The organism is Spongiibacter sp., from assembly GCF_041602295.1.
Taxonomy (GTDB): domain Bacteria; phylum Pseudomonadota; class Gammaproteobacteria; order Pseudomonadales; family Spongiibacteraceae; genus Spongiibacter.
Genome location: NZ_JBFIGO010000016.1, coordinates 1 through 42,895, shown reverse-complemented (window position 1 = coordinate 42,895; position 42,895 = coordinate 1). Strand labels below are relative to the sequence as shown.

At 58.6% G+C, this 42,895-nt stretch carries 43 protein-coding genes; 20 read left to right on the top strand and 23 right to left on the bottom strand.

The window, feature by feature from the left end; all coding sequences use genetic code 11:
- Nucleotides 1-130: 130 nt before the first annotated feature.
- The 5 genes from ABYM29_RS05005 (at nt 131) to ABYM29_RS04985 (ending at nt 6,803) form a co-directional block, all read left to right on the top strand.
- Nucleotides 131-2,521 carry a TonB-dependent receptor gene (locus tag ABYM29_RS05005; RefSeq protein ID WP_372862894.1) on the top strand — a complete coding sequence of 797 codons (2,391 nt, stop codon included), beginning with the start codon at nt 131-133 and terminating at the stop codon, nt 2,519-2,521.
- Nucleotides 2,522-2,591: 70 nt separating this feature from the next.
- On the top strand, nt 2,592-4,460 hold the full coding sequence (locus ABYM29_RS05000; protein ID WP_372862892.1) for a metallophosphoesterase: 1,869 nt from the start codon (nt 2,592-2,594) through the stop codon (nt 4,458-4,460).
- Between the two features lie 260 nt (nt 4,461-4,720).
- Nucleotides 4,721-5,317, top strand: coding sequence for a pentapeptide repeat-containing protein (locus tag ABYM29_RS04995; RefSeq protein WP_372862891.1), 597 nt, complete (start codon nt 4,721-4,723; stop codon nt 5,315-5,317).
- Nucleotides 5,318-5,349: 32 nt separating this feature from the next.
- On the top strand, nt 5,350-6,309 hold the full coding sequence (locus ABYM29_RS04990) for a hypothetical protein (RefSeq protein ID WP_372862888.1): 960 nt from the start codon (nt 5,350-5,352) through the stop codon (nt 6,307-6,309).
- On the top strand, nt 6,306-6,803 hold the full coding sequence (locus tag ABYM29_RS04985) for an NUDIX hydrolase (RefSeq protein ID WP_372862886.1): 498 nt from the start codon (nt 6,306-6,308) through the stop codon (nt 6,801-6,803). Before ABYM29_RS04990 ends, ABYM29_RS04985 begins: the two co-directional genes overlap by 4 nt.
- A 47-nt stretch (nt 6,804-6,850) precedes the next feature.
- Here the strand turns inward: ABYM29_RS04985 and ABYM29_RS04980 are convergent, their stop codons facing one another.
- Nucleotides 6,851-7,525: a sterol desaturase family protein gene (locus ABYM29_RS04980; protein WP_372862884.1), complete on the bottom strand. Its 675-nt coding sequence runs from the start codon at nt 7,523-7,525 to the stop codon at nt 6,851-6,853.
- 199 nt (nt 7,526-7,724) lie between these two features.
- On the opposite strand from ABYM29_RS04980, the gene ABYM29_RS04975 reads away from it, so the two are divergent.
- On the top strand, nt 7,725-9,170 hold the full coding sequence (locus tag ABYM29_RS04975; protein WP_372862882.1) for a DASS family sodium-coupled anion symporter: 1,446 nt from the start codon (nt 7,725-7,727) through the stop codon (nt 9,168-9,170).
- Nucleotides 9,171-9,195: 25 nt separating this feature from the next.
- The gene (locus tag ABYM29_RS04970; RefSeq protein ID WP_372862880.1) at nt 9,196-9,591 is read left to right on the top strand and encodes an MAPEG family protein; all 396 of its coding nucleotides are present in this window, start codon (nt 9,196-9,198) and stop codon (nt 9,589-9,591) included.
- Between the two features lie 6 nt (nt 9,592-9,597).
- Here the strand turns inward: ABYM29_RS04970 and ABYM29_RS04965 are convergent, their stop codons facing one another.
- Nucleotides 9,598-10,548, bottom strand: coding sequence for an enoyl-CoA hydratase/isomerase family protein (locus tag ABYM29_RS04965; RefSeq protein WP_372862877.1), 951 nt, complete (start codon nt 10,546-10,548; stop codon nt 9,598-9,600).
- Between the two features lie 93 nt (nt 10,549-10,641).
- On the opposite strand from ABYM29_RS04965, the gene ABYM29_RS04960 reads away from it, so the two are divergent.
- Complete coding sequence (locus ABYM29_RS04960; protein WP_372862874.1) at nt 10,642-11,064, top strand: hypothetical protein; 423 nt, start codon at nt 10,642-10,644, stop codon at nt 11,062-11,064.
- Nucleotides 11,065-11,125: 61 nt separating this feature from the next.
- On the opposite strand, the gene ABYM29_RS04955 is transcribed toward ABYM29_RS04960, so the two are convergent.
- Nucleotides 11,126-11,371, bottom strand: a complete 246-nt coding sequence (locus ABYM29_RS04955; RefSeq protein ID WP_372862872.1) for a DUF5062 family protein — start codon at nt 11,369-11,371, stop codon at nt 11,126-11,128.
- Nucleotides 11,372-11,677: 306 nt separating this feature from the next.
- On the opposite strand from ABYM29_RS04955, the gene ABYM29_RS04950 reads away from it, so the two are divergent.
- Entirely contained in the window at nt 11,678-12,739 is a 1,062-nt protein-coding gene (locus ABYM29_RS04950; protein ID WP_372862869.1) for an alkaline phosphatase family protein, read from the top strand.
- On the opposite strand, the gene ABYM29_RS04945 is transcribed toward ABYM29_RS04950, so the two are convergent.
- From ABYM29_RS04945 to ABYM29_RS04925, 5 genes are read right to left on the bottom strand one after another with little or no spacing between them, the layout of a single operon-like run.
- Nucleotides 12,736-12,972, bottom strand: a complete 237-nt coding sequence (locus ABYM29_RS04945) for a DUF2970 domain-containing protein (RefSeq protein WP_372862867.1) — start codon at nt 12,970-12,972, stop codon at nt 12,736-12,738. The genes ABYM29_RS04950 and ABYM29_RS04945 overlap by 4 nt on opposite strands.
- 9 nt (nt 12,973-12,981) lie before the next feature.
- On the bottom strand, nt 12,982-14,727 hold the full coding sequence (locus tag ABYM29_RS04940) for a SulP family inorganic anion transporter (RefSeq protein ID WP_372862896.1): 1,746 nt from the start codon (nt 14,725-14,727) through the stop codon (nt 12,982-12,984).
- Nucleotides 14,728-14,767: 40 nt separating this feature from the next.
- Complete coding sequence (locus ABYM29_RS04935; RefSeq protein WP_372862865.1) at nt 14,768-15,661, bottom strand: MBL fold metallo-hydrolase; 894 nt, start codon at nt 15,659-15,661, stop codon at nt 14,768-14,770.
- A gap of 27 nt (nt 15,662-15,688) precedes the next feature.
- On the bottom strand, nt 15,689-16,681 hold the full coding sequence (locus ABYM29_RS04930) for a cytochrome d ubiquinol oxidase subunit II (RefSeq protein ID WP_372862862.1): 993 nt from the start codon (nt 16,679-16,681) through the stop codon (nt 15,689-15,691).
- A gap of 3 nt (nt 16,682-16,684) precedes the next feature.
- Nucleotides 16,685-18,049: a cytochrome ubiquinol oxidase subunit I gene (locus tag ABYM29_RS04925; protein WP_372862860.1), complete on the bottom strand. Its 1,365-nt coding sequence runs from the start codon at nt 18,047-18,049 to the stop codon at nt 16,685-16,687.
- A gap of 372 nt (nt 18,050-18,421) precedes the next feature.
- Between ABYM29_RS04925 and ABYM29_RS04920 the strand changes: the two genes are divergently transcribed.
- Nucleotides 18,422-18,793, top strand: a complete 372-nt coding sequence (locus tag ABYM29_RS04920; RefSeq protein WP_372862857.1) for an STAS/SEC14 domain-containing protein — start codon at nt 18,422-18,424, stop codon at nt 18,791-18,793.
- Nucleotides 18,794-18,800: 7 nt separating this feature from the next.
- Here the strand turns inward: ABYM29_RS04920 and ABYM29_RS04915 are convergent, their stop codons facing one another.
- The 4 genes from ABYM29_RS04915 to ABYM29_RS04900 all read right to left on the bottom strand — a co-directional run bounded on the left by ABYM29_RS04915 (nt 18,801) and on the right by ABYM29_RS04900 (nt 23,475).
- The gene (locus tag ABYM29_RS04915) at nt 18,801-19,976 is read right to left on the bottom strand and encodes a hydroxymethylglutaryl-CoA reductase (protein WP_372862856.1); all 1,176 of its coding nucleotides are present in this window, start codon (nt 19,974-19,976) and stop codon (nt 18,801-18,803) included.
- Nucleotides 19,973-21,262 carry a dicarboxylate/amino acid:cation symporter gene (locus ABYM29_RS04910; RefSeq protein WP_372862853.1) on the bottom strand — a complete coding sequence of 430 codons (1,290 nt, stop codon included), beginning with the start codon at nt 21,260-21,262 and terminating at the stop codon, nt 19,973-19,975. The genes ABYM29_RS04915 and ABYM29_RS04910 overlap by 4 nt, the downstream gene beginning before the upstream one ends.
- A gap of 88 nt (nt 21,263-21,350) precedes the next feature.
- On the bottom strand, nt 21,351-21,971 hold the full coding sequence (locus ABYM29_RS04905) for a class I SAM-dependent methyltransferase (protein ID WP_372862851.1): 621 nt from the start codon (nt 21,969-21,971) through the stop codon (nt 21,351-21,353).
- Between the two features lie 130 nt (nt 21,972-22,101).
- Entirely contained in the window at nt 22,102-23,475 is a 1,374-nt protein-coding gene (locus ABYM29_RS04900; protein WP_372862849.1) for an FAD-dependent oxidoreductase, read from the bottom strand.
- Nucleotides 23,476-23,599: 124 nt separating this feature from the next.
- On the opposite strand from ABYM29_RS04900, the gene ABYM29_RS04895 reads away from it, so the two are divergent.
- From ABYM29_RS04895 to ABYM29_RS04885, 3 genes are all read left to right on the top strand, one after another.
- Nucleotides 23,600-24,223, top strand: coding sequence for a chorismate lyase (locus ABYM29_RS04895; protein ID WP_372862846.1), 624 nt, complete (start codon nt 23,600-23,602; stop codon nt 24,221-24,223).
- 81 nt (nt 24,224-24,304) lie between these two features.
- Nucleotides 24,305-25,186, top strand: coding sequence for a 4-hydroxybenzoate octaprenyltransferase (ubiA, locus tag ABYM29_RS04890; protein ID WP_372862844.1), 882 nt, complete (start codon nt 24,305-24,307; stop codon nt 25,184-25,186).
- 37 nt (nt 25,187-25,223) lie between these two features.
- Nucleotides 25,224-26,369, top strand: a complete 1,146-nt coding sequence (locus ABYM29_RS04885) for a GNAT family N-acetyltransferase (RefSeq protein WP_372862843.1) — start codon at nt 25,224-25,226, stop codon at nt 26,367-26,369.
- On the opposite strand, the gene ABYM29_RS04880 is transcribed toward ABYM29_RS04885, so the two are convergent.
- Together ABYM29_RS04880 and yegQ are read right to left on the bottom strand one after the other, a co-directional pair.
- Complete coding sequence (locus ABYM29_RS04880) at nt 26,370-26,753, bottom strand: hypothetical protein (protein ID WP_372862839.1); 384 nt, start codon at nt 26,751-26,753, stop codon at nt 26,370-26,372.
- A gap of 40 nt (nt 26,754-26,793) precedes the next feature.
- The gene (gene yegQ / locus ABYM29_RS04875; RefSeq protein ID WP_372862836.1) at nt 26,794-28,107 is read right to left on the bottom strand and encodes a tRNA 5-hydroxyuridine modification protein YegQ; all 1,314 of its coding nucleotides are present in this window, start codon (nt 28,105-28,107) and stop codon (nt 26,794-26,796) included.
- A gap of 229 nt (nt 28,108-28,336) precedes the next feature.
- Here yegQ and ABYM29_RS04870 point away from each other — a divergent pair, with 229 nt between their 5' ends.
- Nucleotides 28,337-29,860 (top strand): OmpA family protein, encoded by a 1,524-nt coding sequence (locus tag ABYM29_RS04870; RefSeq protein WP_372862834.1) that lies wholly within the window; start codon nt 28,337-28,339, stop codon nt 29,858-29,860.
- 54 nt (nt 29,861-29,914) lie between these two features.
- Here the strand turns inward: ABYM29_RS04870 and ABYM29_RS04865 are convergent, their stop codons facing one another.
- Entirely contained in the window at nt 29,915-30,505 is a 591-nt protein-coding gene (locus ABYM29_RS04865; RefSeq protein ID WP_372862831.1) for a DUF938 domain-containing protein, read from the bottom strand.
- A gap of 80 nt (nt 30,506-30,585) precedes the next feature.
- Between ABYM29_RS04865 and ABYM29_RS04860 the strand changes: the two genes are divergently transcribed.
- A complete protein-coding gene (locus tag ABYM29_RS04860) occupies nt 30,586-31,044 on the top strand; it encodes an EVE domain-containing protein (RefSeq protein ID WP_372862829.1) in 459 nt (152 codons plus the stop codon).
- 2 nt (nt 31,045-31,046) lie between these two features.
- On the opposite strand, the gene yaaA is transcribed toward ABYM29_RS04860, so the two are convergent.
- Together yaaA and ABYM29_RS04850 are read right to left on the bottom strand one after the other, a co-directional pair.
- On the bottom strand, nt 31,047-31,820 hold the full coding sequence (gene yaaA / locus ABYM29_RS04855) for a peroxide stress protein YaaA (protein WP_372862826.1): 774 nt from the start codon (nt 31,818-31,820) through the stop codon (nt 31,047-31,049).
- Nucleotides 31,821-31,843: 23 nt separating this feature from the next.
- A complete protein-coding gene (locus ABYM29_RS04850) occupies nt 31,844-32,341 on the bottom strand; it encodes a DUF4265 domain-containing protein (protein WP_372862824.1) in 498 nt (165 codons plus the stop codon).
- A gap of 126 nt (nt 32,342-32,467) precedes the next feature.
- Between ABYM29_RS04850 and ABYM29_RS04845 the strand changes: the two genes are divergently transcribed.
- From ABYM29_RS04845 to ABYM29_RS04830, 4 genes are all read left to right on the top strand, one after another.
- Nucleotides 32,468-32,992, top strand: coding sequence for a TRAP transporter small permease subunit (locus ABYM29_RS04845; RefSeq protein WP_372862822.1), 525 nt, complete (start codon nt 32,468-32,470; stop codon nt 32,990-32,992).
- Nucleotides 32,982-34,352, top strand: a complete 1,371-nt coding sequence (locus ABYM29_RS04840; RefSeq protein WP_372862820.1) for a TRAP transporter large permease subunit — start codon at nt 32,982-32,984, stop codon at nt 34,350-34,352. The genes ABYM29_RS04845 and ABYM29_RS04840 overlap by 11 nt, the downstream gene beginning before the upstream one ends.
- Nucleotides 34,353-34,429: 77 nt before the next feature.
- On the top strand, nt 34,430-34,819 hold the full coding sequence (locus tag ABYM29_RS04835; RefSeq protein ID WP_372862819.1) for an acyl-CoA thioesterase: 390 nt from the start codon (nt 34,430-34,432) through the stop codon (nt 34,817-34,819).
- Between the two features lie 39 nt (nt 34,820-34,858).
- Nucleotides 34,859-35,716 (top strand): SDR family oxidoreductase, encoded by an 858-nt coding sequence (locus ABYM29_RS04830; protein ID WP_372862817.1) that lies wholly within the window; start codon nt 34,859-34,861, stop codon nt 35,714-35,716.
- Here ABYM29_RS04830 and ABYM29_RS04825 read toward each other — a convergent pair.
- Genes ABYM29_RS04825 through ABYM29_RS04810 form a run of 4 tightly spaced genes read right to left on the bottom strand, consistent with a single transcriptional unit; the run spans nt 35,713 to nt 39,356 of the window.
- Entirely contained in the window at nt 35,713-36,621 is a 909-nt protein-coding gene (locus tag ABYM29_RS04825) for a hydroxymethylglutaryl-CoA lyase (protein ID WP_372862814.1), read from the bottom strand. The two genes, ABYM29_RS04830 and ABYM29_RS04825, sit on opposite strands and share 4 nt — an antisense overlap.
- 16 nt (nt 36,622-36,637) lie before the next feature.
- Nucleotides 36,638-37,837: a CaiB/BaiF CoA transferase family protein gene (locus ABYM29_RS04820; protein ID WP_372862811.1), complete on the bottom strand. Its 1,200-nt coding sequence runs from the start codon at nt 37,835-37,837 to the stop codon at nt 36,638-36,640.
- 24 nt (nt 37,838-37,861) lie between these two features.
- Nucleotides 37,862-38,623 carry an SDR family oxidoreductase gene (locus ABYM29_RS04815; RefSeq protein ID WP_372862809.1) on the bottom strand — a complete coding sequence of 254 codons (762 nt, stop codon included), beginning with the start codon at nt 38,621-38,623 and terminating at the stop codon, nt 37,862-37,864.
- Entirely contained in the window at nt 38,616-39,356 is a 741-nt protein-coding gene (locus ABYM29_RS04810) for a glutathione S-transferase family protein (RefSeq protein ID WP_372862806.1), read from the bottom strand. The genes ABYM29_RS04815 and ABYM29_RS04810 overlap by 8 nt, the downstream gene beginning before the upstream one ends.
- Nucleotides 39,357-39,584: 228 nt before the next feature.
- On the opposite strand from ABYM29_RS04810, the gene ABYM29_RS04805 reads away from it, so the two are divergent.
- Nucleotides 39,585-41,972 carry a TonB-dependent receptor gene (locus ABYM29_RS04805; protein WP_372862804.1) on the top strand — a complete coding sequence of 796 codons (2,388 nt, stop codon included), beginning with the start codon at nt 39,585-39,587 and terminating at the stop codon, nt 41,970-41,972.
- 27 nt (nt 41,973-41,999) lie between these two features.
- On the opposite strand, the gene ABYM29_RS04800 is transcribed toward ABYM29_RS04805, so the two are convergent.
- Together ABYM29_RS04800 and ABYM29_RS04795 are read right to left on the bottom strand one after the other, a co-directional pair.
- A complete protein-coding gene (locus ABYM29_RS04800) occupies nt 42,000-42,488 on the bottom strand; it encodes an ATP-dependent zinc protease (RefSeq protein WP_372862801.1) in 489 nt (162 codons plus the stop codon).
- Nucleotides 42,489-42,545: 57 nt separating this feature from the next.
- A partial coding sequence (locus ABYM29_RS04795; RefSeq protein ID WP_372862798.1) for a cation:proton antiporter regulatory subunit occupies nt 42,546-42,895 on the bottom strand: 350 nt, incomplete at its 5' end.

The following is a 42,895-nucleotide window of genomic DNA, read 5'->3' as shown; positions in this document are numbered from 1 at the left end:
TCGAATTAGAAGGCGCCGGGACCCTCGAGGTCGCGGTGTCACTGGTGAGCCATACCGATATGACGCAGTCAGGTGGGGTGGCCGCTAGCAAAATCCTAGCATGTGAGATTTTTCGAGATAGGGGATAATAATGAAACATAGCTATACCATGTGTTCACTGTTGGCGAGCGCAGTACTTGCCTCGGCAGCGGTTCACGCCGAGGCAGAGGAGTCCCTGCCTACCACCACCGATCGCGGCCTGGCGATTGAAGAGGTTGTGGTGACCGTTTCCAAGCGCAGTGAGTCTCTGCAGGAAGTGATGGGCAGTGTCTCAGCCTATTCCGGCGACACCCTAGCTCAGAACAATATCCAGGATTTTAAAACCCTCGCCGACTTGGTGCCCGGGATGATTGTTCAGCGCGAAGACGGCGGTTCGGATGAGGTGGCGATTCGCGGTATCAGCCGTACCCGCAACGGCCCGTCCCCCGTCGCATTCCATGTCAATGATGTGTTTATCGCCATGCGCGGTGAACCGTACTTCGATCTGGCCGCGGTTGAAATCCTGCGCGGCCCGTCGGGCACGGTATTTGGTCGCAACGCGACCGCCGGTGCCATTAACGCCAAGTGGCGCAAGCCGGAAGCCGAGTGGGGCTTTGGTGGCGATGCCCGCTACAGCGATCTTGAAGAAGAGCAGCTGCGCGCCTATGTGAATATCCCCTTCCTCGGTGAGGGCGATGCGCGCTTGTTGGGCCGCTTTGCCGCGATCAAGCGCCGCCGCGACGGTACCCTCGACAATACCATGACCGATGCTGAAGCGGATCCGGGTAATATCGACGACAGTTTCTTCAGAATGTATTTGACCAGCGAAGTGACTGAGACACTGCAGCTGGGTCTGCGCGCCATCCGTTACGAGAGCAATCCCGGCGGCACCAGCTCGGTAAGCAGCCCGTCGCTGGCCACGCGTCGCAGCGGTATCCTCGAAGAGCTGGGCGCCCAGCCGATGCCGGATGACCTGCGCATTGTTCGTTCAACCGCCCATGAAAAATTCGGCAATTCTTTCGATCAGTACACGCGCATTGACGGCGACATTAACTGGTCGCTGGAAGGACTGCCGCTAATCGGTGATCTTGATATTGTATTGGTCGGGGGTGAGCAGCGCCGCGAACACGACTCAGTATTTGATGTCGATGGTACCGAGGCGCCGATCCTCGAAGGCCGCACCAGTACTCGTGACGATATTCGCCGCAGTGCGGAGCTGCGTTTTGTCTCGCAAAATGACAGCGGTATTGACTGGTTGGCGGGCCTGTTCTGGTTCGATTCTACCCTGACACGCGACCGGGATTTTGTCGCGCGTAACTTCCTGAAGCCGTCGACCTTTGTGCCGGGCGCCCCCGACGAGCCGCAGATCATCGCTGACTTTAAGGTGACGGGTCGCGATGAGCAGATTCTCGACAGCAGTGAGGCGGTTTTTGCCAATGTAAACCTGGATATGGCTACCCTGTTCGGCTGGCCCAATATCGAATTGACCGCAGGTATCCGCCACAACCGCGACAGCTTTACGCAAAAAGTGGGCCTGTTCCATGTCGCTGCCGACACCGGAACGCTGGCCGGCACGGTACCCATTGTTGACCAGCAAGATATCTATCAGTTTGCCGAATTTACGGAAAACACCGGTGAAGTGGGTGGCCGTTGGTTTTATAGCGATGAAGGCATGCTGTATGCGAAGTACGCGCGCGGTTACAAGCCTGGCCTGGCTCAGCTGAAGGAAGAGCCGAACGGCACCACCTCGCAAAACCCGGTTGATCCCGAGATTCTGGATGCCTGGGAAGCGGGTTGGAAAACCACCTTTTTCGACAGCACACTGCAGTTGAATGTCGCCGGCTTTATGTACGACTACAGCGGTCTGCAGGTAAGCCAGGTGACTGCCGCGGGTGTGATCACCGACAATGCGGCAGCGGCAACCATCAATGGCCTGGAAGTCGACTTTAAATGGTCGCCAACGCCTGAGCTGCGGATACAAGGTGGCTTTGCCTGGACCGATGCACGTTACGACGAATACTGCGCCAACGACGAAGGTCGTGCTGACAAAACCCCCGAAGCCGGCTGTAAAGGCCCCGCGGCCGATCCGCTTAATCCGTCAGGCGAAAGCACGGCAGAGGGCGGTCCCTTCAATGTGTCTGGCGAGCGTTTGACTGCGGCGCCTGAGTTTTCAACCGTGTTGCTGGCCAGCTACCGCTTTGACCTAGGCGAGTTTGGTTCCCTGACGCCGTCTATCAAAACCAATTGGGTTGACTGGATGGATCGCCGCGGCCTGGGCAACGAAAACGACCGAGTTGAGGCGCACACCAACAGCGATGTTCGCCTGACCTGGGAGAGCCTGGGCGGCCAGGTGAAGATCGAAGGCTTTGTTGAGAATATTGAAGATCACGATGATATTTTCTTCGTCACCTTTACGCCGCTGGCCAGCACGCCGGGTACCTACACACTGTCTGGCGAATTGCCGCCACGTGTCTACGGTGTATCTCTAGAGTTGTTCTTCTAAAAGTTTGATAAGGCCAGCTGCAGTGCCGCTGGCCATTATTGGTAATGGATACCGAAAGAGTGGAAATAAAATGAAGAAGTTTTTTGTAGCAGCGATGCTGAGCATCGCCAGTATCGGCGCGCTGGCCCACGACAAGAGTAGCCACGACAAGGCCGAGTCATTCACACTCGATCACCGCGGTTACAGCAAGCGCCCATACTCACATTTGAATTTTGCCAATGACCCCGACGATTTCCAGTTTGTGATCGTCAGTGATAACACCGGTGGCGCGCGTCCGGGCGTATTTCGCCAGGCGATGCGCAAGGTCAATTTGCTGCGTCCCGAGTTTGTGGTCAGCGTGGGCGACTTGATCGAAGGCTTCACCGAGAACCGTGAAGTTATCGACCTGATGTGGGATGAGTTTGACGGCGTGCTCGACGAGCTGGAGATGCCGTTCTTTTATACCCCCGGTAATCACGACTGGTCTAACGATGTGATGGGCGAAGTGTGGAAAGAGCGCTTTGGTGCCTCCACCTATCACTTTGTGTACAAAGATGTGCTGTTCTTGATTCTGAACAGCGAAGAGTCTGGACCTGGCGGCACCAGCGCCGGCTTTAATGCCGAGCAAGTTGCCTATGTAAAACAGACCCTGGCTGACAATGATGATGTGCGCTGGACCATGGTGTTTACCCACCAGCCAGTATGGGCCTACAACGGTGAGATCCTTGGTTGGCCGGACATCGAGCAGGCACTCGCCAAGCGCGATTACACCGCGTTTGCCGGTCATATGCACACCTACGCCCACCACAGTGGTTTGCAAAAGCAGGATCACTTCACGCTGGGTTCTACCGGCGGCGAAAGCTTGCTGCGCGGTAAAATCTACGGTGAGTTCGACCACGTGACCTGGGTGAGCATGCTCGACAGCGGTCCGCGTATTGCCAATCTGTCGCTCAATGGCATTGACGACAAATATGTGGTGCCCGAGAAGATCAAATCGGCTTTTGCCAAAACCACTATCTTTAGTCCCAGCCCCTGGTATAGCGATAATGGCAAGGCGCCCAAGTCGGCCAGCATTACCATTACCAATCCCTTCGACGGGCCGTTGAAGTACAGCCTGCAACCGCTGTCTCACGCCGGCTTTACGGTCAATGAACTGCCATCCGGTGTACTGGAAGCGGGTGAAACAAAAACCCTGCAGTTGAAGCCGAAAACCCTGTCTAAGACCACAACTCACCCCTTCCGCATTATCGCCAAAGGCAGTGTGCAGGTCGAGCTGGGTGCCAATGTCGATTGGACCGAGGTAATGCAGTTAAAGCCCACGCCGAAGTATGAGATTGCCGCGGCGCCTAAGCCGATTGTGTTTGACGGCAAGCTCGATGAGTGGGCGTCTCTCCCCTATAAAAGTGGCCCTAGTGCCCACTTTGAAGATGGTCGTCCGGTAGAGCTTGATAAGGCGGATTTGAATTACCAATTCGGCGTTAGCTATGACGATAATTTCTTCTACGTCGGTATTCGCGTTAACGACGATGAAGTGACGCTGCGTGAAAACAGCAATCGCCACTCCGCCAACGACTTTGCCAGCATCACCTTCGATGGCCGCCATCCCGATATCAGTGCCCGCAACCCGGCGCAGGTTACCGAGATGAAAGCGGGCAAGTGGATGTTCCTGATCACCGCGCCCGATAAGGCCAGTGGTGAAGTGATGTTCCGCAACTTTCTGCCGCCGGGTTTGGATGCCAAAGTCGGCAAGTTCGACGGCGGCTACGAAGTGGAATTCCGTATTCCCGTTGCCTACGCCCAGCGTTTTCAGGGGGCCGACTGGCGCAACCTGCGCCTGAATGTTTCGGTCAATGATGTCGATGCGAGCAGCCGTGAACGCCTGCCAGTAATGAGCTCCTGGCAGTCGTCCTGGCAGAACAATATCATCGGCAGTGGCATGTTCTTCCGCGCTGACGACTAAAGTGCATTATCGATGCTGGGCGGCGATTAGCTCAGCAATTGGCGGGTGGCGGGCTGTCGCTCTCGCCAATCACCGGGCGGTGCAATGCCGCTCGGTTGTTTTTCCCCAGCCGAATCCCCGCTCCGCACACACCTAGTTCCCACCCAGAACCGCCTCTCATAACTCTTTGTCAGTTAACCTGCTGCCACTGCCATTTTACCTTGCGGCATTGTCGTCAGCAGGGCAGCATGGCCTCCTTATAATCGTTAACGGAAAGCGGCATGCAGGCATTTACGGACAGCAGTTACTGGTCGGCGCAATTTGCCGATATGGATATCAGCAAGCAGCAGCTCAGCGAGATAGAGTTCGACGGCTGTCGTTTTACGCGCTGCAATTTTTCCGGCGCAGTGCTGTCGCGTTGCAACTTTGTCGACTGCGAATTCGAACACTGCGATCTGAATTTGGTCGATCTGGGATACAGAAAATTCGCCGATGTGGTGTTTAGCCACTGCAAACTGCGCGGCGTCGATTGGGCCAGGGTGTCGTGGCCGAGGGTGTTGTTCAGCGCGCCCCTACAGTTTCAGCAGTGCCTGTTAGACGATGCGTCGTTTTACGGGGTGCAACTGCCGGAGCTGATTATGGAAAACTGCCGGGCGCGCAACGCCGATTTTCGCGATGCCGACCTCAGCAAAGCCAGCTTTTGTCGCAGCGACCTCGGTGGTGCCCAGTTCGCCAATACTGTGCTGGAAGAGGCCGATTTTTGCGACGCGCAGGACTATCATATCGACATTTTTCACAATCGCATCAAGGGCGCCAAGTTCAGCCGCTACGACGCCCTCAGCCTGCTCGACAGCTTGGAAATAGAGCTGCATGATTAGGCGGATTTCCCGGCGCATATTTTGGACGGCTTATGTTATTTAAAGAAAAATTACTACTTTCTAACTGCGATTCGGTTAAAAAACTGAGTCACGAGGAGGTGCGCAAACGATTCTTAACCGGCTTAACCTTCGCCGACGGTGTGGTTGTCTCGCCTAATACCTTGATCGACAATGTGAGCGTTCACCAACTGATTTCCCAGCGTAATGTGGTTAAGTACTTAAATGAAGAGGGCCTGGGAAAATTTGTGATAAGGGGCTTTAACCTCTCTAATGAGTTCTCGTTGGTTGCTTACTTTGAGAGCCTGCCTGGTGATTTTATTCTTTCAAGCTTGCCGGGCAGTCCACGCAAGTCACAGTTAAGTCAACAGCAGCGCCATGAGCTTATTGGCAGGCTGGTGTTAACAGAAACGGCAATCAAGCAAGTTAAGCCTTCTGTTGAAACGATGAGAATAGATAGTGAGGCACTGTCCACTGAGATCGCTCGCCGCCTCGTCGATGACACTACCCTTGGGTATTTCAGTGGTTCCAAGGAACTGCGTGAGCGGTTTTTAGCGCAAACAAAAGGGTGTGTGTCGCGTTCTCAATGGTATGAGAATGTCGAAAAATACACCGACTTGCAGCAGAATTTCGGTGCTGATGTTTTTAAAGCGGAAGTTATCGATCCCGCCTATAACTCTTTGTTTGCGGCCTCTGGTGAGGGGTTTTTGCAGGACAACATAAAAATCATTAACAGCTTCCCCGAAATTTTTCTGGATTCTATGGTGTCCTTCAAAGCGCTTCGTAACGAGATTGAATATCTCGATTACCCGATAAAAGCCTTTGAGATAATTACCAGCTTGGGATCCTTAGATGTACTGAAACTGATTACCGATGAAGCTTTGGGCTATATCGAGGGCAAGTTTAGCGATGCGGGTAAAAATTACTTTTCCCGTAAAAACTGGTTTGGTATGTACAACGTGATGAAAACCAAAATCGGCTTGGAGGTGAAGTGAAAGAGGTCTATAAAAACCCATGGTTTTCAGTTATTCAAGACGAAAACTATCACTATCTTTACGAGCGCGGTGCCGATAATGGCGCCGTGGTACTGTTGTTGATTAATGATGGATTTGTCTTTGTCAGCGTTCGCCGGCCGGCGCACGCGGCTGTAATGATCGAAGCACCGCGCGGCTACGGTGACGAGGGTGAAACCAGTGCGGCCTGCGCTATACGAGAGGTGTTTGAGGAAACCGGCTATCAGTTCCAACAAAGCCAATTAACCAAGCTCGGCGTGCTGAGGCCGAACTCGGCGATTCTGGCGGCAGCAATCGATGTGTACCTGATCGAAGCGGAGGTGGCCGATCAGTTGGCTGCGCCGCAAGAGGAAGTTGAGGGAGTGATTGTTATTCCCTCTGCTAAGATTCATCAGCAAATTGCGCAGGGAAGGATTAGCGATGGCTTCACTCTTTCGGCCTTGGCGATGTACTGGTCTATTAAGGCCGGTAAATAGTAGCGTTTGCCAAGCCGCTAATTGGAATTGTTGCTCATAGTGTGGCTTTACTCGCGACTGCCCAGCAGATAGTCGAATATCGGCAGGGTGATATTAAAGTTTTTTTCAGTCATTTTGTCGCGGCGGTGATGCAGGCGGTGACTGTTGCGCAGGGCCTTCCAGCCGGGAATAAACAGGAACAGTTTTTCTTCCCAGCGGCCCTCGGCAATGTGGTAGCTGAAGTGTAGTACCTCGTATAACAGGTAGCCGCCGATCGCGCCAATGGCGTAGAAGTAGGCGGCGTTGTCTCCCAGTGTCTGGCTCAATAGGTAGCCGCCGGGTAGTACCAAGCCGACTGTAAACGCGATGATCAAATAGCTCGGAAACAATACCACTCGCCAGTCGCGAACACTTTCATAGTTCATGGCGTCGTGCAGAAAAAAACTGTGGTGGTCGCCGCTGTGGCGTTGGTAAAACAATTTGCCAAGGCGCGTTTTGCGATGGCCCAGCCAGCGGTGGGCATAGTATTCGGCAAAGTTAACCAGTACCAGAGTCGCGGGCAGTAGCAGCCAGTCGCCGAGCTCGGGTTGGCGCAGCTGTGCAATGCTATAGCCGATTACCGCCAGGCCAATGGCGGCCACGCTGAGCATATGTAGCCAGCCGCAATAGTAGCGACTAATGTCGGCGCGGTAGCGCTGGCGGAAGGCCAGCATGGCATCGCGGTTCATGATGGTATACCCCATGCTTGTCTACGGTCAGCATAACGCTGGCGACCCCGCCTGTAAAAGCACCTTGATCGACGCCCCGTTGTGAGCGGCGGCGCTAGAACTGTCGCCGTCTTCGCCGCTACTATGGTCATACTATTCAGGGGCTCCAGGACATCCCTGAGGCCCGCCGGCTAGGCGCGGCCGCAACTGGGCAAATAACAGGGCAGCATGTGCAGTGATAAATAGACCTCAGGCGGTAAGCGGCGCGGCAGCTCGGCGCAGATGCATTTTGGCGGCCGGGCCGGCACTGTTAGTACTCAGTGTACTGTTACCGCCGCCGGCAGGTATGGCAGTGGCGGCCTGGCAGTGTGCGGCGCTGGCGCTGTGGATGGCGCTGTGGTGGGCCACCGAGGCCATCGCCATTCCCGTTACGGCGCTGTTGCCGCTGCTGCTGGCACCGTTGATTGGCCTGTCCGAGATCCAAACGATGGCCGCCGCCTATGCCCATCCGGTGGTCTTTTTGTTTATGGGCGGCTTTATGCTGGGGCTGGGCATGCAGCGCTGGCAGCTGCACCGGCGTTTGGCGCTGGTCATTTTGTGTCGGGTGGGCGCGGCGCCGCGCCGACAGATAGCCGGCTTTATGGCGGCCACGGCGTTTCTTAGTATGTGGGTCAGCAATACGGCCACGGCGGTAATGATGCTGCCGATCGCCATGTCGGTGATCGCCCTGCTGCCCGAGTCGCTGCCGGCGCGGCGCAACTACGCGGTGGCGCTGCTGTTGGCCATCGCCTACAGCGCCAGTATTGGCGGCATGGCGACGCTGATTGGTACACCGCCCAACGCTCTGCTGGCAGCGTATTTGCAAAGCAGCCACGGCATCGCGCTCGGCTTTGCCCAGTGGATGAGCCTGGCGCTGCCGGTGTCGGCCGCGATGTTGGCGGCCTGTTGGTGGCTGCTGTGTCGCGGCGATTTCCGCGGCGTGGCCGACTACAGCAGTGTGGACGTCAGCCGCCGTGCGCTGGATGAGCTCGGCCCGATCAGTCCGGCCGAGCGGCGTATTGCCACCGTGTTTGTGCTGGCGGCGTGCGGCTGGATCGCCCGGCCGCTGATCGATCCGTGGCTGCCGGGCCTCAGTGATACCGGCGTTGCCCTGCTGGCCGCGTTGAGTTTGTTTGTGCTGCCCTCGGGTCGGCCGGGCCAGGCACTGCTCGACTGGCAAACTGCCGAAAAGCTGCCCTGGGGGGTATTGCTGTTATTTGGCGGGGGACTGGCATTGGCGGCGCTGATCGGCAGCTCGGGGCTGGCCAGCTGGATTGCCGGTCAGCTGGAATTGTTGGCGGTATTGCCGGTGGCAGTGTTGTTATTGGTGGTGGTCGCGGTGATGGTGTTTCTCACCGAGCTGACCAGCAACACCGCCACGACGGCGGCGTTTTTGCCGCTGCTCGGCGCCATGGCGGTGGCCCAAGGGCAGGCGCCGCTGCTGCTGTGTGCCGGGGCGGCGCTGGCGGCGTCTTGCGCGTTTATGATGCCGGTAGCGACGCCGCCCAATGCGGTGGTGTTTGGCAGCGGCGAGCTGGCAATTCGCGACATGATGGCTGCTGGCTTCCGGCTCAACCTGTTGGGTATTGCCCTGGTGTCGCTGTGCAGCTACGGTGTTATCACCCTGCTATGGCTGGCCTGAGGCCAGCACCCAACAAGAGGTAAGCATGACCATCCCAATGATATGTATCGCCATTCTCGGTGCCCTGTGTTTTGTTCTGGGTCTTAATGTCAGTGCCGCTCGCACCAAGGCCAAGCTCGGCAGCGGTTGCCCCAGCGACCCTAAAGACCCTCTCCACAAGGCGATTCGCGCGCACGCCAACACCGCTGAATACGCGCCGGTATTGATGATTCTTATTTATATCGCCAGCCAGGCGCAAATGGCCAGCTGGGTGCTGTGGACGATGGTGGTGGCCACGGCCTGTCGGCTGTTGTTCGTCGCCGGTATTTTGTTGCCGCGCAGCATGTCGCGGCCCAACCCCATGCGTTTTATCGGCGCGCTGGGCACCTATATTACCGGTGTCATGTTGGCGGTGGCGGTGTTTATCCAGGGACTGGGCTGAGCCGGGTTATTCAAAGCGCGGTTTGCGCTTCTCAAAGAACGCCGCTGCCGCTTCTTCCACATCGCCGCTCAAGCCGTTGAGAATTTGATTGCGATTCTCCAGTTGAATCGCCTGTTGCAGGGAGTTGGCGTTAAGGTTTTCCCACATGGCCTGCTTGGTGGAAATCAAACCATAGGGGCTGAATTCACAGAGGCTCTCGGCCAGTGCCAGGGATTCGCTGTGCAGGGCGTCATCGCTTACTCGACGGCTGACCAGACCCCAGTGCTCGGCTTGGTCGGCATCGACGAGCCGCGCGGTCAGCATCATATCGTGGGCGCGGCTGGCGCCAATCAGCCGCGGCAGAGTATAGCTCACGCCAAAGTCGCAGCCCGATATCCCCAGGCGGATAAACTGCGTGCAGAAGCGCGCCGAGTCGGCCGCCATGCGCAGGTCGCAAGCCAGTGCCAGTGCCAGCCCACCGCCGTAGGCATGGCCCTGTACCGCGGCGATAATCGGCTGCTGAATACGGCGCATCAGCAGGGCGATGTCGGCCATGAATTCCTGGGCGCGCATGCCGCTGCGGCTGCCGGGTTTGAGTTCGCCAAGGGTGGCGCGCAGGCTGTCGGGATTGTTTTGGTCGAATAGGTCCAGGCCCGCGCAAAAGGATTTTCCGGCGCCGCGCAAAATCACTACCCGGCAGCGGTTGTCCTGATCAATGTTTAGCAGCGCGGATTTGAGTTCACGCATCAGCTGCCAGCTCAGCGCATTGCGCGACTCTGGGCGGTGCAGTTCCAGCACGCATATCTGTGGGCTGGGGCGCTCAATACGCAGGCAGTCGAAGTCGGCGCTGTGGCTCATGGTTTGCTCCGTAGTGTCGCCGCAGCATTCGCGGGCGGGGTTGGCGATGTGGTTATAGTAGGTGGCGTGTGCGGCGCCGGCAAAGCGCATTACCGGCCATAAGGTTGGCGCCGTTGGCATTGCAGCGCCGCCATTGGCAGGGCAAAGTCCGCGCAAAGCAGTTACCATATCGGGCGGAATATTCCCCAGTCCGTATTGCAAACCGGAGTCTCCATGCGCGCACCGCTACACGACGACATTAATTGCCTGGCGATCAATTTGCTTCACGCCGCCGAGAACGGCAAGCCCAAAGACGAAGCCAAGGCCTATCGCGCGCTGAAAGCACTCTGTGAAGAGCACTGCGGCGGCGAACTGGATCACCCCCTGCAGTGGGAGGCGCTGGGTGATTTTTCCGCTGGCCACGAACAGGCGATGGCCGCCTATGCCAGTGGGCTGCAATGCGCCGAACGTTTGGGAATTGACGAGTACCTCGCCTCGATTAACTTCGCCATCGCCGAGGCCCAATGCGAAGCGGGCGACGAGGCCGCCGCGCTGGCCCATGTGCAGCAGGCCGCGCAGTATTGCGATGCCCTCGATGACGCTGAGCTGGCTGAAGCAATTGTGCGGCTGCTGGGGCAATTGCAAGGCGAGGAATAGACAGGCACGGCCGTGGCCGCGTGAAAAACCCCACTGTGGCCAGAGCTGTCAGCCGCACCGGCTAAGACTTTTTCTCCAACGACTTGGCCCAAAGTGCCAGGCGGTGGCGGATGGTTTGCTGGGATACCTGCAGCTCCGGCATCGGCTGAATCAGCTTGTCGCGTACCAGCAGCCGGTAGATAAATTCCAGTCGTTCGTTGCTGGAGTCGCCGGCTTCAAACTGCGCCGCGCCGCGCTTTTCTGCATAGGCGCTGCCGATGTCGATGGCCTTTCTTACCAACTCTTTTTCATTGTCGAGTTTTTTCATTCGCGTCCCCTGTCAGCCCGCTGGCGACATCAGTGGCCGGACTGTTCCGCCGGTCTATTTACCATGACAGAAATGCCGCAATAAACGAAGTGTAAACGGGCTCATCCACCGTTTTTCGCGACGATGCGCCAAGTGGTACAAAGTGCAGTGAGCGAGTAGTCTAGGGGCTGGCGGTTTGCTGACGTTCCGGCATGCCGCCATCGAGAGCCGCTTGCCGGTCAGCGATGCAAAACAGGAGTATGCCTTATCTACGCTCAGACTCATTCGACCACCTGGCGCTGGCTCACCGTCAAGAAAAGCAGTGTATTGATTCTGCTGGCGGCGCTGCTAGCTTGTCAGGATGACGGGACGCCGCGTTCAAGCGACGCCACTGGCAGCGCCGGGCGCGTGCTGATCATCGGCTTGGATGGCGCCCGCGCCGAGGCGCTGGAGCTGGCCGACACTCCGCATTTGGATACACTGCGGGCGAGCGGCGCGGCGGATATGAATGCGATTACTGGCGATGTGTCGCTGTCGGGCCCGGGCTGGGCCAGCATGCTCAGCGGTGTGTGGTGCGACAAGCACGGCGTGGTGGACAACGACGTCAGCTGGGCGCAGTCACGCTTCGATCAATACCCGCACTTCATTCACTACGCCAAGCAACAGCGGCCCGGTCTGCGCGCGGTATCGGTCAGCCACTGGGCTGCCATTAACGACGAAATTGTGTGCGCCGATGAAGCTGCCGGTCAGTGCAGCGGTGCCGATCGCGTGGTCAATGCCCAAAGCGATGCCGCTGTGCGCGATGTCGTGGTGGAGGAGCTTAGCGCTGAGAATCCCGGCATTATCTTTGCGCAGTTTGATGATATCGACCACGCCGGCCACGGCGATGCGGAAACGATGGCGGCCGGTGGCTTTTGCCCTTACGCCAGTGGTGATATCGCCGAGGGCGAACATAGCGGCGCCTGTACGGCGCTGAATTACAACCCGGCGTATTTGGCGGCAATCACAACCACCGACGGCTATATTGGCGATATATTGCGGGCCCTGCGCGCCCGTCCCGCCTTCGACGAGGAAGATTGGTTGATTATGGTGGCGCCAGACCATGGCGGCGCCGGCGTGGTATTTAATCAGCACGGCTTTCCCGCGGATCAAGACCGGCGCACCTTCCTGATTTTACACGGCGCGGGGGCGGAGAGTTTCCCGGCCGATGTGCGCAGCAAGAGCGTGGATATTGCCGCTACGGCGCTGTTCCATTTGGCGGTCACGGTGCCGGACGCTGCGGCTTTGGACGGTCAGGTCATAGGCCTACAGGGTGCCCCGAGCTACGTGGACAGAGAGATTCCCAGTTGCTACGATCCCGGGGTTTTTGCGCCTGATAGTGGTCGTTAGGATGACTGGCTCAACACCAGCCTGACCACGCCATTTACAATCAGCAAAAACAGCCCGACGAAGCAGATCGCGCCGATAACGTAGTGGCGGAACTTGCCGGCGTCGCCGCTTTCATTCAGGTCTTTGCGACTGCGTACGCCGAAGGCTGCGGCGGCAATATTGCGCAAGATTTTTAATGGCTTGGGTTTTGTCTGGGTTTCTGTGTCGTCATTGTTTGGCGGCTGGTCGCTCACGGTGGTCTCCTAAATATCCCAGTTGCTATCGGCCGCAGCTTGTTGGTTCATCGCGGCGGCAATACCGCTCACCGCCAAGTGGTGAGACAGCCAAACTTTACCACTTAACTGCTGTAAAAAATCGGTGTTGCTGAGTACGTCCATCACCGGGCCTTTCAACTCGGATAGATGTAGGCAAATACCGCGCTCGGCCAGCCGCTCGTTGATCGATTCCAGGGCCTCCAGGGCGCTGAGGTCGATCTCGTTGACGGCGGTACACAGCAGCACCACGTGGCGGCTGTGGGGGTAGTCTTCCAGCAGGGCGTAGAGGCGGTCCTCGATAAATCCGGCATTGGCAAAGTACAGGCTTTCGTCGATGCGCAGCGACAGTATTTCGTCGTGGGTAATGACATTGTGGCGCTGTATATTGCGGTAGTGTTCCGTGCCGGGGACTTCGCCGACAACCGCAATATGGGGCTTGGAGGTTTTATATAAATGCAGGGCCAAGGAGGCAAAAACACCACAGGCAACGCCGCTCTCGACACCGATCAGCAGGGTGACACACAGGGTGCTGGCCACGGCGATAAAATCGGAGTAGCCGTAGTTCCAGGTCTTTTTAAGGATGGAAAAATCGACCAGCGACAGCACGGCCACAATAATGGTAGCGGCCAGGGTGGCCTTGGGCAGGTAAGCTAGATAGGGCGTAAACAAGATTGCCGCCAGACCGATACCCAGGGCGGTAAACATGCCGGCGGCGGGGGTGGCGGCGCCGGCGTCAAAGTTGACGACCGAGCGGGCAAAGCCACCGGTGACCGGGTAGCCCCCCGACAGCGAGGAGGCAACATTGGCGGCACCGAGGCCGATCAATTCCTGATTGGGGTCGATGCGCTGGCGTTTTTTTGCGGCCAGGGTGTGCCCTACTGACACCGATTCGACAAAGCCGATCACTGAAATGAAAATCGCCGAGCTGAGCAGTTCCCGCCAGGCGGGGTGGTTCAGGGTGGGCAGGCCGAGACTGGGCAGACCACTGGGTACCTGGCCGACCAGCGCCACCTGTTTGTCCCCCAACTCAAACACGGCGGCGGCAATACTGGTGAGCACTACGCCGACAACCGGACCGGCCTTGCTGAGCATGGCAGCGGTGTAGGCCGACAAGCCGAGCCGTTCCAGCAGTGGCTGCAGGCCGCTGCGCACCCAGAATAAAAACAGCAGCACCGGCAGGCCGACGGCCAGGGTATAGCCGTTGATATTGTCCAGTTGTTGGCCGAGGCTGAGGGCGATCTCCAGCAGGTTGTCGCCTTGGCCAGGGAGGCCTAGCAAGTGTCGCAGTTGGCTGAGGGCGATGATCAGACCCGAGGCGGTGATAAAGCCGGCGATCACCGGGTGCGACAGGAAATTGGCCAAAAAGCCCATACGCAACACGCCCATCAGCAGCAGGAACAGGCCGGAGAACATTGCCAGCAGCGCGGCGGCTTGGACATAGCTGATGCTGCCGGCCTCGGCGATACCGCCCACCGCACTGGCGGTCATCAGCGACACCACGGCGACGGGGCCTACCGACAGGCTGTGACTGCTGCCCAGCAGGCCGTAGGCCAGCAGTGGCAGCATACTGGCGTACAGCCCTACTTCAGGCGGCAGGCCGGCCAACAGGGCGTAGGCCAGGGACTGTGGAATCAGCATGATGGTGACGATCAGCGCTGCCAGTAGGTCTGAGGCAAGTAGCCCGCGGTGGTAGTGTCGCCCCCATGTCAGGATGGGTAGGTAGCGCTGTAGCACGGTTTTCAAATGCTTATCCTCTTTCGTGCTGTGAGCGAAATTATAAAACGTTGATAGGCATTTTCAGGTAGACGGTGCCATTGCTGTCGGCCCGGGGCAAATGGCCGGCGCGCATATTGACCTGCAGCGACGGAAGGATCAAACGCGGCATGCCAAGCGTTGCATCGCGGGCCTCGCGCATAGACACAAATTCGTCTTCGCTGACGCCGGCGCGCACATGAATATTACTGCGCTTCTGCTCGGCCACGGTGGTGTGGTAGCGCAGCTCGCGGCCGTCGGGCTGGTAGTCGTGACACATAAACAGGCGCATTTCGTCGGGCAGCCTGAGCAGGCGCTGGATGGACTGGAATAGCTGGCGGGCATCGCCGCCGGGAAAGTCGGCGCGGGCGGTGCCGCCGTCGGGCATAAACAGGGTGTCGCCGACAAAGGCGGCGTCGCCAATGATATGGCTCATGCAGGCCGGCGTGTGGCCGGGGGTGTGCAGGGCCAGGCAGTCTAGACCGCCAATTTGATAGTGGTCGCCATCGTTGAACAGTTGATCGAACTGGGAACCGTCGCGGGCGAACTCGGTGCCCTCATTAAAAATTTTACCGAAGGTGTTTTGCACTGTGGTGATTTCGGCACCGATGCCAATTTTACCGCCCAGCTGTTGTTGAATATAGGGAGCCGCCGACAGGTGATCGGCGTGGACATGGGTTTCGATAATCCACTGCAGCTGCAGTTGCCGGGCGCGGATAAACGCAATGATGCGGTCGGCGCCGCGCTGGCTGAGGCGACCGGCGGCGGTGTCGATTTCCATGACTGAATCGATCACTGCGCAGGCTTGGCTGTGGGGGTCGCGCACCACGTAGGAGAAGGTCGAGGTGTCGACATCATGAAACTCGGTGATCTCGGCCCGCTGTGCCAGGTTTAGCTGGATTGGCTGTTGGCCCATTGCGGCCTCCTGATGTGCAGCGGCTGGCTACTCGTAACTGAGCTCAGTCGCTTTGCCGTGAAAGATGCGATATACCACAAAGGTGTAAACCAAAATCATTGGTAGCGTCAACAGCAAGCCTACCAGGGTGAATTGCAGTGATTTCACCGAGGCGGCGGCCTGCCAAATATCCATCTGCCCAATAATGATCTCCGGGAACAGGCTGTAGGCCAGGCCGAGGCTGGCCATCAGGCAGATGACGACGGTATAGGCGTAGAGCTTCCAGCCGCGGCCGCGATAGATCTGATTCTCCAGGCGCAGCAGGCGCAGAATGCCGGCATAGCAATGCAGGGTGATCAGTGGAATCGGCGCCAGCCACAGGGCGTTGGGCAGGCTGAACCATTTGGCGGCAATGGCTGGACTGACCAGCGGGGTGGCTAGCGACACCAGTACCAGGCCGAGCCCCATTGGCCAGATTGCACTGCGCGCCCAGTCGATGCTTTTGCTAAGTAATTGGCCTTCCGTTTTCATCAGCAGCCAGCCACAGCCCAGTACCAGATACAGTGCGGGCAGGGTCAGGGCGATGAGGGTGGAGAACAGCCAGCTGGTGCCACTGTGTTGTAGGCCGGTGATGTAGGCGCCCAGCATCCAGCCCTGAGCCATCGAGGCGATCAGCGAGCCGCAGAAAAAAGCCTTGTTCCACAGCGCACGGCGGTTATCGCCCGCTTTGACCCGCAGGTCAAAAGCGACGCCGCGCAGTATTAAGCCCATGAGCATAATGGTGACCGGCAGATACAAGTGGCTGAGAACGATGCCGTGGGCCAGCGGGAAGGCGATCAGCAAAATACCGACGCCGAGGACGATCCAGGTTTCGTTGGCGTCCCAGAATGGGCCGATGGAGGCGATCATCATGTCTTTGTCATCCTCCTCTGCCAGCGGCAGCAACATACCCACGCCGAGGTCGTAGCCGTCCAGTACAACGTAAATGAGCAGGGCAAAACCCATCGCCACCATATAGATAATCGGCAACCAGTATTCCATGACTCAAGCCTCCCCGTTGTTGTTGCGCAGTTCGCGGTTGCGGAAGCTCACTGGCCCCAGTGCCAGCGATGCTGCGGGTTTGGTGGACAGGTGGCGAATAGCGCCGATGTAGCTGATCAGCAGGAAAACATACAGCAGTATATAGCCGAACAGGGTGCCCGCGACGGTGGCACTGCTGTGGTCGGCGACCACCTCTTGCACGGTGATCAAGCCGCTGACAATCCATGGCTGGCGGCCGATTTCGGTCACATACCAGCCGGCCAATACGGCGATCCAGCCGGAGAAAGTCATGGCCGACAGGGCCAGTAGCAGGCCGTTACTGGCGGCGCGGTTACCGCGCAGTTGCCAGACGCCCCACCAAGCGGTGAGCAGCATTAAGCCGCCCATTGCCAACATGACACGAAAGGAATAAAACACCATGGCTACCGGCGGGTGATTGCCGTCAAATTCGTCTAGGCCCCTTACCTCGCCCTGCCGTTCGTGGGTGAGAATCAGGCTGGCAGCGTAGGGGATTTCAAGGGCGTAGTCATTGCGGCGCTGCGCTTCATTGGGCAGGGCAAACACGGTAAACGGCGCACCATGCTCTGTCTGCCATACCGCTTCCATGGCGGCGATTTTAGCGGGTTGATGTGCCAGTGTGTTCAGGCCGTGCAGGTCGCCGACCAGAATTTGTGTGGGTGCCATAATGGCGGCGATCACCACGCCCGTGCGCATGACCTTCCACGTTGCGGGACCATCGACATTGGCACGTGCGCGCCAGGCACTCACGCCGGCAATCAGAAAGGCGGCGGTGAGGAAGCAGGCGATCAGCATGTGAAAGAAGCGGTAGGGAAAGGAGGGATTGAAGATCACCTCCATCCAGTCGTCGACCATCACCACGCCGTCGACCATGGTGATGCCGTCGGGGGTTTGCATCCAGGAGTTCAGCGACAGAATCCAGAATGCCGACAAGGTGGTGCCAAAGGCCACCAGAAAGGTGCTGAGTAAATGCAGGCGGTTGGACACGCGGTCTTTGCCAAATAGCATAATGCCTAGAAACGAGGCCTCTAGAAAGAAGGCGCTGAGGACTTCGTAGCCCAGCAGTGGCCCGGCGACATTGCCGGCTTTTTCCATAAAGCCCGGCCAGTTGGTGCCGAACTGAAAGCTCATGGTAATGCCGCTAACGACGCCCATGGCGAAGGTCAGGGCGAAAATTTTTACCCAGAAAAAATACGCGTACTCCCAGGCGCGGTCGCCGGTTTGAGTAAAGCGCAGGCGGAAGAACAGCAGTATCCACGCCAGACCAATGGAAATGGCCGGGAATAAAATATGAAAGCTGATATTGGTGGCGAATTGAATGCGCGCAAGTACGAAGGGATCAATGTCCATGTGGACCTCTCTGATCACTGACAAAAATTGCTTGGCTGGCCGGTCGCAACCCTTAGCTACAGTGGCCGTGTTGCCGAGACCTGGTGCCGCCCGTCAAGCCGCAATGCCGGCGCGGTGCCGGTGGTTAATGGCGGCATCGGTATCTCGAAAAACGCTGAGATGCTTGCGGGTTTATACAAGGTAGCTGCCGGCTGCGGCGAATGCGATATGACATATTGTCTAGGGGCGAATAACCGCAGCGACTCAGCCGCTGTCTAGGCAGGCAGGGGCGACGTTGTTCCGGGCCGGGAATGGCGCGGGTGTCGCCTGCTTGTTGGCGGAAATACACTATCCTTATAGTAATGATCGTGGTGACTCAGCGGGAGGCCGCTTATGCTGAATGTGAATATCGATGAAGAAAAAGGGATTGTGACACTGGAGCCCGATGGCAAGCTGTCTGAAGACGATTTTGTTTCGGCGGCGAAAATCGTCGACCCCTATATTGAGACGCATGGCGGTTTGCGCGGGCTGATTATTTACGCGCGGTCGTTTCCCGGCTGGGCGTCTTTTGCCGCGTTGATTGCCCACCTCCGGTTTGTCAAAGACCATCACCGAAAAGTCTCTCGCGTTGCCCTGGTAACGGACTCGCTGATTGGCGAAGTGGTGGAACATCTGGGCAGCCATTTCGTCAATGCCGAGGTGCGGCACTTTGACTATGACGAGGTCCAGCCAGCTACCCACTGGATTCTATGCAAGCCTCGCTAGCGGGCGCCTAGGGCCGGTTGCGCCCCAGCTGGTCGTGGCTCGATACCCACTCATCAGACACTACCGCCGCCGCCAGTGACAGGTCGCCGGCCAGCACGGTGGCAGCGATAATCTCAGCCAGTTTGTGGGCCTTGCCCTGACCGTAGCAATCCATAAGCTGCAGGCATTCGCGCTGGGTGGCCAGGCCGGTGCCGCCGCCGTAGCTGGCGCAAATAATCGACGGCAGGGTCACCGAGTAGTAGAGGTCGCCGTCGTCGGTGAGGTCCATAAAGGCGAGGCCGGTATGCGACTCCACCACATTGGCTTCGTCCTGGCCGGTGGCGATAAACAGGGCGGCGATGCCATTGGCGGCATGGGGGCCGTTGTAGGCGGAACCGGCCAGCAGACTGCCGATAACGGTGCGCTGGCGCAGGCGCACCATGCGCTCGGGTTCGGCGCGCATCAGGCTGCGCAGCAGGTCTTTATTGATCACCGCCTCGGCCACGACTTTCTTGCCGCGGCTGTGCAGCAGGTTCATGTGGGAGTGCTTCTTGTCGGTTTCGATGCCACCCGACAGGGAGAAATTTTCGATGCCGGAGAAGTGGGCCAGTATCCACTGGCAGGCGTGGTGGGTGGCCTTGCCGGTCATGTTCTGGCCGGCGGCATCGCCGGTGGTGTAGTTGAAGCGGGTGAACAATTTATTGGCGACCACCCAGCGCTGAATGTCGATCAACTTGCCCACGCGGGTGGTGCTTTCAGCCTCGGCCTTGATGGCGCTGAAGTGTTCATCCAGCCACTGGCTCAGGGCGCGGGCGTGGCGGGCGCTGCTCAGCTCGAACAGCGGCGCGCGCTGCATGGCCTCGCCGATCACGGTAACGGTGCAGCCGCCGGACTCGCTCACCAGCCGCATGCCGCGGCTGTAAGAGGCGATCAGTGTACCCTCGGTGGTGGCCATGGGAATGTAGAAATCCCCCTGGGCGTGTTCACCGTTAATCCGGTAGGGACCGGCAACGCCGACCGGCATTTGCACCACACCGAAAAAATTTTCGGTGTTGCCTTCCAGGCTCGCGGGATCGAGGGAGTAGTGACTGCTGTGCTGCAGCTCGACACCGCTGCGCTCGCGCAAAAACTCGCGGCGTTGCCGGGCGGCCTGTTCCGAGTAGTCGTTGCCCTTCAGGCGCGGTATGCGCAGTCGCTGGCTCATGCTTGGCTCCGCGGAGGGTCGAGGGCGATCAGGGTCTGCTCGCCCTCGCTGCGGGCAATGACCACCGCCGCGCAGGAGTCGCTGAATACGTTGACGGCGGTGCGCATCATATCGAGGATGCGGTCGGTGACAAGCAGCAGGCCAATGCCCTCCAGCGGCAGGCCGATGGTGCCGAGAATCACCGAGATGGCCACCAGGCTGGCGGCGGGAATGCCGGCCACACCAATGGAGGTGAGCAGGGCCACCATCACTATGGTGAACTGCTGGGCAAAGCCCAGTTCCAGCCCGTAGACCTGGGCAATAAACATGGCGGCGACGCATTCATAGAGGGCGGTGCCGTCCATATTGACGGTGGCGCCCAGCGGCAGCACAAAGCCGCTGGTGCGTTTCGATACGCCGGATTTGTCCTGCACGCACTCCATGGTCAGCGGCAGTGTCGCTGAGCTGGAAGCAGTGGAAAAGGCGGTGAGCAGGGCCGGCGCCATGGCCTGATAGTGTTTTCGCGGCTGCACCCGCCCCAGATAGCGCAGGATCAGCGGCATGGCGACAAAGGCGTGCAGGGCCAGCGCCAGCACCGTGGCGATAAAAAATTTGAGCATGGGCGCGAATGCGTCGAAGCCGGTGGTCGCCACCGTTTTGGCGACCAGGCCAAAGACCCCGAGGGGGGCAAACTTCATCACCCACATGGTCATGCTGGTCATGATATCCATCAGCCCCTGCCAGAAATTGAGCTGTACCTCGGCGTGGGCCGATTCGCTGCGCGCCAGGAAAAAGCCGTAGAGCAGGGTGAAAAAGATCAAGCCCAGCATTTGGCCGTCGGCGGCGGCGGCGATGATATTGGTGGGAATCATCCGCTCAAACACTTGCACCACGTCGCCGGCGCCGCGACCTTCCACCTTGGCGAGGGTGGCGTTGAGCTCGGCGTTGTCGCTGCTCAGGCCGGCGGCCAGTGCCTGGGTGTCGCCGCCGCCGGGCTGGATAATATTGACCACGGTCAGGCCGATTAAGATGGCGATCAGGCTGGAGGTGGCGTAGAACAGCAGGGTTTTGCCGCCCAAGCGCTCTAAATTGCTGCCGCCGATGCCGGCCATGCCACTGATGATCGATGAGCTGACCAGCGGCACAATCAACATTTTCAAGGCGTTGAGAAACAGCGTGCCAATAAAGGTATAGACAGCAACCAGTTTGACGCCGCCGAGTTCGGCGTCGGCGCCGCTGAGCAGGCCGGCGAGCACGGCGAGAGAAATGGCGATGGCGATTTGCCAGTGCAGAGCAAGTTTGCGCATAGGGATTCCGTGGTGATTAAGCGGCGATTGTGGGCCGCAGTTCTAGTTGCACTCTAGCGCGCCGCCGGCGATCAGGCCAGCGCCCGCCTCAGGCTTTGTGGGCGCTGCCGCTGTAGACATAGCCGGCAATGCGCGGCGATTTTTCCAGATAGCGCTGCTTGATCTCATCGATCACAAAGCCGCCCTCGCGCAGCAGCTGGTCGATGGGGCGGTTGAGGTGACAGCCGCCGGCCAAGCGCTTCCACAGTGGGGTGAGGCGATTTTGCCAGCGCGCCACGCCGGCGTCCGCCGACAGGCCGTGCTCGCAAAACAGCAGCTGGCCATCGGGCTTGAGCACCCGTTGCATTTGCAGCAGGGCACTGCGCCAATCGGCAATGGTGCACAGGGTAAAGGTGAGCAGCACGGTGTCGACGCTGTTGTCGGCCAGCGGAATTTGTTCGCCGGGCAGGTCTAACCAGCGCACCTCCAGCGCGCTAGTGGCGAGGTTTTTTTGGGCTTTTCGGCGCATGCCTGCCGAGGGCTCCAGCCCCCAGATGTAGTCCACCTGATCGGCCCGGTACAGCGGCAGATTGATGGCGCTACCCATGCCCACCTCCAGCACGGCGCCGCGACACAGTGGCACCACTTCGCGGCGAACTGCCATCACCTCGGGCATGGAGCAGGCGCAGTCGATCATCGTGGGCAAGACATACTTGTCGTAAAGGCTCATGACTTTTCCATTATTGTTTTTTTGAGCGCTTATTGCAGCCCAGTGCTGCGGCGATTGCAAGGGCTGCAATGGCGGATCGACGGGCACAAAAAACCCCGCCGTAGCGGGGTTTGTTCACAGCGTCAAAGGCTTAGGGCATGATTGCCGGCAGCTCTTTTTGCAGCGCCATTTTCTGCTTGGTGCCGTCGCCCGTCAGGGCGAAGCCCAGCAGCTCGCCGGTGGCGGTGTCGACAAACTTGGCCACGACGTTATTGCCGTCCTGCTCGATCTGCCAGTCGCCCTTGGCGTCGCGCGGCGCCGGAGACACACACACTGGGCAGGCCGGGGTTTTAATGGTGACCGGCATGGCGGGATAGCTGACTTCGGTGGCATCGCCAGCCAGAGTCTTGGCCAGCGCGCGGGCCTGGGCCATCAGCGGGGCAACGTAGACCAGCACGTGGCCGGCGACTTCGGCGCAGTCACCCATGGCGTAGACATTGGCCGCGTTGGTTTCCAGCAGGCGGTTAGTGACCACACCGCGGTTCACCTCGATGCCCGCTGATTTGGCCAGCTCGACCTGGGGGCGAACGCCAACAGCGGACAGCACCAGATCGCAGCTGATAGTTTCGCCGTTGTTCAGCGTCACGGTTACGCCCTTGTCCGCCTTGTTGACTTCGGTCACCAGCGGGCCGAAGTGGAACTTGGCGCCCTTGGCTTCCAGGGCGTTCTGTACGGCCTTGCCCGCCGCTTCGGGCAGCAGGGTAGGCAGGCAGTAGCCGAGGGGGTCGACGGTTTCAACTTCAAAGCCGCCGTTGATCAGGTCGTTGGTGAATTCGCAGCCGATCAGGCCGCCACCGATGATGCAGACCTTCTTCACGCCGTTGCTGGCGATGGCTTGGCGGAAGTCGTCGTAGTCCAGCAGGTCGTTTACCGAGTAAACGTAGTCCTGACCGTTGCCGCCGATGGGCGGGCGAATGACGTCGGCGCCCAGTGCCAGTACCAGCTTCTTGTAGTGCACCTTGGTTTCGGCGTCGCCGGTGGAGATGGTTTGCGCGGCGGTGTCGATCGCGGTGACCTTGGTCATGGTCCACACGCTGGCGTTCAGGTCTTCACCCATGCCGCCGGCATCTTTCTGGGCCAGGGCGTCGGCGTCCTGGTTTTTGGTGAAGCCGGTAGACAGCATCGGTTTGGAGTAGGCGCGGCCGTCATCGGCGGTAATCATGATGACCGGTGTGTCTTTGTCGTGCTTGCGCAGTTCGCGCACCAGGCCGTAGCCGGCCAGGCCGGTACCGATGACCACAATGGGTGCATCCTGGCTGGCGGTGGCGGGTTCGTCGTGATGCGGCAGATTGCTGGGCTCGGACTGTTCGATCATTTCGAAGTCTTCTTTACCTACGCCACAGTCGGGGCACAGCCAGTCGTCGGGGATATCTTCCCAGCGGGTGCCGGGCTCAATACCGGAATCCGGATCGCCGGTTTCCTCGTCGTACACCCATCCGCAAACAATACATTCCCACTTACTCATAGTCGGTTCCTGCCGTTTTCAATTTGTCTTACGCAACTGCCTTTGTTGGCCCGTGGCCTTATCATTGCGGCGGTTGCTGGCTTGCAAGTCGGCGGCGATTCACGCATCCTGCCGCACTCAGCGAATGGGCCAGCCAATGCCTCGGCGGCCCGTATTCAGTGATCTAGCCACTGGAAGCCCGACATTGTACGCCCTTCAATTAAACCGATGCTACTGTCATGAGCCCAACTGGTTACCAGCTAATCAGTTTGTAGGAGCCCAGCGGCCCCTCACCGCGGCTCCCTGGCTGCTCGATACTGGCTCGCTGACCGCCCATCTGCGGCGCAAGTCGGGCGGCCATTTTCGCGTGCAGGTACTCAGTCAACGCTGGGGCCTGCCGCGACTCTCTGAACGCCGTTTGCTGGGCATGGGCGACCGCGACTGGGGACTGATTCGCGAAGTGTTGCTGTGTTGTCACGATCAGCCCTGGGTATATGCCCGCAGTATTTTGCCGGCGCGCAGTCTCAGCGGTCACCTGCGCCGCCTGCGCGGTCTGGATAGCCGCCCTTTGGGCCACCTGCTGTTTACCGACCGCTCGATGCGGCGCATCCCCTATGAGATCTGCCATACCGCCGCGGCGGACTTGCCGCTATGCGAGCTGCAGGACAGCGCGGCAATGCTGTGGGGGCGGCGCTCCTGCTTTGTGTTTGGCGAGCGGCCGATCATGGTCAGCGAGATTTTCCTACCGGACTTTCAGCCCTGGTGCTAATCCGTTCTCCTGCCAGGGGGCTCAGACGTCGGCCGCGGGGCGGGTTATACTGCGCTTCGCAACAGAGGAGTCGAGTAGACGATGAAGGCGCAGTTCCAGCATTTTCGCCAACAGCTTCCCCAGTATTTTGCGCTGATGCGCATCGACCGGCCGATAGGCACTTATTTGGTGTTGTGGCCGACCCTGTGGGCATTGTGGCTGGCCGCCGAGGGCCTGCCCGATTGGCATTTGCTGCTGATTTTCTGCGTGGGCACCTTTTTGATGCGCTCGGCCGGCTGTGTCATTAACGACTACGCCGACCGCCATATTGATGCCCATGTGCAACGCACCGAAAATCGCCCCTTTGCCACCGCCAGCGTCAGTGAAAAAGAGGCCCTGCTGTTGTTTGCCGGCCTGTGCCTGAGCGCCTTTGTGCTGGTTTTGTTCACCAATCGTCTGACCATTGCGCTGTCGTTTGCGGCGGTGGCACTGGCCGCCTGTTATCCCTTTATGAAGCGCTATACCCACCTGCCCCAGCTGGTGCTGGGCGCGGCGTTCGCCTGGGGGATTCCCATGGCCTTTGCCGCCCAGCGCGGCGAGCTGCCGGCGGCGCTGTGGCTGATTTATATTGCGGTGCTGATGTGGACGGTGGCCTACGACACTTTCTACGCCATGGTTGACCGCGACGACGATGTGAAGATAGGGGTGAAATCCACCGCTATTCTGTTTGGCGACGACGACAAGGTGATCACCGCCATGCTGCAGGCCTCGGTAATCGGGGTGATGCTGTTGGTCGGCAAGCAGTTTGCCATGAGTTTTATCTACTACGCCGGCTTGATGGCGGCCAGCGGCCTGTTTATTTACCAGCAGCAGCTGATTAAATACCGCGACCGCGACAACTGTTTTAAGGCGTTTTTGAACAATCACTATGTGGGTATGGCGATTTTCGTCGGTATCGCCCTGCACTATGCGCTGCCGGCGTGATTGGATGGCCGGGCGCTAGGCGGGCAGGACGCTGAGTATGCTGACGCTGCAGTTTATCGACAGTATTCACCGGGTGGCCGCCGCGGAATGGGACGCGATTGTTGGTGGCGATTACCCGTTTATGCGCCACGCGTTCTTGCGGGCGCTGGAGGACAGCGGCGCCACCTGCGCCGATACCGGCTGGCAGCCACAGCATCTGATCCTCTGCGAGGGCGAGGCGCTGTGCGGCGTACTGCCGCTGTATATCAAGTCGCACAGTTATGGCGAATACGTTTTCGACTGGGCCTGGGCCGACGCCTATCGGCGCTACGGTCGCGACTACTACCCCAAGTTGTTGGCGGCCATTCCCTTCACGCCAGCCACCGGGCCGAGATTGTGCCTGCGCGCTGACCTGGATGCGGAAAAGGTGGCGGCGGCGGTGGTTGCGCAGCTGCAGGCGCGGGCCGAGCAACTGGGGGCCTCGTCGCTGCATGTGCTGTTTTCGACGCCGGCCGAGGCGGGGCAGTGGCAGCGGGCCGGCTTGATGCAGCGCATCGCCCCGCAATATCACTGGTACAACCGCGACTATCGGCATTTCGATGATTTTTTGGCGGGCTTTAGTTCGCGCAAGCGCAAGAATTTGCGCAAGGAGCGCAACACGGTTGCCGACCAGGGTCTGCGTTTGGAGCGCCTGCGCGGCAGCGCGGTCAGCGAGGCCCAGTGGCGGTTCTTTTTTCACTGCTATCAGCAGACCTATGCCAAGCGCAGCGGCCACGGCGGTTATTTATCGGAAGCGTTTTTTCAGGTCATTGCCAAGGCCATGCCCGAGCAGCTGTTGTTGGTGCTGGCCTATGAGGGTGAGGTGCCGGTGGCGGCTGCCCTGAACTTTGAGGGCGCCGACACCTTATTTGGTCGCTACTGGGGCTGCCTGCGCGAATACGATTTTCTGCACTTTGAGGCCTGTTACTACCAGGGCATTGAACACTGTATTGAACGCGGCCTGAAGAAATTCGATCCCGGTGCCCAGGGCGAGCACAAGATTCAGCGCGGTTTCGAGCCGATTGTCACCTATTCCCACCACTGGCTGGCGGACGCCGGTTTTAGCGACGCCGTGGCGCGCTTTCTCCACACCGAGGAGCAGCATATTGGCGACTATTTGCAGGAGGCGGCGGCGCTGCTGCCCTTTAAGCGGGCGGCCGATTGATTACTGCTGGGCTTTTTTCATCGTGCGCTCAACAATCAGCAGGCAAGTGATGGGCAGCAGGTAGCTGGCGCCGACTTCGGTCAGCAGCAAGATCTCGGCGGTGGTCCACTGCGAGTCGCTGCCGTACCAAAAGATGAACAGCGGCACTAACACAAAGGTGAGGGTGGGCAGCAGTCGCCAGAGGTTATAGGCGGTGTGGCTGGCTTCGACGCGATCGGCGCGGCGGTAGCAATAGAAGGTCAGCAGCACGCCGGCCAGCCCCAGGCCGATGGCGCTGTAGCTGCCGAGCAAGCTGGCCAGTAAGTTGATGGTGGCGCCAAAAATCAGGCTGAGCAGGCTGACATTGATCAGTGCGCGCAATGCCCGCAGTTTACGTCGCTCCATGCTTGTGCTCCCCTACATGCTTTCGCTCAGCCTAGCAGGCTTAGGCCGCGCCGTGAAACTCCTTGACCAGCAGGCCGTAGCGCAGGGCGTTTTCATCAATACTGGCGTCCAGCGGAATGCGCACGCGGTGGCCGGAGCCGGGGGCCGCGTCGATGGCCTTGCCATTTTTGTCCAGTAAGGTGTTAAGGGCAAAGCGCTGATTGCCCTGGGGGGTCATCAGCTGCAGGGTGTCGCCGCGATCAAAGCGGTTTTTAACATCGACAATAATGTCGTTGCCGGCGACATCGACAACCTCGGCAACGAACTGCTGTTGCTGGGCGCTGCTGTGGGCCATCTCGTAGTTTTGGTATTCCTTGGGCGGGTGGCGGCGGTAAAAGCCCTCGGTGTAACCGCGATTGGCCAGCGTCTCGAGCTCGTCCATCAGCCCCATATCGAATTCGCGGCCGGCGACGGCGTCGTCGATGGCGCGGCGATAGACCTGTGCGGTGCGCGCCACATAGTAGTGGGACTTGGTGCGGCCCTCGATTTTCAGCGAGTGGATGCCCATTTGCTGCAGACGCTGCACATGCTGCACGGCGCGCAGATCTTTGGAGTTCATAATGTAGGTGCCGTGTTCGTCCTCATAGGCGGGCATATATTCACCGGGGCGCTGGGCCTGTTGCAGCAATACCGGCTCGGCCTGGGGCTGGGGCTCATAGTTTTGCACGGCAATGAGGTCGCCCTTGTCGTCTTCCTTGGCCTCGTGAGCCTGGTATTGCCAGCGGCAGGCGTTGGTGCAGGCACCCTGATTGGGGTCGCGGTGATTCATATAGCCCGACAGCAGGCAGCGGCCGGAATAGGCGATACACAGTGCGCCGTGGACGAACACCTCCAGCTCCATTTCCGGCACCCGCTGGCGGATTTCCTCGATCTCGTCCAGCGACAGCTCGCGGGACAGAATCACCCGGCGAATGCCGTTTTGATACCAAAATTTGACGCTCGCCCAGTTCACCGCATTGGCCTGCACCGACAGGTGGATGGGCAGCTCCGGCCAGCGCTCGCGCACCAGCATCATCAGGCCGGGGTCGGCCATGATCAGCGCGTCGGGGCCCATTTCTACCACCGGCTCCAGGTCGCGCAAATAGCTGCGGATTTTGTCGTTGTGCGGTGAAATATTGGAGGCGAGATAGAACTGCTTGCCCTGGGCGTGAGCTTCGCTGATGCCGCTGGCTAGGGTGTCGAGGTCTTTAAATTCATTGTTGCGCACCCGCAGGCTGTAGCGCGGCTGGCCGGCATAGACGGCATCGGCGCCATAGGCAAAGGCGTAGCGCATATTGCGCAGGCTGCCGGCGGGGGAGAGGAGCTCTGGGGACATAATCGCAAACCGGTCAAAAAAACGCCGCTATGGTAACGCATCCCTCGCGGCTCGGCCGCTATTGGCAGGGGTAATTCTTGTGCTGTGTCGAAAAAAGCGAAAAACTTAGGGTAAAAGTACCAAGGAGGCGACCCTTTTTACTAAACCTGTGTCGTAATATCGGTTAGTATCGACCGCTATACAGGTTGTAACTAGCGTGAACTTATAAATTAATAACTGGGGGATTGCGATGAGCAAGCAATGGATGACTGCTCTGTCAGCGGGTGTATTACTCGCGTCGACGACAGCTGCGGTGAACGCCGAAGAAGAAAAAGGTTTTTATGTGGGCGGCCATGCTGCGTACACCCAAGTCTTTGACGCCGACGGCAAGCTGAGTGCAGACAGTGCGGCAGCGCCGGGCGACCCGTTTACTCAGCTGCTGACCGACCTAGGAATTACGCCACCGGCGGCAGGTGCCTCTACCGACGTCGATACGGAATACAGTGATGACTGGGGTTACGGCTTGAGCTTTGGTTACAAGTTCGCCAGCCCACTGCGTCTGGAACTGGAATACCGCGTAGGTGAAAACGACGTTGAAGACTCCGACGCTTCTCTGGAAGTCGAGTCCTTGATGGGTAATCTGTGGTACGACTTCCGCGCTGGTGAGCGCCTGCGTCCCTACGTTGGTGTTGGCCTGGGTATGGCCAACATGGACCTCGGTGGCAGTGATGATGATGTGGGCATTGCCCAAGTAGGTGCCGGTGTTAACTACCACCTGAGCCCGAGACTGGTGTTGGATGCCGGTTACCGCTACGCGGTGTCGGAAGATCTGGAACTCAAGGGTGACGTTTCTACTCTGGAAACGGAGTACGAGTCCCAGAGCCTGTTGATTGGCCTGCGCTACAACTTCTTTGATGCTCAGTATGGTGTCAAAGACGGCGACGGCGACGGCGTGGTTGATGAAAACGACCAGTGCCCAGGCACCCCCCGCGGCGTGCAGGTGGACAGCGTAGGTTGCCCGCTGGACGGCGATAAAGACGGTGTTGCCGACTATCTGGACAAGTGCCCCAATACCCCAGCTGGCGATGAAGTCGATGCCCAGGGCTGTTCATTGGACAGCGATGGCGACGGTGTTGCCGATCGCGATGACGCTTGCCCCGACACCCCCCGTGGTGAAGAGGTGATGTCAAACGGCTGTGGTAAAGAGCAGTCAGTGGTACTGCGCGGCGTGAACTTTGAGTTGAACAGCGCGCAACTGACGGTTAATGCGGAAACCATTCTCGATGGTGTCGCGGCAACCTTGAATAGCTCGCCCGGCTTTAATGTTGAGTTGCAGGGTCACACCGACAGCACCGGCAGTGATAGCTACAACATGAACCTGTCACAGAACCGCGCCAAGTCAGTGAAAAGCTATTTGGTTGGCAAGGGTGTGGATGGCAGTCGCCTGACCGCTCGTGGCTACGGTGAAGAGCAGCCGATGGCTAGCAACGACACCAAGGCGGGTCGCGCACAGAACCGTCGTGTAGAACTGAAAGTTCTGGGTGACGAAGAGCTGGTTGTCGACGAGGTGTATATGCCAACGGTTGACGAGCCGATGGTTGAAGAAGTGGCTGAAGAGCCGATGGTCGAAGAAGAAATGGCTGAAGAGACAATGACTGAAGAGGCGATGGCCGACGAAGTTATTGAAGAAGAAAGCTATGAGTACGATTACGACGCCGCTGCAGATGAACTCAGCGAAGAAGAGTATGAGTACGATTATGACGAGGAGCTGTAACAAGCCCTAGTTAAAAAAACCGCGGCTATAGTCGCGGTTTTTTTTGCCTGTCAGTTAGCGCCGCCAGATCAGCAGACGATTGTTGGCGGGCAGGGCGCAGTCGCTGTGCAGCCGAAAACCGGCATTTTCGGCCAGGGTATTGACCGCTTCAAAGTCGCGGATACCACTCTGCGGGTCGCGGTTTTTCAACCAGGCATCGAATTGGGCATTGCTCGCCGAGGTGTATTCGCCGCCGTAGTTAAAGGGTCCGTAAAACCACAGCCACTGCAGCGGCTGTCCTTCCCTGGCAATGCGCGCGAACAGCTGTTCTACCGATGGCCAGCTCATAATATGCAGGGTATTGGCGGAAAACAGCGCCTGAAACTCGCCCTGTGGCCAGGGAGAGCTGTTGACCTCAAAGCACTGCGGCGACGGCAGCTTGTGCAGTTTGGCATCGTCCAGCCAGCGCTGAATGCCCGGTAAATACTCCGCTTGATCGCAGCACTGCCAGCGCAGCTGCGGCTTCAGGCTGGCAAAGTGCACCGCGTGTTGACCGGTGCCGCTGCCGATTTCCAGCACGCTGTCGACCTCGTCCAGGAGGTCTTTCAGGGCATTGAAAATTGGCTGCTTATTGTTTTCACAGGCTTGTGAAAAGGGCTTTTCCATGGTGTCTCCGTAGACCTTGGCGGCATCGGGCCGCTACACTTTTGTCGTCGCCGATACAGTGTCGGTGCGGGGGAGGGACGATGCAATACTGGTTGATGAAATCGGAGCCCGATACCTTTGGTATCGACGACCTGGCGGCCCGCCCCAGTGCCACTGAGCACTGGGATGGGGTGCGCAACTACCAGGCGCGCAATATGATGCGCGACCAAATGCGGGTGGGCGACCGGGTGTTTTTCTATCATTCGGCGTGCAAGACGCCGGGCATTGCCGGCATTGCCGAGGTGGTGCGCGAGGCCTATGCCGATCACACTGCCCGCGACCCCGACAGTAACTACTACGACCCCAAGGCCAGTGATGAGGAGCCGCGCTGGTATATGGTGGATGTGAAATTCGTCAGGAAGCTGAAACGGCTGATCCCGCTCAGCGAATTAAAGGCCCACCCGGCGCTGCGTGACATGGCGCTGCTGAAAAAGGGCAATCGCCTGTCGATTATGCCGATTGATGCGGCCGACTGGCAGACCATTCTGGCGATGGAATAGGCCTAGGCCGCTTCGTCGCGCAAAAATACCCATTCATTAGCGCGGGACTGCTCGGGGCTGTAATAGTAGCCGTCGACGTCAAAGGCTTTGAGCTGCTCGGCGTCGGTGATGCGGTTTTTAATCACATAGGCCGCCATGAGGCCACGGGCTTTTTTGGCGTAGAAGCTGATAATTTTGTATTTGCCGTTTTTGTAGTCCTTAAACACCGGGGTGATCATCTCGGCGTCAAGCTGCTTGGTTTTGACCGCGCTGAAGTATTCGTTGGAGGCCAGGTTGAGTAGCAACGGGCCGGCATGTTGCAGTTGGGCGTTAATCGCCTCGGTGATTTGTGTGCCCCAGAATTCATAGAGGTTTTTGCCTGCGGAGTTGGCGAACTTGGTGCCCATTTCCAGTCGGTAGGCCTGAATCAGATCCAGTGGCCGCAGCAGGCCATAAAGACCGGAGAGAATGCGCAGGTGCTGCTGGGCAAAGTCAAAGTCGGGCTCGCTGAAGCTGTCGGCATTGAGGCCGGTGTAGACGTCGCCGCGAAAGGCCAGCAGCGCCTGTTTGGCATTGTCGCTGGTGAAGGGGGTGTGCCAGTCGGCAAAGCGGTGGTAGTTAAGCGTGCCCAGTTTGTCGCTGATTTTCATCAGCGCGGAAATATCCTGTGGCGCCAGCGCCCGCAACTGGTCGATCAGCGTTTGCGACTGGTCGAGAAAATCCGCCTGGCTGTACTGCTCGGTGTGGGCGGGGGTGTCGAAGTCCAGCGTTTTCGCCGGCGAAATAACCATTAACATTGACTGCTCCGAGTTGTGCCAGGCTAGGCCTTCAACAGATCCTGCCACCAGTTAAGCGGCTCGCCCTGGTCGTCGTAGACATTGCCGTACAACCAGCGGGCTTCGCCCTGCTTGATGTTGGCATCGAGTAATTTCTCTATGGCTTGAAAACCTACGCCAAAGTGGATGCTGTAGGCCAGTGCGCGCTCGCTGCAGACATCCAGATGGCCGCCCAGCTTTTCGATCTCGCCGGTCAGCTGCTGCTCCAGCGCGGTGTCGGGCTCGCGCATAAACACGCGCAGGCAGAGGTTGCCGCCGCGCTCGACGATGCTAAAGCGGCCGCGGGCCTCAGGGTTCAGGGCAATGGTGTCCAGGGCCGCAAGGCCGCGCACAAACAGCGGCGATTTGAGCAGCCGGTATTGGCCTTCAGTTTCACAGGGGGTGGCCAGGCACTGCTCAAAGATGGGCTGCTGACTGGTCGGGTGAATGCCGGCGAACAGTTCCAGGCGGGTTTCTTTGTCGGCGAAAGGAGGTTGGCTCATGGCGGTGGTGGATTTACCCTAAAAGTCGCAATGATAGCGCGTTTGCCGGCTATTCGCATGGCGGGGGCTGCGACGCTGCGACTATAATGGGCGGCTTCCTAGGTCGACACGCAGCAAGCGAAAATAATGAGAGCGACACTAAGACTGATCGATGCCTTCACCGAGGCCAGCGGCCGCGCCCTAGCCTGGGGTATTCCCCTGATGATGCTGATTACCGCTGCGGTGGTGCTGATGCGCTATGGCTTTGGTCAGGGGCTGACGGCCATGCAGGAATCGGTGAGCTATCTGCACGGCACGGTATTTATGCTGGGCGCGGCCTATGCGCTGAAACACGGCGCTCATGTGCGGGTGGATATTTTCTACCAGCGTTTCTCTGTGCGTCAGCGCGCCTGGGTAGACAGCCTCGGCACGCTGCTGTTTTTGCTGCCGCTGTGCGGCCTGATTCTAGTGACTAGCTGGGAATTTAGTGCCAAGGCCTGGGAAATTCGCGAAAGCTCGGTGGAACCCGGCGGTATTCCGGCAGTGTTTTTGCTCAAGAGTTTGATTCCATTGATGGCGATTAACCTCGCCTTGCAGGGCTTGGCCGAACTGCTGCGCAATGCTCTGACGCTGATGGGCGACAGCGCTGTGGAGCCCGACGATGTTGATTGAGTTAATGCCGCTGCTGATGTTTGTGCTGATCTGCCTGGTGTTGATGCTGGGCTACCCGGTGGCCTTCAGTCTGGCGGGGGTGGCGATGATCTTTGCCGGTCTGGGTATCAGCCTCGGCCACTTTGACCCCAGTTTTTTGTCGGCGTTGCCCAATCGCCTGTTTGGCACCATCAATAATATTACGCTGCTGGCGGTGCCGCTGTTTGTGCTGATGGGCGTCTTGCTGGAAAAGAGTCAGCTCGCTGAAGAGTTACTGGGCAATATGGCGGCGCTGTTCGGTCGCCGCCGCGGCGGCCTGGGCATTTCGGTGGTGATTGTCGGTATGTTGCTGGCCGCCAGTACCGGCATTGTCGGCGCGACGGTCGTTACCATGGGCTTGCTGTCGCTGCCGTCGATGCTCAAGCGCGGCTACGACCCGGCACTGGCAAGCGGCACGATCTGTGCGACCGGCACCCTGGGCCAGATTATTCCGCCCTCCATTGCCCTGGTGTTACTCGGCGATACCCTGTCCAGCGCCTATCAGCAGGCCCAGCTGGATATGGGCGTGTTCAGTCCCAAGACCCTGTCGGTGGGGGATCTGTTTATCGGCGCCCTGATTCCCGGCCTATTGCTGGTCGGTCTCTATATTGCCTATGTGGCGGCGGTCGCGATATTGCAGCCGCGCAAGGCACCGCCGGCTCAAGACTTACAACCCCCGGCACTGGGTGAGTTGCTGCGTGGTTTTGTGCCGCCAATACTGCTTATTGCCACGGTGCTGGGCTCGATTCTCGCCGGTGCGGCGACCCCCACCGAAGCTGCTGGGGTCGGCGCCCTAGGTGCCGCGCTGTTGGCGCTGCTGCGCGGCCGCCTGTCGCTGGCGCGCCTCGGTGAGGTGTCGCGGGAGACCATGAAAGTGACCTGCATGGTGTTTATGATCCTCATTGGCGCGGCGGTGTTTTCGCTGGTGTTTCGCGGTTTTGGCGGTGACGAGCTGATTCACGATGCGTTTAATGCCATGCCGGGTGGGGTGGTCGCCGCCACCGCCCTGGTGATGCTGGTGATCTTCCTGCTCGGTTTTATTCTTGATTTTATCGAGATCACCTTTGTGGTGGTGCCGATCGTCGGGCCGATATTGCTGGCCATGGGTGTCGAACCCATCTGGCTGGGGATTATGATTGCGCTCAATCTCCAGACCTCTTTCCTGACACCGCCCTTTGGTTTTTCGCTGTTTTATCTGCGCGGTGTGGCGCCGGCCTCGGTGGCTACTACGGATATCTACCGGGGCGTGGCGCCTTTTATCATTTTACAATTATTGGTGTTGGCTGCGCTGGCCCTGTGGCCGTCGCTGGCGACCTGGTTGCCAGCGCTGGTGCGGGGCTGAGGAATTAGATTGACAAGACTACAAAGCGTCCGTTAACTGGGTGCCCTAAGAAACATTCAAGCTTAGAGAGAAACGCGATGCGTGACATTGACGATGTACCTCGTCCCAACGGTGAGCTGGCCATGCAAGTGATTGCCATGCCCGCCGATACCAACGCCGACGGAGATATCTATGGCGGTTGGTTGATGTCGCAAATGGATCTTGCCGGCAGCATTACTGCCAGCCGCCGTGCCGGCGGTCGAGTGGCCACGGTGGCGGTTACCGGTATGGCCTTTATGTCGCCGGTTAATGTCGGCGCCGTAGTGAGTTGCCATACCGAAATTTTGGAGGTTGGCCGCAGCTCGATTCGCATCAATGTCGAGGTGTGGACCGCTGAATACGACGACGATGCGCCGGTAAAAGTCACCGAGGGCGAATTCGTCTTTGTTGCCATTGACGACAATGGCCGCACCCGCAGCGTTGACTAAGCGCTGTTTTTTCGCAGCAATGCCAATAGGATAATAATAATGAGCATGAAGGGAAAAGTGTGTCTGATTACCGGTGCCACCAATGGCATCGGCCGCGCCACTGCCAAGGCGCTGGTGGAGCAGGGCGCCGAGCTGTTTATCTTGTGTCGCAACCCGGACAAGGGCGAGGCTCTGTTGAGCGAGCTGCGCGAACTGCGCAGCGATGCGGAGCTGAGCCTGCTGATTGCCGATCTGGGGAAGATGGCCGATATTCGCCGCGCCGCCCAGCAGTTTCTCGATACCGGCAAGCCGCTGCATCTGCTGCTGAACAATGCCGGTGTGGTGAATACCCAGCGCAAGCTCAGTGCCGATGGCATTGAGGAGACCTTTGCGGTCAATCACCTGGCCTACTTCCTGCTCACTGAGTTGCTGCGTGAGCGCATTGTGCAGAGCGCGCCGGCGCGTATTGTGTCGGTGGCCTCGGAGGCCCACGCCTTTAGCAAGGGGGTGCAGTTTGACGACCCGGAATTTGCCCAGCACCCCTATAAAACCTTCAAGGTGTACGGCCACTCCAAGCTTTGCAATATTTTGTGGACCCGGCAGTTGGCCAAGCAGTTGGCGGGCACCGGTGTCACGGTGAATTGCGTCCACCCCGGTGCGGTCAGCACCGGGCTGGGCCAGCAGGATCACGCGGTGATCGGCAAGGTGCTGGGCCTGCTGTTAAAGCCGTTTTTCCGCAGCCCGGATAAGGGCGCGGCGACCTCGGTATTTGTCGCCACCTCGCCCAGCCTAGAGGGCGTCAGTGGTGAGTATTTTGCCAACTGCAAGCCCAAGCGCATCAAGCCCTGGGGCAAGGATGACGCCGCCGCAGAACAGCTCTGGGCGCTGAGTGAAGACTATATTCGGCGCAGCGCCTAGCTGAGTGCGCCCTTGTCGCGCTGTTGCTGAATCCAGCGCAATGATTTTGGCACCGCGGGGTGATCGCAGAGTTGTCGGGCTAAGGCCGAGGCCTCGGCCAGTCCGGCCAGGCTGATACCGGTGTCGTAGCCCTGTTGGTTCAACATCAACACCAAGTCTTCGCTGGCGATATTGCCTGAGGCGCCCGGCGCAAAGGGGCAGCCACCCAGGCCGGCGATCGAGGCGTCAAAGCGGCGAATACCGCTTTCCAAGGCAGCATAGGCATTGGCGATTCCCATGCCGCGGGTGTCGTGAAAATGGCAGGCCAATCGTTCGCTGCCCAGTTGCTGGCCGAGGCCGCGCATTAAACTCGCCACTTGCGCCGGGGCGGCGGCGCCGATGGTATCGGCGATAACGATTTCCTGGGCGCCACTATTGAGCAGGGCATCGGCCTGGCGTTGCACTGAACTCGTGGGCACCGGTCCCTCAAAGGGACACTCCCAGGCGGTGGCTATATAGCAGCTGGCGTGTACACCATCGGCAAGGGCGCGCCGCAAGACGGTGTCGGCAAAGGCGAAGGCCTGAGTTGTGTCCATGCCGATATTCTTGCGATTCATGGTGTCAGTGCTGGCCACTACAATGGCCACCCGCGTGGCGCCGGCAGCCAGTGCCAGTTCATAGCCTTTGACGTTGGCGATCAGCACGGAAAATTCACCGACATCGCCGGCCAGTCCGGCCAGCACGGTGTCGCTGCCGGCCATGGCGGGCACGGCTTTAGGCGACACAAAGGCGCCCACTTCGATTGCGCTAACACCGGCCTTTAGCAGGCTGCGAATCAGCTGTAGCCGCTGGTCGCTGCTTAATATTTGCCGTTGATTCTGCAAGCCGTCGCGCGGGCCGACGTCGCGTATCCAGACTGTTTCCATGACCGCCTCCCTGGGTTTAGACGATGACGCCCTGTTGGCGAAGCTGGGCGATATCGTCGCCGGGCAAGTCCAGCAGTTCGCTCAGGATGCTGTCGCTGTGTTGGCCAAGCAGAGGCGCTGCGCTGAAGGCGCTCGGTGCGCTGCGCGATAGTTTGATTGGGCAGCCGGGTCCCTGCACGCTTTTGCCATTGGGGTGAGAGAGTTCGACGACCATGTTGCGGTGTCGCACTTGCTCGTCGTGCAAGGCTTGGGAGAAGTTGTTGACCGGCGCGGCGGGAATGCGTTCGGCGTTTAATTTTTCCAGCCAGTGTGCGCTGCTGTCAGTGCGAAAGATGTCGCTCAAGGTGGCGTCGATAAAGGCCTTGTCGGCAAGGCGACCGGGTTGGCTGTCGTATTCGGGCTTATCCAGGGCGGGGCAGTTGAGCAGCGACTTTAGATTGTGCCAGAAATTGTCGGTGAGCACGCAGATCACGATATGGCCGTCGGCGGTGGGGTAGCTGTTGTAGGGCACATGCACAAAGTGGCTGTTGCCGATCGGTTCGGGATTTTGGCCCGACATAAAGTGCATGGTTGCCATGTAGTTGAGCAGGGAGATCTGCGCGTCGAGCATGGAGATGTCGACATGTTGGCCGCGACCGGACTGCTGGCGTTCGATGACGGCGGCCAGAATACCCATAACGCCAAACATGCCGCCGCCGAGATCGCCAATGGGAATGCCGGCGCGCATTGGCTGTGAGGCGTTTTCTCCGGTGATCGACATGCCGCCGCCATAGGCCTGGGCAACCTGGTCAAAGGCCGGGCGTTTGGCCCCCGGGCCGTTTTCGCCAAAGCCGGTGATCGAGCAAGTGATGATGCGCGGATTGATCTGCGCCAGCCGCGGGTAATCGATTTTAAGTTTTTCGGGCACCCCTGCGGCGTAGTTATTGACGACGATGTCTGCTTTTTCGACCAGCGAGTAAAACAGTGCCAGGCCCTGCTCGCTTTTCAGGTCGATGGCGATGCTTTTTTTATTGCGATTGAGGGTGATGAAATAGGCGCCCATACCGTCGATGGCGTGCAGGGGGTCGCTGGCCAGCAGCTTGCGGGTGCCCTCGCCCTGGAGGGGTTCAACCTTGATCATTTCGGCACCCATGTCGCCGAGGGTCATCGTGCAAAAGGGCCCCGAGAGCATATGGGTGAGGTCGAGTACGCGAAGGCCTGACAGTGCACTATTCATAAAACACCTTTAACTTCTCTATGATTAGCGGCTGGCAACAATGCCGCCGTCGAGAACCAGCGTGCTGCCGGTCATATAGTTGGCGGCCCGCGATGATAAAAATAGGGCTGTGCCGGCAATGTCATCGGCCTGTCCCATGCGCCCGGCGGGAATGCCGGCGACCAGCTCGCTATCATCGAGCGCTGCAGTCATTTCGCTGGGGAAGTAGCCGGGGGCAATGGCATTAACGGTAATGTGCCGCTCGGCGAGATCAGCCGCCAACTGTCGGGTAAGTTGGATAACGGCTGCTTTACTCGCTGAATAGGAATAGGTTTTCAGTGTGGAGTGGACCAGGCCATAGACCGAGGCAATGTTGATGATGCGCGCTGGTTGGTCAGCGCGGGCGCTGGCAGACAGCAGGGGCAGCAATTGCTGGCTGAGGAAGAACAGTGACTTGAGGTTGAGGTCCATCACTTTGTCCCAGCCCGACTCGGGGAAACAGTCGATATCGGCGCCCCAGCTGGCGCCGGCATTGTTGATCAATACATCCAGTTGCGCGGTGTGGGCCCGCAATTGCTCAGCAAAGTTGAGCACGCCCTGCTGGCTGGATAAGTCGGCGACCATGGCTGTGCAATTGCCCAGTGCCTGAAGCTGTTCGCAGCGGGCATGGAGTTCGTCGGGCTTGCGCGCACTGATAACTACCTCGGCGCCGGCTTTAACAAAACCTTCGGCCAACATGGCGCCTATGCCGCGAGAGCCGCCGGTAATGACTACCGATTTTCCGGCCACTGAAAATAAGTCAGCCATTGTTCTGGTCCCTGCTGCGCTCTTTATACTGCTCTTCGCCAAAGGAGTAAGACCAGGTTTTGTCGTCGAGCTCCATATAAAAATTGGGCGGCAGGTCGTAAACCCAGCCATTGATCACGTCTTTGCCGCGTTGAAAAGCGGGGCGCTGTTCCAGTTGTGAAAACCAGCGGTGCAACGCCGGAAACTCCTGGTCGCTGTGAACGCCAATCAGCGGCAGGGCGCGCAGCCATGGCCACAGCGCGATGTCGGCAATTGACAGCTCGGCGCCGGCAATAAATTCGTGCTGCTGCAATTGGCCATCGATGACCCGGCACTGGCGGCGGGTTTCCTGCAGGTAGCGCTGCCGGGAGTAGTCCTGCTGAACGCGGGAGTAACGGACAAAGTGGTGGGCCTGGCCTTGTAGCGGTCCGACCCCGGACATCTGGAACATCAGCCACTGCATTTCGATGTAGCGCTGTGGTGAATGTGGCGACAGCAGGGCCCCGCATTTTTCGGCGAGATAAATCAAAATGGCGCCGCTTTCAAACACGCTGACATTTTGCTTGCCATTGTTGGCGGCGGTATCGACGATGACCGGTAGCTTGTTATTGGGGTTCAGTGCCAATAATGAGGGCTTGAACTGGTCGCCCTGGCTAATATCGTAGGGAATGACCCGATAGTCCAAGCCGAGTTCTTCGAGGGCAATCGAGACTTTGTGGCCATTGGGGGTCGGAACAGTATGCAGCTCAATCATCGGCGTTAGCTTCCTGTGCAATCACGTCAATTATCTTGACATTAATTTATCGGGAATGTCCAGCCTGTCAGTAGCCAAATTGTTTTTCATGGGATGTTGACTGGGCCCGTGAAAGTCGATAATACTGTAAATTAAATTGACATAATGCTTGTGCGATATAGCGTCGTTCCGGAAGCTTTGGCCGGGCCAAATATAGCGACGCAATAATAATTATGGATGCTTATGTTTATGAACAGTCGTGAGTCTCGTTTGGCTGCCCTGGTGGTCGGTACTGCACTGCTACTGCTTATTCCTGGCAGAACGTATGCTGGTGCAGCGCCGGAGCGCCGCATGTTGGAAGAGGTGATTGTCAGCGCGCAGAAAATTGAACAGTCCTCCCAGGATGTGCCGATCTCGCTGACTGCGGTCAGCGGCGAATTTATGAAAGAGGTGGGGGCGGTGAGCTTGCAGGACTTGGCGCCCTATATGCCAAATGTGCGTTTTTCGTCGGATACCGATCCCGCGCTGACGCAAATTAATATTCGCGGCTTTGGTTCCAACCCGCTTAACGCGGCGTTTGAAAGCTCGGTGGGCTTCGTTCAGGACGAGGTGTTCTATAACCGCCCGTCGTACTTTAGCGAGGCGATGTTTGATATTGCTCGCATCGAGGTGTTGCGCGGACCGCAGGGCACCCTGTTTGGTAAGAATACCGTGGCCGGCGTGTTCAACGTCAGCTCTGGCGACCCCACCGAGCAGTTTTCCGGCAGTGCCCAATTGCAGCACAACGATGCCGGCGAGCAGTATGTCGAAGCGGCGGTTGCCGGCAGTGTCAGCGACGCCCTGTCGCTGCGATTGTCGGCGATGGATAGAGATAAGGAGGGCGATCTCTACAATCAGTTCCTCGATCGCAAGGACGATGAGCACCAGCAGAATGCGCAGCGGCTGAAAGTGTTTTTCGACGCCAGTGATACCGTGCACATGGAGTTGACGGCCTACCAGTCGGAAACGGTGGCGAAATACTGGAGTTTGCAGACCTATAAGCTCGACGATGACACGCGGACTTTCTTGGAAAATTACGACCCCGATATTGAAGACAATCCCTTCGATCAGCGCAGCTCCTACAATATTCCCGGCTTTATCGACAAAGAATCGACCAGTGTCTCCCTGCTTACCGAGTGGCAGCTGGGGGCCTTTGCCGGGATGCAGAATGGCGCCTTGACCTTAATCGTTGCCGATACCGACTTGTATCTCGACAGCCTGGTCGACCTCGATGCCTCACCGGCAGACCTGGCGAGACTGGCGGTGACCTCTGACTACGACCAGCAGTCACTGGAGCTGCGCTTTAACGCTACCGCGGAAAGCCTGTTTGGTTTTGGCGAGGGGGTAAACCTGGTTGCGGGCCTCTACGCCCTGCAGTCCGAATTTGCGCAGCAGGTGTTTATCACTACGGGCGATGATTTATTGACCTATCTGACCACTGACGACGCCATGCAACTCATCAGCGGTGATACCAACGGTGGCTCCGGTGGCTTGCTGGGCGGGGTAAACCTTGCCGGCCTGGGGCTGATTTCCCCTGTGGGATCGGCTGCCATTGGCGACGACAGCTATGTGCTGGACTATTTTTTGGAGGTTGAGGCCTATGCGGCGTTTGCCCAGTTCAGTTGGTACATCACCGACAAGTGGGTGTTAACACCGGGCATTCGCTATAGCCAGGAAACCAAGACGGCCGATGCTAGCGGCCACTCCCGCTGCCGCAACGCCAGTGTCGGGCTGCCCTGTGTGATGGGCACGGCGCTGAGCGCCGAGGAATACCAGGAGAATGGTATTCAGCGTGAAGAGAGCGACGTGTCGCCAAAGCTGTCCCTGCAGTACTATTTAAATGAAGATGCCAACGTCTTCCTAAGCTATTCCCGCGGCTTTAAAAGCGGTGGCTTTAATGCCTCGTCGTTCGGTGGTGAAGACCTTAATTTTGAGCCAGAGAAAGCCGCTACCGTCGAGGCGGGTTTAAAGGGCAGCTTTTTTGAAAACACCCTGCGTTTCAATCTTGCGGTATACCAGACCCAGTTTGAAAACCTTCAGGTATTGGCCTTTAACGGCGCATTTTTTGATGTAAAGAATGCGGCAACGGCGACGTCCGATGGCTTGGAGGCGGATATACTGTGGCTCACGCCACTGCCAATTCTTCGCATTGCCGCCTCGGTGGGCTTACTCGATGCGCGTTACGACAGTTACCCGGCGGCGCCTGCGCCTATCGATCAGGGCGTAGATGCCCAGCAGGATCTAGGCGGCAGGCGTATTGCCATGGCGCCCAAGGAGACGGCGAGCTTGACGCCCACGCTGGAGTTTCCGCTGTTTGGCTTGGCAATGAGCGCCAGCGTCGACTTTTTATATCAGGGGGATCAATATACCGATGGCGACCTGGACCCCAATGCCTTCTCGCCGGCGTTCACGATGGTGTCGGCACGGGTGAGTTTGGCGTCTATTGAGTCCGGTTGGGCAATCAGTGTGGGCGGCAGTAATCTGACCGACGAAGAAGTACTCTCCCAGGTCGTCGATACGGTGTTCTTCCCCGGTACCTACAACAGCCGCCAAAAAGCCGGCCGCAAAATTTTCGCGGCACTCAATTACCAGTGGTAGCTGCCGCCAGTTCTGCCGGGGCCGGGTTTAGGTCGCTGGCAGGCCTTGCCAACGGACTTTTGCCTCTTCTAGCTCTGCGTTAGAGGGGGTGCCGCAAAGCCACTTGCTGCCGGGATTAACCCGAATGCGCTTGGTCATTGCGGTGCGCCCCAGCAGCATTCTATAGGCCATATTGTCTCTATTCGTCAGCGTGACGTCCGCGCGAATGGTCTGTCCGGCGATGACCAGATCCAATTCTACTACCCAGCGCTGCTCGGTGTGGCCACCGGAATCGGTCACCGCCCGTTGCTCTTTGGCTTTGATCTCCCGCCATATTTCTATGTCGCTATTGCCCTTAATCGGGTGCAAGCCGATGCGCAGCCAGGTTTCACCGCGCCGCTCGAAGGCGTCGACGGAAAAAGTATGCAGACAGGAGGTGCGCGCCCCCGTATCTATTTTCGCCGCTATATAAGGTATGCCGAGTTCGGGAATAGTCAGCCACTCGGCCCAGCCGACATCGATTAAATGCTTATCCACGCGTTGTACTCTGGGTCGCTGCGAACATTGGGCTGACTGTCAGCCAATTTTTGCCCTTCAGGTTTCCGAGTCTGCCTCGGTCGCGGGTAGGGTCTCGGGAAGATCGGCAACCTCGGGCTGACGTCTTTTTCTCGCCCTAGCGGGCACCATGCTGCGCATCGCTTCAAGTTTGCCAAAACACAGCAGTTTATCACCGGGTTCCAAAACCCGCTCTTGCTTGGGGTTGGGTATGACTTTGGCGCCGCGGTAGAGAGTGAGAACATTGATGTCCTGGTCTTTGAGCTTGGTGGCGGCGATGCTCATGCCGACAAACTTAGAGCCTTCGGGAACAAAAATCTCACTGACGCCGTAACCTTTGCTAACGGTCAGCCGCTGGCGGACATCAATTTCGGGGAAGTCCACCTGGG

What these genes read in the sequence shown, in the direction of transcription:
- ABYM29_RS04970 (WP_372862880.1), top strand. Translation starts at nt 9,196, where the DNA reads ATGACCATCCCAATGATATGTATCGCCATTCTCGGTGCCCTGTGTTTT.
- ABYM29_RS04915 (WP_372862856.1), bottom strand. Translation starts at nt 19,976, where the DNA reads ATGAGCCAGCGACTGCGCATACCGCGCCTGAAGGGCAACGACTACTCG.
- ABYM29_RS04965 (WP_372862877.1), bottom strand. Translation starts at nt 10,548, where the DNA reads ATGCCAACGGCGCCAACCTTATGGCCGGTAATGCGCTTTGCCGGCGCC.
- ABYM29_RS04805 (WP_372862804.1), top strand. Translation starts at nt 39,585, where the DNA reads ATGAACAGTCGTGAGTCTCGTTTGGCTGCCCTGGTGGTCGGTACTGCA.
- ABYM29_RS05000 (WP_372862892.1), top strand. Translation starts at nt 2,592, where the DNA reads ATGAAGAAGTTTTTTGTAGCAGCGATGCTGAGCATCGCCAGTATCGGC.
- ABYM29_RS04980 (WP_372862884.1), bottom strand. Translation starts at nt 7,525, where the DNA reads ATGGGGTATACCATCATGAACCGCGATGCCATGCTGGCCTTCCGCCAG.
- ABYM29_RS04925 (WP_372862860.1), bottom strand. Translation starts at nt 18,049, where the DNA reads ATGGACATTGATCCCTTCGTACTTGCGCGCATTCAATTCGCCACCAAT.
- yegQ (WP_372862836.1), bottom strand. Translation starts at nt 28,107, where the DNA reads ATGTCCCCAGAGCTCCTCTCCCCCGCCGGCAGCCTGCGCAATATGCGC.
- ABYM29_RS04885 (WP_372862843.1), top strand. Translation starts at nt 25,224, where the DNA reads ATGCTGACGCTGCAGTTTATCGACAGTATTCACCGGGTGGCCGCCGCG.
- ABYM29_RS04810 (WP_372862806.1), bottom strand. Translation starts at nt 39,356, where the DNA reads ATGATTGAGCTGCATACTGTTCCGACCCCCAATGGCCACAAAGTCTCG.
- ABYM29_RS04820 (WP_372862811.1), bottom strand. Translation starts at nt 37,837, where the DNA reads ATGAATAGTGCACTGTCAGGCCTTCGCGTACTCGACCTCACCCATATG.
- yaaA (WP_372862826.1), bottom strand. Translation starts at nt 31,820, where the DNA reads ATGTTAATGGTTATTTCGCCGGCGAAAACGCTGGACTTCGACACCCCC.
- ABYM29_RS04910 (WP_372862853.1), bottom strand. Translation starts at nt 21,262, where the DNA reads ATGCGCAAACTTGCTCTGCACTGGCAAATCGCCATCGCCATTTCTCTC.
- ABYM29_RS04860 (WP_372862829.1), top strand. Translation starts at nt 30,586, where the DNA reads ATGCAATACTGGTTGATGAAATCGGAGCCCGATACCTTTGGTATCGAC.
- ABYM29_RS04830 (WP_372862817.1), top strand. Translation starts at nt 34,859, where the DNA reads ATGAGCATGAAGGGAAAAGTGTGTCTGATTACCGGTGCCACCAATGGC.
- ABYM29_RS04840 (WP_372862820.1), top strand. Translation starts at nt 32,982, where the DNA reads ATGTTGATTGAGTTAATGCCGCTGCTGATGTTTGTGCTGATCTGCCTG.
- ABYM29_RS04930 (WP_372862862.1), bottom strand. Translation starts at nt 16,681, where the DNA reads ATGGAATACTGGTTGCCGATTATCTATATGGTGGCGATGGGTTTTGCC.
- ubiA (WP_372862844.1), top strand. Translation starts at nt 24,305, where the DNA reads ATGAAGGCGCAGTTCCAGCATTTTCGCCAACAGCTTCCCCAGTATTTT.
- ABYM29_RS04960 (WP_372862874.1), top strand. Translation starts at nt 10,642, where the DNA reads ATGCGCGCACCGCTACACGACGACATTAATTGCCTGGCGATCAATTTG.
- ABYM29_RS04850 (WP_372862824.1), bottom strand. Translation starts at nt 32,341, where the DNA reads ATGAGCCAACCTCCTTTCGCCGACAAAGAAACCCGCCTGGAACTGTTC.
- ABYM29_RS04920 (WP_372862857.1), top strand. Translation starts at nt 18,422, where the DNA reads ATGCTGAATGTGAATATCGATGAAGAAAAAGGGATTGTGACACTGGAG.
- ABYM29_RS04995 (WP_372862891.1), top strand. Translation starts at nt 4,721, where the DNA reads ATGCAGGCATTTACGGACAGCAGTTACTGGTCGGCGCAATTTGCCGAT.
- ABYM29_RS04835 (WP_372862819.1), top strand. Translation starts at nt 34,430, where the DNA reads ATGCGTGACATTGACGATGTACCTCGTCCCAACGGTGAGCTGGCCATG.
- ABYM29_RS04825 (WP_372862814.1), bottom strand. Translation starts at nt 36,621, where the DNA reads ATGGAAACAGTCTGGATACGCGACGTCGGCCCGCGCGACGGCTTGCAG.
- ABYM29_RS04955 (WP_372862872.1), bottom strand. Translation starts at nt 11,371, where the DNA reads ATGAAAAAACTCGACAATGAAAAAGAGTTGGTAAGAAAGGCCATCGAC.
- ABYM29_RS04815 (WP_372862809.1), bottom strand. Translation starts at nt 38,623, where the DNA reads ATGGCTGACTTATTTTCAGTGGCCGGAAAATCGGTAGTCATTACCGGC.
- ABYM29_RS04870 (WP_372862834.1), top strand. Translation starts at nt 28,337, where the DNA reads ATGAGCAAGCAATGGATGACTGCTCTGTCAGCGGGTGTATTACTCGCG.
- ABYM29_RS04845 (WP_372862822.1), top strand. Translation starts at nt 32,468, where the DNA reads ATGAGAGCGACACTAAGACTGATCGATGCCTTCACCGAGGCCAGCGGC.
- ABYM29_RS04895 (WP_372862846.1), top strand. Translation starts at nt 23,600, where the DNA reads ATGGGCCAGCCAATGCCTCGGCGGCCCGTATTCAGTGATCTAGCCACT.
- ABYM29_RS05005 (WP_372862894.1), top strand. Translation starts at nt 131, where the DNA reads ATGAAACATAGCTATACCATGTGTTCACTGTTGGCGAGCGCAGTACTT.
- ABYM29_RS04905 (WP_372862851.1), bottom strand. Translation starts at nt 21,971, where the DNA reads ATGAGCCTTTACGACAAGTATGTCTTGCCCACGATGATCGACTGCGCC.
- ABYM29_RS04990 (WP_372862888.1), top strand. Translation starts at nt 5,350, where the DNA reads ATGTTATTTAAAGAAAAATTACTACTTTCTAACTGCGATTCGGTTAAA.
- ABYM29_RS04880 (WP_372862839.1), bottom strand. Translation starts at nt 26,753, where the DNA reads ATGGAGCGACGTAAACTGCGGGCATTGCGCGCACTGATCAATGTCAGC.
- ABYM29_RS04865 (WP_372862831.1), bottom strand. Translation starts at nt 30,505, where the DNA reads ATGGAAAAGCCCTTTTCACAAGCCTGTGAAAACAATAAGCAGCCAATT.
- ABYM29_RS04900 (WP_372862849.1), bottom strand. Translation starts at nt 23,475, where the DNA reads ATGAGTAAGTGGGAATGTATTGTTTGCGGATGGGTGTACGACGAGGAA.
- ABYM29_RS04935 (WP_372862865.1), bottom strand. Translation starts at nt 15,661, where the DNA reads ATGGGCCAACAGCCAATCCAGCTAAACCTGGCACAGCGGGCCGAGATC.